General features: G+C 39.9%; 54 protein-coding genes, 1 other RNA gene and 1 other annotated feature (2 of these 56 cut by a window edge). Of the genes, 36 read left to right on the forward strand and 19 right to left on the reverse strand.

Features of this window, described 5'->3' with window-relative positions; translation table 11 throughout:
- The 5 genes from B3139_RS02040 to B3139_RS02060 all read left to right on the forward strand — a co-directional run.
- Nucleotides 1-265, forward strand: the 3' end of a protein-coding gene (locus B3139_RS02040) for a SusD/RagB family nutrient-binding outer membrane lipoprotein (RefSeq protein WP_293879543.1). Its footprint begins 1,388 nt before the window's first position; only the last 265 of its 1,653 coding nucleotides appear in the window; the start codon falls outside the window, past its left edge; the stop codon is at nucleotides 263-265.
- A gap of 66 nt (nucleotides 266-331) precedes the next feature.
- Nucleotides 332-1,525 (forward strand): purple acid phosphatase family protein, encoded by a 1,194-nt coding sequence (locus B3139_RS02045; RefSeq protein WP_293879544.1) that lies wholly within the window; start codon nucleotides 332-334, stop codon nucleotides 1,523-1,525.
- Nucleotides 1,526-1,552: 27 nt separating this feature from the next.
- A complete protein-coding gene (locus B3139_RS02050; protein WP_293879545.1) occupies nucleotides 1,553-1,756 on the forward strand; it encodes a hypothetical protein in 204 nt (67 codons plus the stop codon).
- Nucleotides 1,732-2,391, forward strand: coding sequence for a glycerophosphodiester phosphodiesterase family protein (locus B3139_RS02055; protein ID WP_293879660.1), 660 nt, complete (start codon nucleotides 1,732-1,734; stop codon nucleotides 2,389-2,391). The genes B3139_RS02050 and B3139_RS02055 overlap by 25 nt, the downstream gene beginning before the upstream one ends.
- Nucleotides 2,392-2,525: 134 nt before the next feature.
- On the forward strand, nucleotides 2,526-4,889 hold the full coding sequence (locus B3139_RS02060; protein ID WP_293879546.1) for a glycoside hydrolase family 3 N-terminal domain-containing protein: 2,364 nt from the start codon (nucleotides 2,526-2,528) through the stop codon (nucleotides 4,887-4,889).
- 225 nt (nucleotides 4,890-5,114) lie between these two features.
- Here the strand turns inward: B3139_RS02060 and B3139_RS02065 are convergent, their stop codons facing one another.
- The 5 genes from B3139_RS02065 to B3139_RS02085 form a co-directional block, all read right to left on the reverse strand.
- A complete protein-coding gene (locus tag B3139_RS02065; protein ID WP_293879547.1) occupies nucleotides 5,115-6,149 on the reverse strand; it encodes a sialidase family protein in 1,035 nt (344 codons plus the stop codon).
- Between the two features lie 160 nt (nucleotides 6,150-6,309).
- Nucleotides 6,310-7,746, reverse strand: coding sequence for an alpha-L-fucosidase (locus B3139_RS02070; RefSeq protein ID WP_293879548.1), 1,437 nt, complete (start codon nucleotides 7,744-7,746; stop codon nucleotides 6,310-6,312).
- 72 nt (nucleotides 7,747-7,818) lie between these two features.
- Complete coding sequence (locus B3139_RS02075) at nucleotides 7,819-9,405, reverse strand: SusD/RagB family nutrient-binding outer membrane lipoprotein (RefSeq protein WP_293879549.1); 1,587 nt, start codon at nucleotides 9,403-9,405, stop codon at nucleotides 7,819-7,821.
- 11 nt (nucleotides 9,406-9,416) lie between these two features.
- Entirely contained in the window at nucleotides 9,417-12,665 is a 3,249-nt protein-coding gene (locus B3139_RS02080) for a SusC/RagA family TonB-linked outer membrane protein (RefSeq protein WP_293879550.1), read from the reverse strand.
- A 3-nt stretch (nucleotides 12,666-12,668) separates the two neighbouring features.
- Nucleotides 12,669-13,856, reverse strand: a complete 1,188-nt coding sequence (locus tag B3139_RS02085) for an ROK family protein (RefSeq protein WP_293879551.1) — start codon at nucleotides 13,854-13,856, stop codon at nucleotides 12,669-12,671.
- A gap of 250 nt (nucleotides 13,857-14,106) precedes the next feature.
- Between B3139_RS02085 and B3139_RS02090 the strand changes: the two genes are divergently transcribed.
- The 8 genes from B3139_RS02090 to B3139_RS02125 all read left to right on the forward strand — a co-directional run bounded on the left by B3139_RS02090 (nucleotide 14,107) and on the right by B3139_RS02125 (nucleotide 21,583).
- Nucleotides 14,107-15,318, forward strand: coding sequence for an acyltransferase family protein (locus B3139_RS02090; RefSeq protein ID WP_293879552.1), 1,212 nt, complete (start codon nucleotides 14,107-14,109; stop codon nucleotides 15,316-15,318).
- Nucleotides 15,319-15,421: 103 nt separating this feature from the next.
- Nucleotides 15,422-15,700, forward strand: a complete 279-nt coding sequence (gene rpsO, locus B3139_RS02095) for a 30S ribosomal protein S15 (RefSeq protein WP_293879553.1) — start codon at nucleotides 15,422-15,424, stop codon at nucleotides 15,698-15,700.
- Nucleotides 15,701-15,916: 216 nt separating this feature from the next.
- The gene (locus B3139_RS02100) at nucleotides 15,917-16,111 is read left to right on the forward strand and encodes a tyrosine-type recombinase/integrase (protein WP_293879554.1); all 195 of its coding nucleotides are present in this window, start codon (nucleotides 15,917-15,919) and stop codon (nucleotides 16,109-16,111) included.
- 101 nt (nucleotides 16,112-16,212) lie between these two features.
- The gene (locus B3139_RS02105) at nucleotides 16,213-17,442 is read left to right on the forward strand and encodes an ATP-binding protein (RefSeq protein WP_293879555.1); all 1,230 of its coding nucleotides are present in this window, start codon (nucleotides 16,213-16,215) and stop codon (nucleotides 17,440-17,442) included.
- A gap of 81 nt (nucleotides 17,443-17,523) precedes the next feature.
- Nucleotides 17,524-17,625: an HTH domain-containing protein gene (locus tag B3139_RS02110; RefSeq protein ID WP_293879661.1), complete on the forward strand. Its 102-nt coding sequence runs from the start codon at nucleotides 17,524-17,526 to the stop codon at nucleotides 17,623-17,625.
- A 228-nt stretch (nucleotides 17,626-17,853) separates the two neighbouring features.
- Nucleotides 17,854-18,339, forward strand: a complete 486-nt coding sequence (locus tag B3139_RS02115) for a hypothetical protein (protein WP_293879556.1) — start codon at nucleotides 17,854-17,856, stop codon at nucleotides 18,337-18,339.
- A 184-nt stretch (nucleotides 18,340-18,523) separates the two neighbouring features.
- Nucleotides 18,524-20,710 carry a polyribonucleotide nucleotidyltransferase gene (gene pnp / locus B3139_RS02120; protein WP_209578667.1) on the forward strand — a complete coding sequence of 729 codons (2,187 nt, stop codon included), beginning with the start codon at nucleotides 18,524-18,526 and terminating at the stop codon, nucleotides 20,708-20,710.
- Nucleotides 20,665-20,760, forward strand: a sequence feature (Trp leader region). (Overlaps the previous gene by 46 nt.)
- Nucleotides 20,761-20,791: 31 nt before the next feature.
- The gene (locus tag B3139_RS02125; RefSeq protein ID WP_293879557.1) at nucleotides 20,792-21,583 is read left to right on the forward strand and encodes a hypothetical protein; all 792 of its coding nucleotides are present in this window, start codon (nucleotides 20,792-20,794) and stop codon (nucleotides 21,581-21,583) included.
- A gap of 224 nt (nucleotides 21,584-21,807) precedes the next feature.
- On the opposite strand, the gene B3139_RS02130 is transcribed toward B3139_RS02125, so the two are convergent.
- Both B3139_RS02130 and B3139_RS02135 read right to left on the reverse strand, forming a co-directional pair.
- Nucleotides 21,808-22,134, reverse strand: a complete 327-nt coding sequence (locus B3139_RS02130; RefSeq protein ID WP_145327846.1) for a DUF493 domain-containing protein — start codon at nucleotides 22,132-22,134, stop codon at nucleotides 21,808-21,810.
- A 77-nt stretch (nucleotides 22,135-22,211) separates the two neighbouring features.
- Complete coding sequence (locus B3139_RS02135; protein WP_293879558.1) at nucleotides 22,212-24,494, reverse strand: GH92 family glycosyl hydrolase; 2,283 nt, start codon at nucleotides 24,492-24,494, stop codon at nucleotides 22,212-22,214.
- Between the two features lie 148 nt (nucleotides 24,495-24,642).
- Here B3139_RS02135 and B3139_RS02140 point away from each other — a divergent pair, with 148 nt between their 5' ends.
- Nucleotides 24,643-25,653, forward strand: coding sequence for a LacI family DNA-binding transcriptional regulator (locus tag B3139_RS02140; RefSeq protein WP_209578663.1), 1,011 nt, complete (start codon nucleotides 24,643-24,645; stop codon nucleotides 25,651-25,653).
- Here B3139_RS02140 and B3139_RS02145 read toward each other — a convergent pair.
- On the reverse strand, nucleotides 25,643-26,023 hold the full coding sequence (locus tag B3139_RS02145) for a methionine-R-sulfoxide reductase (RefSeq protein WP_293879559.1): 381 nt from the start codon (nucleotides 26,021-26,023) through the stop codon (nucleotides 25,643-25,645). The two genes, B3139_RS02140 and B3139_RS02145, sit on opposite strands and share 11 nt — an antisense overlap.
- Nucleotides 26,024-26,552: 529 nt before the next feature.
- On the opposite strand from B3139_RS02145, the gene B3139_RS02150 reads away from it, so the two are divergent.
- The 16 genes from B3139_RS02150 to B3139_RS02225 all read left to right on the forward strand — a co-directional run bounded on the left by B3139_RS02150 (nucleotide 26,553) and on the right by B3139_RS02225 (nucleotide 43,688).
- Nucleotides 26,553-27,815 (forward strand): cytochrome c3 family protein, encoded by a 1,263-nt coding sequence (locus B3139_RS02150; protein ID WP_209578661.1) that lies wholly within the window; start codon nucleotides 26,553-26,555, stop codon nucleotides 27,813-27,815.
- Between the two features lie 37 nt (nucleotides 27,816-27,852).
- Nucleotides 27,853-30,867 carry a TAT-variant-translocated molybdopterin oxidoreductase gene (locus tag B3139_RS02155; protein WP_209578660.1) on the forward strand — a complete coding sequence of 1,005 codons (3,015 nt, stop codon included), beginning with the start codon at nucleotides 27,853-27,855 and terminating at the stop codon, nucleotides 30,865-30,867.
- A 29-nt stretch (nucleotides 30,868-30,896) separates the two neighbouring features.
- Nucleotides 30,897-32,381 carry an NrfD/PsrC family molybdoenzyme membrane anchor subunit gene (nrfD, locus tag B3139_RS02160; RefSeq protein ID WP_209578659.1) on the forward strand — a complete coding sequence of 495 codons (1,485 nt, stop codon included), beginning with the start codon at nucleotides 30,897-30,899 and terminating at the stop codon, nucleotides 32,379-32,381.
- A 6-nt stretch (nucleotides 32,382-32,387) separates the two neighbouring features.
- Nucleotides 32,388-32,924 carry a DUF3341 domain-containing protein gene (locus B3139_RS02165; RefSeq protein ID WP_209578658.1) on the forward strand — a complete coding sequence of 179 codons (537 nt, stop codon included), beginning with the start codon at nucleotides 32,388-32,390 and terminating at the stop codon, nucleotides 32,922-32,924.
- On the forward strand, nucleotides 32,908-33,546 hold the full coding sequence (locus B3139_RS02170) for a c-type cytochrome (protein WP_370877905.1): 639 nt from the start codon (nucleotides 32,908-32,910) through the stop codon (nucleotides 33,544-33,546). Before B3139_RS02165 ends, B3139_RS02170 begins: the two co-directional genes overlap by 17 nt.
- A gap of 19 nt (nucleotides 33,547-33,565) precedes the next feature.
- Nucleotides 33,566-34,801 carry a quinol:cytochrome C oxidoreductase gene (locus B3139_RS02175; protein WP_293879560.1) on the forward strand — a complete coding sequence of 412 codons (1,236 nt, stop codon included), beginning with the start codon at nucleotides 33,566-33,568 and terminating at the stop codon, nucleotides 34,799-34,801.
- Between the two features lie 44 nt (nucleotides 34,802-34,845).
- Nucleotides 34,846-36,183 carry a cytochrome c oxidase subunit II gene (locus B3139_RS02180; protein WP_209578655.1) on the forward strand — a complete coding sequence of 446 codons (1,338 nt, stop codon included), beginning with the start codon at nucleotides 34,846-34,848 and terminating at the stop codon, nucleotides 36,181-36,183.
- A gap of 28 nt (nucleotides 36,184-36,211) precedes the next feature.
- The gene (locus B3139_RS02185; RefSeq protein ID WP_209578654.1) at nucleotides 36,212-38,083 is read left to right on the forward strand and encodes a cytochrome c oxidase subunit I; all 1,872 of its coding nucleotides are present in this window, start codon (nucleotides 36,212-36,214) and stop codon (nucleotides 38,081-38,083) included.
- A gap of 81 nt (nucleotides 38,084-38,164) precedes the next feature.
- The gene (locus B3139_RS02190; RefSeq protein ID WP_209578653.1) at nucleotides 38,165-39,208 is read left to right on the forward strand and encodes a COX15/CtaA family protein; all 1,044 of its coding nucleotides are present in this window, start codon (nucleotides 38,165-38,167) and stop codon (nucleotides 39,206-39,208) included.
- 72 nt (nucleotides 39,209-39,280) lie between these two features.
- Nucleotides 39,281-40,186, forward strand: a complete 906-nt coding sequence (gene cyoE / locus B3139_RS02195) for a heme o synthase (RefSeq protein WP_209578652.1) — start codon at nucleotides 39,281-39,283, stop codon at nucleotides 40,184-40,186.
- On the forward strand, nucleotides 40,186-40,767 hold the full coding sequence (locus tag B3139_RS02200; RefSeq protein WP_209578651.1) for a cytochrome c oxidase subunit 3: 582 nt from the start codon (nucleotides 40,186-40,188) through the stop codon (nucleotides 40,765-40,767). Before cyoE ends, B3139_RS02200 begins: the two co-directional genes overlap by 1 nt.
- Nucleotides 40,768-40,776: 9 nt before the next feature.
- Nucleotides 40,777-41,511 (forward strand): cytochrome c oxidase subunit 3, encoded by a 735-nt coding sequence (locus tag B3139_RS02205; protein ID WP_121125511.1) that lies wholly within the window; start codon nucleotides 40,777-40,779, stop codon nucleotides 41,509-41,511.
- Between the two features lie 27 nt (nucleotides 41,512-41,538).
- A complete protein-coding gene (locus tag B3139_RS02210; protein WP_209578650.1) occupies nucleotides 41,539-41,916 on the forward strand; it encodes a cytochrome C oxidase subunit IV family protein in 378 nt (125 codons plus the stop codon).
- Between the two features lie 9 nt (nucleotides 41,917-41,925).
- On the forward strand, nucleotides 41,926-42,654 hold the full coding sequence (locus B3139_RS02215) for an SCO family protein (RefSeq protein WP_293879561.1): 729 nt from the start codon (nucleotides 41,926-41,928) through the stop codon (nucleotides 42,652-42,654).
- 7 nt (nucleotides 42,655-42,661) lie between these two features.
- The gene (locus B3139_RS02220) at nucleotides 42,662-43,207 is read left to right on the forward strand and encodes a DUF420 domain-containing protein (RefSeq protein ID WP_209578648.1); all 546 of its coding nucleotides are present in this window, start codon (nucleotides 42,662-42,664) and stop codon (nucleotides 43,205-43,207) included.
- Between the two features lie 25 nt (nucleotides 43,208-43,232).
- Complete coding sequence (locus B3139_RS02225; RefSeq protein ID WP_293879562.1) at nucleotides 43,233-43,688, forward strand: ABC transporter ATPase; 456 nt, start codon at nucleotides 43,233-43,235, stop codon at nucleotides 43,686-43,688.
- A 114-nt stretch (nucleotides 43,689-43,802) separates the two neighbouring features.
- Here B3139_RS02225 and mtgA read toward each other — a convergent pair whose 3' ends face one another.
- Nucleotides 43,803-44,567 carry a monofunctional biosynthetic peptidoglycan transglycosylase gene (gene mtgA / locus B3139_RS02230; protein WP_209578646.1) on the reverse strand — a complete coding sequence of 255 codons (765 nt, stop codon included), beginning with the start codon at nucleotides 44,565-44,567 and terminating at the stop codon, nucleotides 43,803-43,805.
- 137 nt (nucleotides 44,568-44,704) lie between these two features.
- Between mtgA and mutS the strand changes: the two genes are divergently transcribed.
- Complete coding sequence (gene mutS, locus B3139_RS02235; RefSeq protein WP_293879563.1) at nucleotides 44,705-47,311, forward strand: DNA mismatch repair protein MutS; 2,607 nt, start codon at nucleotides 44,705-44,707, stop codon at nucleotides 47,309-47,311.
- A 101-nt stretch (nucleotides 47,312-47,412) separates the two neighbouring features.
- Here mutS and B3139_RS02240 read toward each other — a convergent pair whose 3' ends face one another.
- The gene (locus B3139_RS02240; protein WP_293879564.1) at nucleotides 47,413-48,570 is read right to left on the reverse strand and encodes a hypothetical protein; all 1,158 of its coding nucleotides are present in this window, start codon (nucleotides 48,568-48,570) and stop codon (nucleotides 47,413-47,415) included.
- 97 nt (nucleotides 48,571-48,667) lie between these two features.
- Between B3139_RS02240 and B3139_RS02245 the strand changes: the two genes are divergently transcribed.
- Together B3139_RS02245 and B3139_RS02250 are read left to right on the forward strand one after the other, a co-directional pair.
- A complete protein-coding gene (locus B3139_RS02245; RefSeq protein ID WP_293879565.1) occupies nucleotides 48,668-49,375 on the forward strand; it encodes a tRNA1(Val) (adenine(37)-N6)-methyltransferase in 708 nt (235 codons plus the stop codon).
- Nucleotides 49,376-49,378: 3 nt separating this feature from the next.
- Nucleotides 49,379-49,873 carry a metallophosphoesterase family protein gene (locus B3139_RS02250; RefSeq protein ID WP_293879566.1) on the forward strand — a complete coding sequence of 165 codons (495 nt, stop codon included), beginning with the start codon at nucleotides 49,379-49,381 and terminating at the stop codon, nucleotides 49,871-49,873.
- A gap of 14 nt (nucleotides 49,874-49,887) precedes the next feature.
- Here B3139_RS02250 and B3139_RS02255 read toward each other — a convergent pair whose 3' ends face one another.
- Both B3139_RS02255 and B3139_RS02260 read right to left on the reverse strand, forming a co-directional pair.
- Nucleotides 49,888-50,199: a cupin gene (locus B3139_RS02255; RefSeq protein ID WP_293879567.1), complete on the reverse strand. Its 312-nt coding sequence runs from the start codon at nucleotides 50,197-50,199 to the stop codon at nucleotides 49,888-49,890.
- Between the two features lie 83 nt (nucleotides 50,200-50,282).
- Entirely contained in the window at nucleotides 50,283-50,618 is a 336-nt protein-coding gene (locus B3139_RS02260; RefSeq protein ID WP_209578639.1) for a MerR family transcriptional regulator, read from the reverse strand.
- A 189-nt stretch (nucleotides 50,619-50,807) separates the two neighbouring features.
- Between B3139_RS02260 and B3139_RS02265 the strand changes: the two genes are divergently transcribed.
- Entirely contained in the window at nucleotides 50,808-51,143 is a 336-nt protein-coding gene (locus B3139_RS02265; RefSeq protein ID WP_293879568.1) for a hypothetical protein, read from the forward strand.
- Between the two features lie 89 nt (nucleotides 51,144-51,232).
- Here B3139_RS02265 and accD read toward each other — a convergent pair whose 3' ends face one another.
- The 5 genes from accD to dprA all read right to left on the reverse strand — a co-directional run bounded on the left by accD (nucleotide 51,233) and on the right by dprA (nucleotide 55,456).
- Complete coding sequence (gene accD, locus B3139_RS02270) at nucleotides 51,233-52,075, reverse strand: acetyl-CoA carboxylase, carboxyltransferase subunit beta (RefSeq protein WP_209578637.1); 843 nt, start codon at nucleotides 52,073-52,075, stop codon at nucleotides 51,233-51,235.
- 221 nt (nucleotides 52,076-52,296) lie between these two features.
- Nucleotides 52,297-52,394, reverse strand: an RNA gene (gene ffs / locus B3139_RS02275) — signal recognition particle sRNA small type.
- Between the two features lie 105 nt (nucleotides 52,395-52,499).
- Nucleotides 52,500-52,727, reverse strand: a complete 228-nt coding sequence (locus tag B3139_RS02280; protein ID WP_209578636.1) for a DUF6814 family protein — start codon at nucleotides 52,725-52,727, stop codon at nucleotides 52,500-52,502.
- Nucleotides 52,720-54,225, reverse strand: coding sequence for an MFS transporter (locus tag B3139_RS02285; protein ID WP_209578635.1), 1,506 nt, complete (start codon nucleotides 54,223-54,225; stop codon nucleotides 52,720-52,722). The genes B3139_RS02280 and B3139_RS02285 overlap by 8 nt, the downstream gene beginning before the upstream one ends.
- A gap of 112 nt (nucleotides 54,226-54,337) precedes the next feature.
- The gene (gene dprA / locus B3139_RS02290) at nucleotides 54,338-55,456 is read right to left on the reverse strand and encodes a DNA-processing protein DprA (protein WP_293879569.1); all 1,119 of its coding nucleotides are present in this window, start codon (nucleotides 55,454-55,456) and stop codon (nucleotides 54,338-54,340) included.
- 206 nt (nucleotides 55,457-55,662) lie between these two features.
- On the opposite strand from dprA, the gene B3139_RS02295 reads away from it, so the two are divergent.
- On the forward strand, nucleotides 55,663-55,896 hold the full coding sequence (locus B3139_RS02295) for a hypothetical protein (RefSeq protein ID WP_209578633.1): 234 nt from the start codon (nucleotides 55,663-55,665) through the stop codon (nucleotides 55,894-55,896).
- Between the two features lie 87 nt (nucleotides 55,897-55,983).
- Nucleotides 55,984-56,574, forward strand: a complete 591-nt coding sequence (locus tag B3139_RS02300; RefSeq protein ID WP_293879570.1) for a hypothetical protein — start codon at nucleotides 55,984-55,986, stop codon at nucleotides 56,572-56,574.
- On the opposite strand, the gene rsmG is transcribed toward B3139_RS02300, so the two are convergent.
- Together rsmG and B3139_RS02310 are read right to left on the reverse strand one after the other, a co-directional pair.
- Complete coding sequence (gene rsmG / locus B3139_RS02305; protein WP_293879571.1) at nucleotides 56,575-57,210, reverse strand: 16S rRNA (guanine(527)-N(7))-methyltransferase RsmG; 636 nt, start codon at nucleotides 57,208-57,210, stop codon at nucleotides 56,575-56,577.
- A gap of 22 nt (nucleotides 57,211-57,232) precedes the next feature.
- Nucleotides 57,233-57,671: the 3' end of a glycosyltransferase gene (locus tag B3139_RS02310; protein ID WP_293879572.1), read on the reverse strand. It continues 704 nt past the right edge of the window; 439 of the gene's 1,143 nt are visible here — the last part of the coding sequence; its start codon lies off the right edge, out of view; it ends in the stop codon at nucleotides 57,233-57,235.

Raw genomic sequence — 57,671 nt, forward strand, 5'->3', positions numbered from 1 at the left:
ATGGATCGCAAGCTGGTCAACTGCCGCACAGTCGTGGTTTGATTACAGAAGGACGGGATATCCTGCACTAAAAGCAGGCCCTGCAGCTATTCGTACACAACTTCCGGTGCGCGTGCCTTATATGCAAACCGAAATGAGTGTGAATCAAAAAAATGCAGAAGAGGCCTTAAAGCGTATTGAAAAGACAGCATATTCACACGCAGATAATGAAAATAGTGCATGGTCAAAACCTTGGTTATTGCAAGGAACAAACAAGCCATGGTAAGTTCTGATCGTAAAATGAAAAGTCATTATATCCAGCGGTTCAATCGCTTATAAAATCAATATAAACATGAAAATAAAACATACTCTACTTGTCATCGGCGTTTGCTGTACTTTATTTGAAGCAAAAAGCCAAACCGCCAACGCGTATAAACAGCCAGATCGGATTACATTGACCTGGTCCGATGATCCCAGCCACACGCAGTCTGTTTCGTGGCGTGTCAATGCCGATAGGACCAAAATTATTGGTCAGGTTGTTGAAGAACAGCGTAATCCTGAACTTGAAGCAAAAGCGATTTCAGTACAGGGAATAGGAGTGTCTCTCGAACCAGGGCAACAAGCCGATACCTATGGACAGGTAACCTTTCGTGACCTGAAACCCGGAACGGTCTATGCCTATCGGGTAGGAGATGGCACCATTTGGAGTGCCTGGAACCAATTCAGAACTGCGGAGAATTCTGGCGCCTTTTCGTTTATCTATTTGGGCGATGCACAGAATGACCTACGGTCACGATGGGCACGTTCCATCCGTCGTGCTTTTCAACAGGAGGCGAATGCGCGCTTTATTGTTCATGCCGGCGACCTGATCAATCGCTCGAATGCCGACGAAGAATGGGCAGAATGGCATGAGGCCGCAGGATTTATACATCAGCTAATTCCGGCTGTCCCAACACCGGGGAATCACGAGTACCGCCGCGACTCGCTTGGCAAACTGGTATTGGATCCGCATTGGAACGTACAGTTCAACTTGCCTAAGAATGGTCCTAAGGATATGCAGGATGCTGTTTATTATTTGGATTATCAGGATCTGCGAATCATTTCCCTAAATTCTCAATTGATCATGCTAGATTCCACCGCGGCAGGGGTACAGGAAAAATGGCTGGAAAATGTGTTGTCATCATCACCAAAAAAATGGAACATCGTTGTCATGCACCATCCCGTATACTCTACGGCTAAAAATCGTGACAATACCATTCTGAGAGAACGTTTTAAACCTATTTTTGAGAAATATGGAGTGGATTTGGTTCTTCAGGGACATGATCATACCTATGCACGCGGAGGGCTTGGTAAAAAGCGTCCTATTTACGTTTTATCCGTCGCCGGACCGAAAATGTATGAGTCAGATTCCGAACGCTGGATGGATCGCGCAACCTCACAGACGCAACTATATCAGGTCATTAAACTGAATAACAATAAGCTGTATTTTTCAAGCTACACGCTGAATGGTCAGCTGTTTGATTCTTTTGAAATGACAAAAAAATAGAAGTTTTGAAAAAAGAGCGATATAGCAATGAAAAAGATTTTATTTTCTACTATCTTACTGAGTATGATAGTGTGTCTGACAACAGCGGTATATGGTCAGTCGGCTGATTTGATAAAAAAGTTAAATCAACAAAGTGTTCACATTGCAGCGCACCGCGGCGCTCATTTAAAACAGCCAGAAAACTCTATTGCTGCGATTGAGAGGCCATTCGGCAAGGAGCTTCCGTCGTAGAGGTCGATGTACGGGCCAGCAAAGACGGTGTACTGGTACTGATGCATGATAAAACAGTGAACCGTACGACAACGGGACAAGGAGAGGTCGCCAAACATACCTATGCTGAGCTTCAAAAGCTCCACTTACGCAACCAAGCCCATGGAGGCGAATCGGAACATTTGATTCCGACCTTATCAGAAGCTTTGCGTGTAGCAAAGGGGAAAATCCTTGTTGATCTGGATTTTAAGGAGGATCGGAAAGAATTTGTGAAGACAACTTATACGCTTATTGAACAGGAGGGGATGGAAGACCAAGTACTGTTTTTCCTTTACGATTACAAAGACATGCCGAAGATTTACAAACTCAATCCCACGATTACGCTGTTCCCCAGAGCACGTAGCATGGCAGACCTAGCGGCTATACTCAAGATGAAATTAACGACGGTTGTCCATCTTGATGAGTCGTTTATAGAAATCGAAGAACTCGAACAGCTGCGCGAACAGGGCATTTATTTTTGGATGAATAGTTTGGGGGAATATGACGATCAAGCGGCAAAGAGTGGAAGCATGGCTTATCGGTCTTTCTTGGAAAAATATCCGTTTGTGCGTCTCATTCAGACCGACCAGCCAGGTCTGTGGCGTGAAGTGCTCTAAGGGGAATCAAAATTTAACTTGATTATTGATGCTAAATCGTTAATTTAGTGTTTTGGAAACCGGTTGCATAGCCTAGTGCTGTGCTAATCCGGACCATGATAAAGCACAGAAATAGAAAAAACAATAATCCACTTATGAAAGTCCGTATATTACTTTTGGCCGCAATGGGAACATTGCTCTGTCCACAACTTCAAGCCCAACAATTTCCGTATAAAAACCGTACTTTACCTACCGAAAAGAGGGTAAGTGATCTATTGGGAAGAATGACTGTGGAGGAGAAGGTCGGGCAGTTGAGTAAATTACTTGGCTGGGAAATGTATACGAAAGATGGAAAGCAGATAACGATTAGCAATAAACTACGGAAAGCGGCAAAAGAGCAGCATATTGGGTTATTGTGGGCGACATTGCGAGCCGATCCTTGGACACAGAAAACCTTATTGAATGGTTTGAGCCCGGTAGAAGCTGCGCGTGCTACAAATGCGATCCAACGTTATATGGTGGATAGTACAAGACTGGGGATTCCGTTATTATTGTCTGAGGAGGCGCCACACGGACATATGGCCATTGGTGCAACCGTTTTCCCTACTGCTATTGGGCAAGCGAGTACCTGGAATCCGCAGTTGATTCAGGATATGGCATCGACGATCGCTAAGGAGACCTATGCAGTAGGCGGTAAAAACGGATACGGTCCTGTGCTTGATTTAGCGCGAGATCCCCGTTGGTCACGTACGGAAGAAACTTATGGTGAGGATCCCTACCTGATTGGACAAATGGGAACTGCAATGATCCGTGGTTTTCAGGGCGAGAAGTTAGGGCAACGCGATAAAATAATAGGTACATTAAAGCATTTTGTCGCCTACGCTGCTCCAGATGGAGGACACAATGGCGAGTCCGTGTCATTTGGCGAGCGTAGCCTCAGGCAATATTTCCTTCCGCCTTTTGAGCGTGCTGTAAAGTCAGGCGCTGGGTCGGTCATGACTGCATATAACAGTATTGACGGTATTCCTTGTTCAGCAAATCCTTGGTTGTTAAAAGACGTTCTACGTAAAGACTGGGGATTTACCGGTTTTGTTGTGTCGGATTTATTGAGCATATCGGGTCTCAACGGCGGTCACGCTACTGCTGCTACTGGCGAAGATGCTGCTTCGCAAAGTATTCATGCGGGATTGGATGTTGATTTAAGCGGGACTGGCTATGGTTCAAATTTGCTTAAGGCTGTGCGGCAAGGGCTTGTTGAATCTGCTGTTCTCGATACGGCAGTTGCCCGTGTATTGCGGATGAAGTTCAATCTTGGCCTTTTTGATCAACCTTATGTGGATGAGAAATTAGTTGCTCAAAAAGTCGCTACACTACAGCATAAAATGCTTGCGAGGCAAGTAGCCCGCGAGTCGATTGTTTTGCTAAAAAATGATCAGCAACTTCTACCGTTGAGTAAATCGTTGAATCGAATAGCCGTTATAGGTCCTAATGCTGACAATGCTTATAATCAGCTGGGCGATTATACCGCGCCACAGGCCGACGGTAAAATTCAGACCCTCTTAATGGGAATCCGGTCTGCAGTTGGTAAAAGTACCAAAATTGATTATGTTAAAGGCTGTGCAATACGGGATACAAGTCATTCGGATATCGCTGGAGCCGTAGCAGCTGCTAAAGAGGCCGATGCGGTGATTTTAGTTTTAGGAGGTTCAAGCGCACGTGATTTCAAAACCTCCTATCAGGCAACCGGAGCAGCCAATGTGGACCCCAATACCGTGAGTGATATGGAGAGTGGAGAGGGCTTTGACCGCGTTTCGCTAGATATGATGGGCGATCAGATCAAGTTGATGCAGGCAATACAGGCAACAGGAAAACCCGTTGTACTTGTAACAATTATGGGGAGACCGTTAAACCTGAATTGGGCAGCAGAGCATGTGCCTGCGATAGTGAATGCTTGGTATCCAGGACAGGAAGGAGGCTTGGCTATTGCAGATGTCTTGTTTGGCGACTACAATCCCGCAGGAAGATTACCGATTTCAGTACCTCGGTCTGTTGGGCAGCTACCAGTACATTACAATCATACAAAACCCAAACATCACGACTATGTAGAAATGTCGGCCAGTCCATTATATCCGTTTGGCTATGGATTGAGCTACAGCAGTTTTGAGTACTCTAATTTACAGATTTCTTTGAATGAGTCTGCGCATGATTTTACCTGTACGGTGTCGTTTGATGTTGCGAATACGGGAAAATTAGCTGGCGATGAAGTTGCTCAGTTATATGTTGTGGATGAGGTGAGTTCGGTTGTGACGCCAGTCATGCAATTGAAGCGTTTTGAGCGTCGAAATATTACAGCAGGGAAGAAAGAAAGCTATTCTTTTCAATTGACCAAAGAAGATCTGAAACTCTGGAATGCAAGCAACGAATGGAAGACAGAAAAAGGTAAGTTTAAACTCTTGGTTGGTGCATCTTCGGATGATATCCGACTGAAAGGAGCATTGGAATTAACGAAGGATTATTAAATTCGAAACACGAAATATGACATGGGGCGGTCCAATTTTTTTGGACCGCCCCATTTTTTTTAATGTTGGTCGTTGAAACTACCTACTGTGTCATTTCAAACTCCTGTACTATTTCGGATATCCGATCTACAGCGATTTAGATTAAATGTTAGACAGTCTCTTTTTGCTGTATTGATAGCTTGGCTTCCTGGTCGGATCTACTGCTGCTGTTTCTGCTCAAGAAAGTTACCTGAGCACAATATGCTTAATATTTTTCCTGTTCCACGTATACGTAATATGGATAAGACCATTGGCGTCCTGAATGATTGTTGGATAAGAATACTCGTCGTTCTTGACACCATCTTCTAGGGTTAAGACATCTTTCCACAGTAAACCATCCTTCGATATGGCGACATGGAGTTTTGTGCGTCCTTCCCACCAGTCGTTGCCAGCGATTGACGGGTTGAAGACGATCATAAAGAGGCCATTTTTCAGACGAATAGCATCAGTGGCTGAATTTGGATTGAGTAAATTGGTTGCTTCCCAAGGGCTCCAGGTAAGGCCCTGATCTCTTGAAAAAGCCGCCATCACCTTATTTTCCTTGCTTCTGCAGAGGACCTGAATACGGCCATCGGCATGTTGGATGATACTGGGTTGAATTACCTGGACACTTGTATCAGGGCGAATCGGACTGACGGACCACGAGCGGCCATGATCCCGGCTAATTTCGACGTGTGCTTTCCAAATTTCTTCCTTGGATTCCGTGCTGGAAGGTGAGAGAAGCAGACCGTTTTTCAAGGTGATAGGCTTGTTTTTGATAGGTCCTAATATACCTTCAGGCAATTGTTGCGCCTCAGACCAGCTAGTACCCTTATCTAGCGAATGTTTAACGTACCCTTTCCATTCTCTCGGGTTGGGCCCTATTTTATAATATAAAGAAAGGGTGTCGCTGTGTGGGTATTGATAGAAGACCGGGTTCCATGTTGGAAAGCGGGTATCGCCAAAGATGCCGTCTGCAATCTGTACAGGAGGCTGCCATTGCCCATGGTGATATAGGGAGCTCCAGATAACCACGTCGGGGTTAGATTCGTGTGTGCCGCCAAACCAGGCTGCCAATAAGCTGTCTTTTCCGATGACTTGAATTGTGGATGCATGACATTGCTTGAATGGAACCTCACCTGCCTGGAAAATTTGTTCTGAACGGAGAATTTGTGGTTTGTAGGTGGCGCAAGAAGATAGGAGCAGCGCGAATAGTGTCGAAAGTACGGTGATTTTTTTCATTGGAATTGAACGTTTAGAAACCTGACTCGTTGGTTTAAGTATCATTTTCTTTTGCCTGTGTAGAAGCTTTTGGGGACCAAAATGTACAGGCGGTCACTCCTAACTGGTGACTTTATAACATGTTAAAATTGCGCTGCTTTTAATGCAGCGCAATTTTATTCTATTTGCTTTGCAATTGGATTGCGGTAGCATAGTTAAATCGTGTGCCGGGGCTTCTCAATGTAATTTGGTTACCACGTTGAGACCAGTCCAATTTACCTTTATGACCTAAAATAGCAATCTTTTTTACATTAAAATTATCCGGTACTTCGAAAACGTATTCATTGGGCTGTTGGTAAGTATCACCTTCAGAAAGATGGAATACATTGACCACTTTACTGTCCTTGCTTCGGGTGTAGTAATAGTCACCTTGGTGATATGGGGCAATCGTCCGTGTTGCAAACACGGCAGTTTGATTGATTTTCATCCAGGCTGCCAGTTCGTTCAAGCGATCATAAGCCGCTTGGTCGTAGTCTCCATTAGGGCCAGGCGCTATGTTTAATAGGTAGTTTCCGCCACGGGAAATAATTTTCACCAATGTTTCTACAAGCTTCTTGGTTGGTTTGTAGTTGTCGTTTGGAACATAGCTGAACGAATCACCCATTGTAATGCAGCTTTCCCATGGAATATCCAAAGGATGTTCAGGAATCGCTTGTTCGGGGGTAACATAATTTTCCCAATTTCCGGGTACAGTACGATCTACGACAATAATTCCGGGTTGATTTTTTCTCGCCATATTACCGATGCGGTCCATGTCGATATCTTGTTCCACTTTAATTGTTCTTTGCCAATCGACAGACTGATCAATTGTTTTAAAAGGGCGTACCCAGCCTCCATCTAACCACAGGATATCAACCTTTCCATATTCTGAGGTTAATTCGTTGATCTGGTTATAGGTATAGTTTTTGAATTTTTCCCAACGATCCGGGTGTTTTTGAGGATCATAGTTTACATTACGGTCTTTTGGGGGAAAGTAACTCCACCAGTAAAAATCTGTGTGCCAATCAGGTTTTGAAAAATATGCACCGATTTTAAAACCGTCGTTGCGAAATGTATTAAAAATTTCTTTGGTCACATTTGCTTTCGGATTAGTCGAAAATGGTGTTTTAGAAGACGTGATCTTATAATCGGACTCCTTGGTGTCGAACATCGCAAACCCATCGTGATGTTTTGTGGTGAAGACCACGTATTTCATTCCGGCGCCTTTAGCAGCATCAGCCCATTTTTGTGGGTTGAAATCGGTAGGATTGAAGGTAGTCTGTAGATTGTTGTAATTTTTTACATACTCGTTATAGGTCGCTCCATGTTCTGGTTTTCGTTGTGTCCAGCCTTCGTCTTCTGGGCACAAGCTCCAGCTTTCAACAATACCCCATTGGCTATACGTTCCCCAGTGCATGAAAAGTCCAAACTTCATATCTTGCCATTGTTCTAGATTTTCAATCACTAATGGATCTGTCGGTTTTTGGTAGCCGGCAGATACGTTATGTGCCTGGCCGAACGCTAGCGTTGCGCTTGAAGCGATAAACGCAGTGGATATAATGGTTTTTAGTTTTTGCATGTATAAATATAGTGAAAGTGATAAAAAGAAAGCCACCTTAGGTGGCTTTCTATAATTAAGCGTGAAATGGCGTTAGTTAACGTCCCAGAAAATTTTGGTATCGCGTGTATCTTTAGATCTTACAGCTTGGTAGTTTTCACTATTGTTAGTAATCTCTGATGAAGGATACGTCAATCGTACAGGAGGACGCTGAAATCCATTCAATGTAGAAACTGGAAACGCTGGCAGAGTTGGATATCCTGTTCTTCGGTATTCCGACCATGCTTGTTCGCCCTGTAACCAACCAAAATGTAACCATTTTTGTGTCCCTATAAGTTTTAATTTAGTGTTTTTATCCCCACTGAAAGCTATGTTTGATTCAGTGACAAATTTATTAATTACTTCGCTACTTGGTTTAATAGCTTTCGCATTATTTGAAGAGCTCTCATTAAGATAATAATAGAAGCCTACAGACTGCTTTACTGCTGTTTCATACGCTGTTTTTGCCGCAGCATCAGTACCCCATCTTTCTTGGGCTTCTGCTTTAATTAAGTTTGTCTCAGTGGCAGTCATCAAAACGCCAGGCAGTTTATTATTGATCCATGTAGTTGCAGAATCTATTACTGAATACTTCCTGAATTGTGCGTCTGCTTGGGCTGTAGTGAATGTAATGGGCATTGCTTGATATTCCTTATTGGGAACAAATTTTCCGTTTACTGTTTCTCCAAACTTATCGAATAGTACAGCAGTACGAGGATCATTTGCAGTTTTTAAAACGGTATTCAGCATATAATCAGGTGCATAATAACTTGGAAGTTCTATTAGTGCATCTAATAAGCTAGAGTTATACGTTTTCAAAGGCTGTAAAAGTATATCTTGTGATCCAGTGCTATAATCTCCGTTGTTGTCGCCATCAACCAATGGATACTCTGTTGGGTTGTTTAGCATGTCCATAATCTCAGTTTTAGCTTTATTTTCATCAACATTGGAAATTCTCATCAATAAGCGTAAACGTAAAGAATTCGTATATTTTCGCCATTTGGTTAAATCTCCAGAGTTTAGAATATCTGCTCTGTTAAATTCTGATGTACTTTTTGCTGTTTTCAAAAAAGTATTAATTTCTTTTAGCCCATTGATAAACAAAGTATACAATTCCTTTTGATCATCAAATTTTCCAAGCTTGATGACATCTGTTAAAGGAAGACTTCCAGCTTCAGAAAAAGGAATATCTCCGAAATTATCAACCAATTTTGAAGCTTGATCAAATAAAATGACTTTAGCAGTATTCATGTATAGATCGCGACTTGCCTTTTCTTCCGTAGATAAGTTGTTATAAGATCTTTCCATTGATCTATAAACACCAATTATGCCAGGTGAATAAAAATCTTTCCAATAGTCATTAATATAAGAATCACTTTGTTGATACATTGTATTTTCATTTGCAAAATAAGCTGTTTGTGTATATTTTGCTTGATGCATCAATATAAAAGTGCGGTAATGCCAATATTCCGATCTTAAACGAGAATTATTCAGTATTTGTGAAAAAAATGCTGGTATATTGGGTAAAGTTGTCTGTTCTGGATCCGTATAACGATCCTCTAACTCAGTTTTACAAGACTGAAAGCTTCCTAATGTTAAAAGAATACTTCCGAATAATAGTATTTTATTAATTTTTTTCATTGCTTTAAGTGTTAAAATTTAGCATTAAGAGAGAAACCAAAACTTCTTGTTGCTGCATTGGAGCCGATATCAATACCTTGGGAATACCAATAATTTCCAACAGGTGCTTCTGGATCGATATCTTTAATGGAACGATAGAAGTAGAAGAGATTTCTTCCTATCAGAGAAAAACGTAAACTATTCAATTTTAATTTTTGCGTGAATGATTCTGGGAGATTATATCCAATAACAACCTCTCTAAGCTTAATGAAATTATTGTCTAGCACAGCCGCTTTCTCATTCCAAGCATTATTTCCCCAATAAAAATTATTAATATAATATTCAGCACCAGAAAGATGAACATCATTTTTAGCGCCTGTGTTTTGATTAACGCCATCTAAAGTTATTCCTGATTCACGATATTCCAATGTGCTTTCGAGTCGACCTGCTCCGTAAGCGTATTTATGCGGCGTGGAAATCATTTGTCCTCCAAATCTGTAGTCAGCAGTAAAGTCTAAGCTAAAGTTTTTGTAGTTGAATGTATTTGATAATCCTCCGATTGCTTTCGGCATAATATTACCCGCTTTAACATAAGTTGACTTATCAATAACATAATTACCTTCATCAGAGATTAGAAATTCTCCTTTTTCATTTGTCGCGCGAGGGAACACATATATATTTCCTAAGGTCTCCCCAGGTCTTGCTTCCATCCGGATGGAACTTTGATCCGCATCATAGAAAATTAATTTTGGTACACCACTGATCAATTCATCTAGACGGGACTTGTTATTTGAGAAGTTTAGTCTTGCATTCCATTTGAAATTTTCTGTTTGAATCGGAGTGCCGTTCAATGAAACTTCCCACCCTTTATTCGAGATTTTACCCACATTAAGGAATTGTGTCGACGCTCCAGTTGAAAATGCCGTACTTAAAGGCATAATTTGATCATCGATAAAATTTGAATAATAGCTTACATCTAGACCTAATCTATTTTTTAAGAATTTCAAATCTAATCCAATTTCCTTTTCAGTTTTTTTCTCAGGTTTTAAATCTTCATTTCCATAGGAAGAATTAGTAGCTAATGATGGCACCGGACCATTAACCGTTATTAATGATGTTTGTTTAAAAGCGAGATTTGACGCATAAATTGGTGCATCATTACCAACTACCCCATAGGATGCTCTTAGTTTTCCATAGCTAAAGAATTCAGGTAATTTAAATGCATCAGAGAACACAAAACTCGTGTTTACGGAACCATAATGATATGGGTTGTTTTTTGATGGCAATGTTGACGAATACTCTTGACGAGCTGTTCCTTCCAAGAATAAATAGTTTTTATAAGAAAGGTTTAATAAACCGAAGTAGGCATATTTTATAAGTTCCTTTCTAACGTGGGTAGTTACAGCTTGGCCAAAGGTATTATTTAAGCTAAACCAATTTGCAGAAACCAAACCACCTTCTGTTCTGGACATTTGATCATCATAGTTTTCCATACGAGACTGAAAACCTCCGCTTAAACTAAAGTCAAAGTCGTCAGATAATTTGTCTGCATAAGTTAATAAGGCATCTCCATAAATAATCTTATAGATTCCTTTCGAAACCTCAAATTTACCGGTACTATTAGTTTGATTATATTGAACAGCGTACTCGTTATGTTCTTTATTTTCGATATTTAATCCAGTAAAATCTGTTCCTAATCGACCTCTAAACTTTAGTTTATCTAATATGCCCCAGTTTAACGTAGCACTTCCCAAAAAGCGATTTTCCTTCTCTTCATAACTGTTACGTTTTTGTTGCCAAAAGTAGTTTAATAGGTTAAGAGCTCTATAATTAACGGGAAATGCCCCAGGTCTATTGGATCCAAAAGGATTGTATCTGTAGCCGTCGGAGGTCTGGTAGAGTTCGTTTTTCATCTTCTCAACGTCTTCAGCACCGCTAAAAAATCCCGCATAAGAACCGAGAACATCTCCCATTAAACCGGGCCTATTTTTGGTAATCGTATTAATATAAGATGCAACTACATCCAAATCCAATCGATCAGCAAGCTTGATTGTACTATTTAAATTAAAGGTACTTTTATTCATCTTACTACCTGGTACAATTGCCTTGTAGTCCATATTGGAAGCTGATAACCTATAATTTATTTTTTCTGTTTGATTGGAAATACTTAGATTAAAATTACTATTGTGTCCAGTATCGAAAATATCACCATAATTGCCTTTATTAGCGGAGTACTTTCTTAACGAACCGTCCCACCAGCGAACATCTTTACCATCGTATTTAGGTCCAAATTGGCCCCAGGCATTGTAATTCAAGAGTCTGTCACCTGGGAAGAGTGGATTTGTCATCCAGCCTTCTTCCGTACCGCCTACTTGTAAATTAGTAGCAGCATCATATCCTGGTCCGTACTCATACTGTAATCTCGGAAGAAACGCAGCAGTTTCGATAGAACCAGTGTAATTGAAGTCGATTCCAAGGCCTTTTCCTTTTACACCTTTTTTAGTTGTGATTACAATAACACCACTTGCAGCATCAGAACCATATAACGCTGTTGCACTGGCCCCTTTTAAAATTGTCATGGACTCAATATCGTTAGGGTTCAAATCTAACATACCGTTTCCACGTATTCTATTGTCGGACCATATTGCTTGTGCCCCCGGGTCAGTGATACCACCAGTGTTGTTTAAACCTTTTGATCCTGCCTGTTGATCGTTTCTGATCATTACCCCATCAACTACATATAAAGGTTGCCTGTTGTTACTTAGGGAATTAATGCCGCGGATCTGAATGTTAACGGCACTAGATGCTCCCCCTGGAGCGGAATTAATTTGCACGCCTGGAGCTTTTCCATAAAGGGCCGAACCAATGTTTGTCGTACCTGCTTGGGTTAACTCTTTCGAGCTTATTGTTGATGAGGCGTATCCAAGAGCTTTAGCCTCTCTTTTGATTCCCATTGCTGTTACCACAACTTCGTCCAAAGCGGAAGCATCTTCAGTTAATTTAATATTAAGTGTTTTTGAAGAACCAACAGTTATTTCTTGTGATTTGTATCCAACAATAGATACCCGTAAGACTTCGCCCGGCGATGCTTGGATCGTAAATGACCCATTACTTCCGGTTTGCGTACCGCGAGTTGTTCCTTTTACAGAAACTGTTGCCCCGGATACAGGTCCCTTCGCATCTGAAACTATTCCAGAAATGCTTTGCTGCGCATAAAGCGATGTGGCACTAAAAAGTGTACATAACGCTAATCCTGCAGTTTTTTTGTAAAATAGACTCATATTCTACTGATTAATTTGTGTGTAATTAGATTTAAATATTCGGTGTATTAGGTTTTCTACAACGAGGCACATCGTACCTTTTATTTGCGCATCTTTATGAAGTTCAGAGATTGCCAAATGTGTTGTTTTGGCAATCTCAGGTATGCAAAATTCATTTAGCGCAATTTGAATATGCGGTTCTAATATATGACCAACTTCAGCGCCACGGCCGCTGATCAATATCTGTTTCGGATTTAAAATATGAATTAAGGTCGAAATACCTTTTCCAAGCATATAGCCAATTTTTCCTATATTATTTATAGCAACTTGATCACCCACTCTGATCGAATCAAACAGTGCTTCGAGTTTATTTTCGTTACTATTTATAAAAGTGCTATAAATAGAATACTGCTCATTCTCAATATCATTCTCGACATATTTTATCGCAGCATTGAGTGATGCTACAACCTCTAGGCATCCCCTTTTGCCGCAAGAGCAGAGCATTTGGTTATCTGCCAAAGGGATGTGGCTAAATTCACCCGCGTATCCAGCGGTTCCTTTAAATATAGCGTTATTGATAATTATCCCCAGTCCAACACCCCAGTTAAGGTTAATAATTAAAGAGCTGGTAATGTCTTTGGCTATTCCCAATTGTTTTTCTGCCAACGCAATACATCGAGAATCATTCTCTATTACAGTTGGTATATTAAATCTTTTCTCAATATTGTGCTTAAGATTAAATAGACCATGAGCTTTGGGGTAAGATTCATTTATGCCTAATTCGCTGTTGACAAATCCAGGTATACTGACGCCAATACCGATAAAGTTTTCAAGTGATATCGTAGATTTTTGGATTAATTCCTCTGCACGATTTAGTATGGTATCTAGCGAAGATTTTTCTTTTAATTCTACTGCTATATCTCGATATTCTGCAATCACCTTATTATGCAAATCAGAAATCGAGATTGTCGTGAAATACTGATCGCATGCTATTGAAAGAATATAGTTGTCTGAGTTTTCATTTATTGTATATTGAATCGGTCGGCGTCCACCAGTTGACTCGGCAAATCCACATTCAACTATTATATTTTGCTCAATTAAGTGATTAACAACCTTAGTTACAGAGGGAGTGCTTTTCGCTATCTTTTTAGCAAGATCAGCAATTGATAGCATCGATTCAATATAAAGGTTTATTAATATCTCGTTTTCCATTGTAAATGAATGGTTAGTAGAAGTCGGTTAAACTTTCGTTAAAGATATGTTAAAAAAAAAGTAAGTTCCAAAAATTTTTTGTTTTTTTTTAAAAAGTTTTGATTTCTTTATTTTTTACTGCGTGAAGGAGGTGTATTATTGTAACAAGCTTGTCACCGACTAGCTCCTGTTTATGCCATTAAATAGTAAATTGCGCATAAAAATGAATATCAAATACCTTATATTTACCTCTTAATTATAGTATCTAATTATGAAACAACGCTATTACTCCTTGGATGTCTTTCGTGGGGCTACTGTGGCACTGATGATTATGGTAAATAATCCGGGGACATGGCTCCATACGTTTGCGCCGCTAAAACATGCAACCTGGCATGGATGCACACCAACAGATCTGGTTTTTCCTTTTTTTCTTTTCGCAGTTGGTAATGCCATGTCTTTTGTGATACCTCGATTACAGGAAGCTGGTCCCGCCGTATTTTGGAAAAAAGTAATTAAAAGGACGATTTTGATTTTTGCCATCGGACTTTTTATCAACTGGTGGCCTTTTATCAAATGGGAGGGAGCTGAGCTGGTATTTAAACAGTGGGTAGATCCAAATGATGCAAGTCGGGGCATACGTATTCTTGGGGTATTGCAGCGTATTGCCATTGCTTATTGCTTTGCTTCTTTATTAGCCTACTATTTTAAAGAGAAAGTGATTATTTGGATCTCTGCAGCTATTTTGCTTCTATACTGGGCTGTTTGCGCATTCGCGGGGGGATCGGATCCCTATAGCTTAGCAGGCTGGTTCGGCACAAAGTATGATATTGCTATTTTAGGTTTACCGCATGTTTACAGAGGCGAGGGCGTGCCGTTTGATCCTGAGGGGCTAATGAGTACGCTGCCAGCAGTAGTTCAGGTTGTATTTGGCTATTTGGTCGGTGTATTTATTAAAAAACAAGGGCAGGTGGATTGGCTGTGGACCAGAGTTCCAGCTTCCAACGAACCGCATTTTAAATTATTGGCGGGCATGTTTGTGACTGGATTTATTTTGGTCGTGTTGGCGTGGATATGGGCATTAGGTTTTCCGATCAATAAAAAAATATGGACGAGTTCCTATGTGCTCTATACAACTGGTTTAGCAACCATGACAATAGGTGGCATGATCTGGTTTATTGAGGTGCAGGGTGTAAAAAATAAATTGACACAATTTTTTGATGTTTTTGGTAAAAATCCACTGTTCATCTTTGTGTTGAGCGGTATTCTTCCACGCTTTTTAGGACTATTTCGTATCCCTGACGGCTTAAAAGAGGACGGCTCGCAACAATACATCGAAGCTTTCGCCTGGTTCTATAAATACGTCTGTGCGAAAATACCTGGAATCCCCGAAGTTGGCTCCTTCGTTTATTCGTTGTGTTTTCTGACCTTGATGTGGGTAATCTGCTATTGGTTGGATAAGAAAAAAATCTATGTAAAGGTATAATAGCATCTGAAACTTTGCTTGTTAAATATTTTGGCAACCAAATACTTTTGCTATCTTTGCAGCCAATTAATAAAATTTTTAACGCTTTAATATTATTCAGGAAATGTATTTAAGTAAAGAGTACAAAGCTGACATCTTCGCAGAATTCGCTGGATCAGCTACAAACACAGGATCTACTGAAGGTCAAGTTGCTTTATTCACTAAGAGAATTGCTCACTTAACTGAGCACTTGAAAAAAAACAGAAAAGATTTCGGTACACAACGTTCCCTACAAATGTTAGTAGGTAAACGTCGTTCATTATTAGCTTATCTTTACAAAAAGGATATCAACCGTTACCGTGCGATCATTAAAGGTCTAGGTTTACGTGATATTATCAAATAAGCTTTTATACAAAGGTGTTAAGAAAGCCATCCAATTTTTGGATGGCTTTTTTTGTATTTATACAAAAATGAGGTACGCTTATTTTTAGCAAAATTCGGCACAGATTTCTTAGCGAAGTATTGTAATAAATGTATACATTTTATACGCGGGTTGCTTCGCTAACAATGCGATCAGCTGAGTTCAAAAGTTCGCTTAGGCGATGTACACCTAAAGAAAGTGGGCGAGCATTTAAAACTGCCGTTTAACCTGCACTTTCATCTGAGCCGACATACATTTGCTACCAATGCACTGAACAACGGTATGAGGATAGAGTATGTATGTAAGTTGCTTGACCACGCTACCGTACAGCAAACACAGGTATATCCAAAAATTGTAAAATTTACTTTTTCTATGGGTTTTAATAAATCTTAAATTCTAGTATTTCTATAAGTTGATAATTGATAAAAAGCTTTAAAATCATTAAAACTTGTAAGTAATGAAAGTTTTAATGATTTATTGGATGCCTTTGCACTATGAGAAATTACACAAACCGCAAAGAATACCTGTCTAAATTATTAGCCTATAAAGATAAAGATCTTATCAAAGTAGTTAGTGGATTACGCAGAAGCGGGAAAAGCACCTTATTTGAATTTTATCGTCAAACCTTGGTGGAAATGGGTGTACCTGCAAGTCAAATTGTATTTCTGAACTTTGAAGATTTTGAACTGCATAAATTTCTCAACGATTTAGATGGTTTGTACACACACATTATCGGAAATTTAGATTTGTCAAAACCAAGCTATGTTTTTTTGGATGAAATCCAAAACGTCAACGAGTTTGAGCGTTTGGTGGATGGATTATTTGTAAAGCCAAATATAGACGTTTACATTACAGGGTCAAATGCTTTTTTGTTGTCAGGAGAACTAGCAACTTTATTGAGTGGACGATACATAGAAATTTCTATTTTGCCCTTTTCGTTCAAAGAATATTTAATAGCAAGAGATATTGATACATCGAATAAATACCTCAACTATGAAGCTCTTTTCTTTGATTACATCAATGAAACGTTTTTGCCCAAAGGCGTTGAATTGCGTGAAGGTGGTTACGATATTATCCAAGAATATCTCGAAGCCATTTACAACACCATTGTTGAAAAGGACATTACCCAACGTCATCAGATTAACGATAAACGCGCTTTTGGTAATATTGTGAAATTCGTAGCTTCCAATATTGGAAATCCGCTTTCGCCTGGTAATATTGCTAAAACCTTAAAACAGCACGGACAAACCACCCATAACACAACCGTAGAAAGGTATCTAGCATATCTAACAGCAAGTTTTGTGTTTTATAAAGTAAACCGTTTTGATTTGAAAGGAAGGAAGCAATTAGCTACTCAGGAAAAATACTATTTGGTCGATGCAGGTTTGCTCAACGTCTTAACAGGTAAGGAGCGCACTACAGACAGAGGACACATTTTGGAAAATATTGTTTATCTGGAACTGTTACGTAGAGGCAATAAAATTTGGACAGGTACAGCCCGAAATGCAGAAGTAGATTTTGTGTGCAGAACACCCAAAGGCGATATAGCATATTATCAGGTAGCTTGGGAAATGTCTAATGAAAAGACCGTAGAACGTGAATTTGGCTCATTGGAGAAAATTAATGACAACTACCCGAAATATTTACTAACTACAGACTCATTTACACAAGACCGGAATGGAGTTAAACATCTGAATGTGTTTAACTGGTTGCTTGAATTGTAAAGACAGAATATAGACGATAAAGAATTAAAGCGAATTTCAAGGCTTACAGCAATTTTAACTCAGTTACAAACCAAGCGTTTAATAACGGCTTCCGAATTAGTAGACAGATTTTCTATAAGTAAGAGAACTATTTATAGGGACATTGAAAGCATTGGAACAAGCAGGGATTCCTATACTTACTGAAGAAGGAAAAGGGATGGTCAGCTTCTCTCCCGAGGCTAAGCGTGATAGCGTAGCCATGCAAATATTAGTCGAAAAAGACAGAAAATTGAAATAAGAAATGGAGTATAGCGGGATGGGTTACGCTAACTTCGGGCTTCGGCTGGCAGAGCCCTGTGATAGGGGGCAAGTTAAGACCAAGTTATTGCCAAGTTCGCCCTGTAAGTAGTTTGAGTGTACAGTGAGTCCACGTTGAGTCCACCTTTTAAGCTGCTCTCACTATGCCTGTATGTTTTTTACAAGTCGGGAGGGGGGCGGACTTGGGGCGAATTTGTCCATAAGCAATTTACAGCAAAGTCGCTTTTTATCGATCCTGTAGTTTCCATGAACAAGAAGAAAGATCTTAAAATATCATTCCCCGAGTTTGATATCAAAAGAGCGCTGGTCCTTCCTGACAAATGCAATGCCGTGGTATTCAAATTTCATGCCTTCTCATTTGATTTTGATGAGTTTGAGCCCACAGAGATAAAAGAGGTAGAATGGGAATACGATGTTAAGTATAAAGAGGATGTGATACCGGCAAAAAACTTGACCGTTAAATGTGGCGATTTTGTCGGTAGTTCAATATTTGTGGGATTTACTATGCTGTATCTGGAAAAGGGAAGCTATCGGTCAAATGTGCTCAATGAGATAGATTTTAATCCAGCTTCGATTCTAGCAGCTTTTCAGCTTGTGTAAGGTATAAGGCACATTTTTGGGAAACGAAAATTAAAATTGAATTGATATATAGTATTTGCGTATTTAGCCTGCTGTTAATTGCACTAATCTTAATATTTTAATTTACCTTTGTGCTGAAATCTAATGTATTTAAAATATTGGCATGCTGCCAACAAGACGAAAAGCATGTCGCAAACAAGATTAAATGAATTACAACGAAATTAAAACAACCATCGATATGGGTAATGGCACCCAGATCGAATTGTCTACAGGAAAATTGGCAAAGCAAGCTGATGGTGCTGTAGTATTAAAACAAGGCAATACGATGTTGCTTGCGACAGTCGTTTCTGCCAAAGAAGCTAAATCTGGTGTCGATTTTTTACCTTTATCTGTAGATTATCAAGAAAAATATGCGGCAACTGGCCGTATTCCAGGTGGTTTCTTGCGTCGCGAAGCTAGATTGTCAGACTATGAGGTGTTGATCTCACGTTTGGTAGACCGTGCATTGCGTCCTTTGTTCCCTGAAAATTATCATGCAGATACTCAAGTGGCAATTAGCTTAATTTCTGCAGATAAAGATATTATGCCTGACGCTTTAGCAGGCTTGGCTGCTTCTGCGGCAATCGCAGTATCTGATATTCCTTTTAATGGCCCTATCTCAGAAGTTCGTGTAGCGAAAATTAACGGTGAGTTGGTGATCAACCCAAAATTATCTGACCTGGAAAATGCAACATTAGAATTTATCGTTGCTGGTTCTGCGCAAGATATTGGCATGGTAGAAGGTGAAGCAAAAGAAATTTCTGAAGCTGAAATGGTAGAAGCCATTGCTTTTGCGCACGAGGCAATCAAAAAGCAAGTTGCAGCTCAGGTAGAATTGGCCAATCTGGTTGGTAAAACTGTTAAACGGGAATACAACCACGAACCAGAAAATTTAGAATTGAGAGATTCAATCTTTGCAGCTACTTACGATAAAGTGTATGCTATTGCAAAATCAGCATCTACCAAACATGACCGTTCTGAAAGTTTTGCGAAGATTGCAGAAGAATATAGAGCAACAATGCCTGAGGAATTGGATGATGATACAGCATTCTTGTTTAAGAAATATTTCCACGATGTGCAGTATGATGCTGTTCGTAATCTTGTATTGGACGAAGGAATCCGTTTAGATGGTCGTGACGTACGTACAGTTCGTCCAATCTGGTCTGAAGTAGATTACTTGCCTGCTGCGCACGGTTCGGCTGTATTCACACGTGGTGAAACACAATCATTGACTTCGGTTACTTTGGGTGCTAAAGATGATGAGCAAATGATCGATGGTGCTTTTATCAACGGTTATAATAAATTTATTCTTCACTATAACTTCCCTGCATTCTCTACAGGTGAGGTCAGACCTAACAGAGGTCCGGGTCGTCGTGAAGTTGGTCACGGTAACTTGGCTATGCGCTCATTGAAACAGGTTCTTCCGGCAGATAATGAAAATCCATATACTATCCGCGTAGTTTCTGATATCCTAGAATCCAATGGTTCGTCTTCTATGGCAACGGTATGTGCCGGTACATTAGCGCTTTTAGATGCTGGTGTGAAGTTAAAAGCTCCAGTTTCGGGTATTGCCATGGGATTAATTTCTGATGAGACAACTGGTAAATATGCGATCTTATCGGATATCTTAGGTGATGAAGATCATTTGGGAGATATGGACTTTAAAGTAACGGGAACTGAAAAGGGTATCGTTGCCTGTCAAATGGACTTAAAAATCAATGGTTTGAAATGGGAGGTCTTGACGCAAGCGTTGGATCAAGCAAAAGAAGCGCGTTTGCACATCTTAGGCGAGATGAAGAAAACCATTGATGCTCCTCGTGAAGATTACAAGCCTCATGCACCACGTATCGTTCAATTGTTGATCGACAAAGAATTTATTGGCGCTGTAATCGGACCTGGTGGTAAAATTATCCAAGAAATGCAACGTGAAACTGGTGCTACGATTTCAATTGAAGAAGTTGATAACAAAGGTGTTGTTCAGGTCTTTGCTGATAATAAAGCTGCTATAGATGATGCCGTAGGCCGTATCAAAGCGATTGCTTCTAAACCTGAGATTGGAGAAACTTACGAAGGTAAGGTGAAATCCATCATGGCATTTGGTGCGTTCGTTGAAATCATGCCAGGTAAAGATGGATTATTGCATATCTCTGAAATCGACTGGAAGCGTCTTGAAACAATGGACGGTATCTTCAAAGAAGGGGATAAAGTCACTGTAAAATTGTTGGACATTGACAAACAAGGTAAGATGAAGCTTTCACGTAAAGCATTATTACCGCGCCCTCCAAGAGAAGACAAGCCAAAACAGGATAAACCTGCTGGCGAAGCTCCTGTAGCTGGTGCTGGTCAGGAATAAACCTGTTACGCAATAGATAAGAAAAGCCCGCTTTACGCGGGCTTTTTTATGGAAAATAAAACTTAGCTGCATCTTTATGCTATGAGACGTATACTTCGTTTGCTTCTGTTTAAATCCATTCAGATTTTGGTGTTTGTTTTAATACATGTTTCAGTGTATGGGCAGCGGTCCTATGGGGATAAATTTCAGGAGCTGTCTGTCTCTATACAAGATTATGCACATAAAAATAATATGATCTTGCCAAGGGGACGTTATGAGTTTTATAAATTGGGCCATGCCATTTTGTGGCCTTATAATCATGATTTATTTTGGCCTCTGAATAGGTTAATTATAAAGGATAAAGCTATACGGGATTCTATGACAGATGAGCTTTACGTTAATTTTGATCGGGAATATAACCGTGTTGTGCTGGATGTGTACGAAAGCCCTTATGCTTTTAATGAGGCAAGACCATTTGAGGCACTTTCCGTACAGGGCTCATTCAGGGGTGGAATGGGGCCGCTGTTGGAACGTTTGTCTAAGTTTTTATTGGTTCATCAAGGACGATGGGGACTTAATCTGTCTTCTTTTACATTATATATGGATCGTGAGCTTAGCTCTGTGCCCTTAGCATACGATGGCGAGCCTGAGGTAGTGGAATTGCTCAAGCAATTTTTTGAGGAGGCCAAGATTCCCCATAAACCTGGTATTTACTATGGGAATCCAATGTATTGTTCGTATCGAATTGATTGGATGGCTAATAAAAATAAAGAGATTATGCTTGATTGCTCGGTATATAATGACTATTTTAATATACTGTTTAGTAAGACGAAATTATATGCGCTGGGCGGGAGTTGGAATAGCGTGAAAGGGCAAATGTCTTTTTTTTTATGATCGGAAAAATGGCTGGAAACAGTTTGCTGCCCGACGGGACGTCAAACGCATTTTGAATTTTTTAAAGGAGGAAACTGCTGTTAATCTATTGAAGTTACACTATGGTAATAAAAGATTTAGTGGCAATTATTGGCTGGATGTAGTGGTGTTGAAATAGGGGAGAGGCTAATATCTAGATCAGAAAACAAAACAGGCTGTCGATCCGACAGCCTGTTTTGTTTATTTTATAACATGATAACACCTTTGATCTTCGCCACTTCTTTGTAGAAGTAGATCACCTGGTCGGCGTCTTTTACGTTCAAGTTTACAGTAATTGAAGTATACTTACCTGTTTTGGAATCCTTAAAATCAAACTGAGCACCTGTGTCATCAAATACACGTTGGATTTGATTGAAGTGATCCTGATCTTTTGGTAAGATAAACTTGTACGTATAATCCTTTGGAAATGTTTCTAAGTCTTCTAAGCGCTCTTTAAAAGTTTCATAGAAGTCTTTTGGATTATCACCTCCATCCGGGATATCTTGTATATTGATGTTTTTGTAATCTGCCATTTTTTGTTTCTCCTTAAATATGTTATTAAGGTGTTAACAACTATTAATCCAGTAATGTTTTACTGACAATTTTTCAGTTAATTATTGTCAGTGCTTGAAGGCCAATCGGCTTTGTTTTTACCAAAATTTTTGTTCGGTGTTGCACTCATTTCGATTTCCATCTTTCCGCCCTCCAAAAGCTGTGCATGTGTAATGAACGTTTTAGTATATGGTTTGCCATTCAATTTGATCGACTTGATGTATGGATTGGATTTACCTTGATTTTTAACATCAATTGCCATTGTTTTGCCATTCGGTAAATTAATGTTAGCATGCTGCATCATAGGGGAGCCAAAGACATAAACACCACTCATGGCATTTAGCGGATAGAAACCCATTGCTGAAAATACATACCAGGCACTCATTTGTCCGACGTCATCATTGCCACATAGACCAGCTGGAGTGTTTGTGTAAAACTCAGTCATCGCTTTACGGACTAAAGCTGCACCTTTCCAAGGTTGTCCAGCGTAAGCATATAAGTAAGGGATATGGTGATTTGGTTCGTTCCCCTGTGCATATTGGCCAATCAGTCCTGAAATATCCGGTGAGGCTTCACCTCCAAGATCGGATGACATGGTTGTAAAATAATCCAGTTTTTTCAAAAATTTATCTTCACCACCGAAAAGATTGATCAGACCTTTAACATCTTGAGGTACCAGCCAGGTATATTGCCAAGCATTTCCTTCGCAGTAATCATTTTCGCGGTGTTTGGCCATCAAAGGATCGAACGGCCTACGAAATTCACCATTGGCTTTTTTACCGACAAAATGACCTACTTCCTTGTCAAAATACTGCTCGTATAGTTTGTAGCGTTTTTTGAAGTAAGCGGCATCTTCAGTTTTTCCAAGTTTCTCCGCAATCTTGTAAGCACCAAAGTCTGCGATGGCATATTCAAGGGCCCAGGCAACGGATTCGTTAGGCATGCTATCAATAGGAATGTAGGTCAGTTCGCGCGCATATTTCAATCCGTGGTCATTACCCATGGCTGTTGTCTTAACTGCTTCCCAGACTAATGGATAATCTTTCTCGTCAATGATCCCTTTTAAGAAGGCGTCGGCAATGACAGGAATCGCCGGTAATCCCACCATGGTATTGGTCTCATTACCTTGTAAATGCCACATGGGCAATTTACCTTGTTGCTGATAGATAGCCAACATGGTTTTGATAAAATCCTGGTTGATTTTGCGGTCTTCCAAGATGGTCATCAGCGGGTGAAGGCCACGGTAGGTGTCCCAAAGGGAAAATACGGTATGATTGACAAAATCTTGTTTTTCATAAACCTGTTTATCGGTGCCCATATAGTCTCCATTTGCATCATTAAAAATGGTAGGTGCAAAGTAGGTATGATATAGCGCGGTGTAGAAGATGGTCTTTGTGTCTTTATCTGCTTCGAATTGGATTTTATTTAATGTTTTGTTCCAACGTTGATCTGCCTCTTGCTTTACTTTTTCAAAATTCCAGCCTGGAATCTCTGCGTTGATATTATTCAGCGCATTGGTCGAGCTAACAGGAGATATACCAACTTTGAGTTCAATGGTTTTGTTTTTAACAGCATCGAAGAATAAAGCCGCTTTGATTGCCTGCCCTTTAAATGTCGTTTGGCCTAACTTTTCTTCTTTTCCGTCGAAAAATCTTACTTTTTGTATCGGTTGGGAAGTTCTGATCGCAAAATATAACTTTTGGTCGGTGGCCCAGCCTGTTGAAAAGCGGTAACCAACGAAAGTCGAGTCGTTCACCTGTTTGAGGTAGGTGTCTGTTGGTTTATCCCAATTGATGTGGTATCCTAAATCGACCAAAATATGGGCATTCTCCGTTTTTTCGTAACGATATTGATGATAGCCCACTCGTTCCGTTGCCGTCAAATTGGCCTGCACCTGATAGTCATCCAAATAAGCACTATAGAAACCAGGTTTGGCGACTTCATTTTCCTTTTTAAAAGAAGATCCATAACCGGTACTCATTTTGTTGAATTCCGCTGGTGTTAATTGCAATTTTCCATTGGCTGGAACAATCATCAGGTCGTTGAGGTCGCCGATACCTGTTCCGCTCAGGTGGGTATGGGTAAAGCCCAAAATTTCCTGGCTTTTGTAATTGTAGCCACTGCACCAATCCCATCCGTTGAACTTGTCCCAAATCTGTGGAATTTGAGTTGGGCCTAGTTGCACTGCACCTAAAGGTACATTGGCACCGACAAAGACGTGGCCATGGTCTGCAGACCCAATAAAGGGATTGACATATTGTGTGAGATTTTGCTGGGCTTGTGCGCAAAATGGCAAAATTAGTGTGCCCAACACTGTTTTGAATAGTTTATTTCCTGTCATAGGTTTTGTTCGGGTATTTGAAAACTGCTTAAAATTAGTAAATAAAACCTTTTAGCGCAATTTTATTATTATTTTTAGTAAATTGTCGTTAAATTTTTTACTTTAGTAATCTTCGAAATAAAAAACTTAACAAACCTACTACTACTACATGAAGAAACGTATTCTGATCAGTGATATCGCAAAGGCGTTGGGGATTTCTGTCACTACTGTGTCCTTTATTTTAAATGATAAGGCCAAAGAAAAGCGTATTAGTGAGGCTTTGACTAAACGGGTGCTGGACTATGTCAAAAAAGTGGGTTATAAACCCAATGAATTGGCCAAAAGTCTCCGCACAGGCAAGACGAAGATTCTGGGTTTGATTATCGAAGATATTTCCAATCCCTTTTTTGGGAATATCGCGCGTCTGATCGAAAGTAAGGTTTATGAGCAGGGGTATCGTATTATTTATTGTAGTACGAACAATGATGTAGAGAAAGCGAAAGAATTAATCCAGATGTTTTACGATCGACAGGTAGATGGTTTTATTATTACCCCATCCGATGGACTGGAAGATACGGTAAAGCAGTTGCAGCAGAATAATATTCCAGTGGTACTTTTTGACCGGTATTTTCCGGGGCTTGAAACGGACTATGTTGGGGCCGACAATTTTCAAGGGGCTTTTGATGCGAGTGACCATTTGTGTCAACAGGGGTATAGACGTATTGGATTTGTGTCGCTCTATTCCGATCAGACCCAGATGAAGGAACGCTCTGAGGGATATCTGAAAGCGATGGACAACAATAAGCAGCAGAGTTTTATTCAAAAGATCCAGATGGATGCATCGGACGAAGAGGCCATGGAAGCGTTGCGGGAGTTTATCTGTGAAAATAGACTGGATGCTGTATTGTTCTCAACAAACTATTTGGCTATTTCTGGTCTGAAAGCTTCTAAAAAGTATAACTTTCCGATGCCTGCGGTGATTGCATTTGACGATCACACAGCCTTTAAATTGGTCGAACCCTCTATAACGGTGGTTTCGCAGCCGATCAAGGATATTGCAGAGAACCTGATCAATATTTTGTTGCTTCGTCTTCAAGGCAAAATAAAAGCAACACGTAAAATGGTGTTGCCTTGTGAACTGAAAGTTCGGGAGTCGACCAAAGTGAAAGTTACGCTGTAGGATCGGCTACAAATTTCATTGAAATAGAATTGACGCAGTGACGCGTGTTTTTTGTCGTAAAGCCTTCTCCGAGGAATACATGGCCTAAATGCGCGCCACAATTACTACAAAGGATTTCAGTGCGGCGACCATCGGCATCGGTAATCCTTGTAATTGCCCCGGGAATTTCATCATCAAAACTTGGCCAACCACAGCCAGATTCAAATTTTGACTCTGAACGGTATAATGGGCTGTCACAACGGCGGCAGATATAAGTTCCTTTGTGCTTATTGTCTAACAATTCGCCTGTAAATGGGCGCTCGGTTCCTTTATGTACAATAACATATTCCTCTTCTTTACTTAACGGATTGTATTTTTTGTTTTCTTCCATCTCTGTGGTGTTCTTTGTTATAAGTTTAGTGATATGCAGAGCTGGCATGTGTTGGACAGCTCTATTTTCGCGTAGTTACTACCTAATATGATATAACTGCAGCAGGAATCTTTACCAAAGTCTTTATAAACAATTAAAGTGTGGTTTTTTTTAAGCTTGCAACCCTATCCTGAAAGGCTATCGATTCCTGTTTTTAAAGTTACGCAATTCAAGCTAAAAAAACACCTTTTGTATAAATGACAGTGCTGGCTTTTTACACATTTTAAACTGTCATGGAATTGTCTTATATTTGATTGGCTATCCAAATGAAAAGTTGTAGCGATGGAACTACTTTAATAGCGAAATGTTATTTTATCCTTGTTTAAACGCATTTGTTTAGAATGATTATAAATTGATATTAAAGGTCACAAAATTGTCAGCGATTTATTAATAAATCATACTTTTGTGGCATTGTTAGGGGGGTAGTGGCTCCTTTAACCATGGGAGTTAATTTTTTACATTCACAAATAAATAGTATAAAGTGCTAAATATGAGAACTATCTCATCCGTTTTGGGAAGCCTTGCGAGGGTGGTGTCAACGAGTTTGATGCTATTATTTGCCGTTACGACGTTGCATGCGCAAGATGTCAAGGAAGGTGAAAAAATCTTCAAATCTAAGTGTACATCCTGTCACGCCATTGACAGAAAAGTGGTCGGTCCTGCTTTGAAAGGGATTCCAGAGACGAAAGACGAAGCTTGGTTAATCAAGTGGATCAAGAACTCTCAGGCGTTAATTGCTTCTGGTGATGCTGAGGCGATTAAAATCTTCGAAGAGAACAACAAGCTTGTGATGACTTCTTTTACTGATTTATCTGATGATCAGGTTAGATCGGTATTAGCGTATATCACGGATGCTTCTAAGGAGAAACCGAAAGATGCAACCAATGGTGGTGCTGGTGCTAAAGATGATAACGCGTCGATGTTCATGATTTTGGGCTTGATCGCAGTTGTTGTTTTGGCTGTGGTGGTTATTGTGGTGTTGAATCGTGTGATTCGTACGCTGGAAAATGTAATTGCTAAAAACCAGGAAGCTATTGCTGCACAACAGGAACCAGAAGATAATCAGCGTTTTGTGAAGTTTGCGAAAGCATTCGTTAAAAACAAAAAACTGGTTGGTTTTACGGTATTGATGTTGGTTGCTTTATTAGCTGTAGGCGGTTGGAAAACGATGTGGAATGTTGGTGTTCACCAAGGCTATCAGCCGGTTCAACCCATTAAGTTCTCACACCAAATCCACGCGGGTGTTAACAAAATTGAGTGTCAATACTGTCACGGTGGTGCATTTAAATCAAAAAATGCGTCTATTCCATCGGCCAACGTATGTATGAACTGTCACAATACAGTCACTGCTTCTGAGCATTATGATGGTGAAATTTCTCCGGAAATTGCTAAAATCTACCGTGCTTTGGATTGGGATCCTGATACGCGTACTTACGGTAACAATCCGAAACCAATTCAATGGGTTCGTATCCACAACTTGCCTGATTTTGCTTACTTCAATCACTCACAACACGTTGTAGTGGCTGGTGTGGAATGTCAGACTTGTCATGGTCCAATTCAGAATATGGAAGAGGTGTACCAATACTCTCCATTGACGATGAAATGGTGTGTTGATTGTCACAAAAAGACAGATATCAAGTCGGATAATAAATACTATGAAGATTTGATTAAAGCACACGAAAGAATTAAGAAGGGTGAAAAAATGACTGCAGCCATGATCGGTGGTCTTGAGTGTGGTAAATGTCACTATTAATAATTATTTGAAATACGCAATCTTATATACAGCTTAAATGGATAGCAATAAAAAATATTGGAAAGGTTTGGAAGAGTTAAATCAAACTCCTGCTTTCGTTGAAGGAAGCAAGGGTGAGTTTGCCGAATCTATTCCTGTAGAAGATGTATTAAATGAAGCTGGCTTGAGCACAAAAACTCCTCGCCGTGACTTCTTGAAAGCATTAGGATTTGGTTTGGGTGCTGTTTCTTTAGCGGCTTGTAACCGTACTCCTGTGCATAAGGCAGTTCCTTATTTGATTAAACCTGAAGAGGTAACTCCAGGTATCCCTAACTATTATGCTTCGACGTTCAACGGTCAAAGTATCTTGGTTAAAACACGCGAAGGTCGTCCGATCAATGTTGAGCCTAATCCGAATGCAATTGGTTTGAACCAAGGTTTGGATTCAACAACAGCTGCTTCTGTATTGGATTTATATGATGAGTCCAAATTGAAACAGGCACAATTGAAAGGTCAAGATGTGGAGTGGTCCAAATTGGATGGGGAAGTTGTTAAAGCGTTAAATGCTGCGGCGTCTTCTGGTAAACAAATTACGATCGTTTCTAATACGGTAAACAGTCCTTCAACCTTGGCAGCTATTGCCGCTTTCGGAACGAAATTCCCTACGGTTAACCATGTACAATACGATGCTGTATCTTACAGCGGTATTATTGAAGCGAATAAGGCTTCTTTTGGTAGAGCAGTAGTTCCGTCCTATAATTTTGAAAATGCAAATGTGATTGTTTCTGTTGCGGCTGATTTCTTAGGAACTTGGTTAGCAGGTGAGGAGCATACACAACAATACGCTAAAAATCGTGACTATAAATCGTTGAAAAACGGAAAAATGTCACGTCACGTGCAATTTGAATCTGGTCTTTCCATGACGGGTACAAATGCTGATGCTCGTATCGCTATCAAACCTTCGGAAGAGGGGGCTACCTTAATCGCTTTGTATAATGCAATTACTGGTCAATCATTGGCTGGAGCAACTGCAAACAAAAAAGCGCAAAAAGGTGTAGCATTAGCGGCCAAAGAATTGGTGAATAGCAAAGGCGCGGCTGTTGTTGTTGCAGGGTCTAACGATGTCAATGTACAGGTATTGGTTAATGCAATCAACGTTGCATTGGGCGCTTATGGTACGATCATCGACTTGGATAACTATTCTAAACAATACCAAGGTTCGGATTCTTCGTTCCAAGCGTTCTTAGCTGCTGCGAAATCTGGGCAAGTTGGCGTTGCGTTCTTCTTGAACAGCAACCCTGTTTATGATTACTTCAAAGCAGAGGATGTAAAAGCTGCGTTGAAGCAGATTCCTTTCACGTTGTCATTCGCGCAGCGTGCAGATGAAACTGCGTCTGAATTGACTGCTATCGCTCCAGCAAGTACTTTCTTAGAGTCTTGGGGTGATTCCAATCCAAAAGAAGGGTTGTATTCAATTATCCAACCAACGATTAATCCTGTTTTCAAAACACGTCAAGTTGAGCAAAGCTTGTTGACTTGGGCTGGAAATAATACAGATATGTACAACTTTGTTAAGAATCTGTGGTCTACACAAATTTTAGCGGGTTCTACGAAAAACTGGGATGCTGTATTGCAGACTGGTTTTGAATATAAAGGTGCCAAAGCGGCAACAGCTCCTGCTTTTACAGGAAATGCTGCAGCAGCGGCTTCGGCAATTGAGGCATCAAGCAAGGCGATTGCAGGGGAGTTTGAATTGAAACTTTATGAGCCTGCTGGTCTTCGTGACGGTCGCTACGCAAACAATGCTTACTTACAAGAGTTACCTGACCCAGTTTCTAAAGTAACTTGGGATAACTATGCTGCTCTTAATCCGAAAGATGCTGAGAAATTAGGTTTGGGTGAAGACGGTAAAGTAACTGTCAAAGCAAATGGTGTTGAATTGGAATTGCCCGTTGTACAACAACCAGGACAAGCTCAAGGAACAGTTTCCGTTGCTGTAGGTTACGGCCGTACAAAAGTGGGTAAAGCAGGTAATGAAGTTGGTAAAAACGCGTTCCCTTTTGCTTCGATCATCAATGGTACAGTACAAGGTGTTGCTAAGGCAACTGTAGCGAAAGCGTCTGGAACTTACCAATTGGCACAAACACAAACACACCATACCATCGAAGGTCGTAACGTTATCCGTGAGACGACATTTGCGAAATATTTGAAAGATCCTAACTCGGAGGCAGGACGCTTTACGGATAATCACAAAACATACGATTTGTGGAACAAGTATGAGCAACCAGGTCACAAATGGGTGATGGCGATCGACTTGAACGCATGTACAGGTTGTGGTGCTTGTATCGTAGCTTGTAACGTTGAAAATAATATTCCTGTTGTTGGTCGTGATGAGGTTCGCCGTCGTCGTGAGATGCACTGGTTACGTATTGACCGTTATTATACGATCGAAGGAAAAGATCAAGATCTTACAAAAGAGAAGGAAATTGCGAAAGCTTCGGCTGATTTAGATTTCGAAGATGTCACTGTTGTTCACCAACCGATGTTGTGTCAGCACTGTGGTCACGCACCTTGTGAGACGGTTTGTCCGGTATTGGCAACAGTACACTCTTCAGAAGGTTTGAACCACATGGCTTACAACCGTTGCTTTGGTACACGTTACTGTGCAAATAACTGTCCTTTCAAAGTGCGTCGTTTCAACTGGTTTGCTTACTGGAATGATTCCCGCTTTGACAATTACTTGAACAATGAATTTACACAGTTGGTATTAAACCCAGATGTCGTAACGCGTTCACGTGGGGTAATGGAGAAATGCTCAATGTGTATCCAACGTATCCAAGCAGGTAAATTACAAGCTAAGATTGAAAATCGCAAAGTGAAAGATGGCGATATCCAAATGGCTTGTCAACAAGCATGTTCTGCAAATGCAATCATCTTTGGAGATGCCAATGATCCAGCATCAGAAGTATCTAAAGCATTACGCAACGAGCGTGTTTATTACGTACTTGAGGAAATCAATGTTCAACCTGGTATCGGTTATATGACAAAAGTTAGAAACACTTTTGAGGCGTAATCTTGTACAATATTTGAAATAAAAATACTATGTCATCGCATAACGAATCAATATTAAGAGAACCATTAATGACCGGTAAGGACATTACGTATGCAAAAATTACGGATGATATCTTACTACCGGTTGAAAATAAACCAAATAAAGCATGGTGGATTGGTTTTACCGTAGCTGTATTGGGTGCTTTATTATGGGTAGTTAGCGTTAGTTATACCTTTTGGACAGGTATCGGCGCTTGGGGTCTGAATAAAACTGTAGGCTGGGCTTGGGATATCACCGACTTCGTATGGTGGGTAGGTATCGGTCACGCGGGTACGTTGATTTCAGCTGTATTATTAATCTTCCGCCAGAACTGGCGTAATTCAATCAACCGTTCTGCAGAGGCGATGACGATCTTTGCGGTAATCTGTGCGGCAACATACGTTGTTGCTCACATGGGTCGTCCTTGGTTGGCCTATTGGATTTTCCCACTTCCAAATCAATTTGGATCACTTTGGGTAAACTTTAACTCTCCTTTAGTATGGGATGCGTTCGCGATCTCGACATACTTTACAGTATCCTTGGTATTTTGGTACTGTGGTTTGTTGCCGGATATCGCAACCATTCGTGACCGTGCGACAGGTTTGAAACAAAAGATCTATTCTGTATTATCATTTGGATGGAATGGTTCTGTTAAGACTTGGCAACGTTTTGAAATCGTGTCCTTGATCTTGGCTGGTATTTCTACTCCACTCGTACTTTCTGTACACACGATCGTATCCATGGACTTTGCAACTTCGGTTATTCCTGGATGGCACACGACGATCTTCCCTCCATATTTCGTGGCGGGTGCGATCTTCTCTGGTTTTGCCATGGTACAGACCTTATTGTTGATCTTACGTAAAGTAATGAATTTTGAGAACTACATTACGATGTTCCATATTGAATCGATGAATATCATCATCATGACAACAGGTTCTATCGTGGGTGTAGCTTATTTGACAGAGTTATTTATCGCGATGTACTCTCGCTCAGAATACGAAATGTATGCGTTCGAGAATCGTATGTTAGGTCCATACGCTTGGGCTTATTGGTCGATGATGACGTGTAACGTAATTTCTCCACAGTTATTCTGGTTCAAGAAAATCCGTACAAGTATTCCGATCTCTTGGATCTTGTCGATCGTAGTTAACATCGGTATGTGGTTTGAGCGTTTTGTGATTATCGTGACTTCATTGCACCGCGATTACTTGCCTTCATCTTGGGCAATGTTCTACCCAACTTGGACAGACGTCGGGATCTTTGTAGGTTCGATTGGACTGTTCTTTACATTATTCTTGTTGTTCTTACGTTTCTTACCGGGTATCGCTATCGCCGAAGTGAAATTGTTGTTGAAGTCATCTTCATTACAACATAAAACTAAGTTGGCTCAAGAAGGTGCATTCCCTGACGAACAAGTGAAGTACTTCCAAGAATCATTGGAGAAATATGATTCAGTGACAGAAGAAGAGATTAAAGAATTATCAGTTAGAAAATAATCAGCAATGAGCAATACAAAATATATATTAGGTAGTTTTGCGGATCCCGATGATATGATGCATGGGATCGACAAATTGCAAGCAAACAATATAAGTATTTACGACTGCTTTACTCCGATGCCTATTCACGGTATCGAGGCAAAGCTGGGTGTGAAACCTTCTCGCTTGCCTATCGCAGCATTTTGCTTTGGAGCATTAGGAACGACATTAGGTTTTAGTTTGTTGTATTATACAATGGCGTACGATTGGCCGATGAATATCGGTGGTAAGCCATCTTTTGGTATGCCGAACTTTGTTCCGGTTACGTTTGAGGTTACCATCTTATTGTGTGCTTTGGGTATGGTTGCTACATTCTTCTTCCGTAACCACTTATTCCCAGGACGTACACCTCGTGTAATGGACTTGAGAGCAACAGATGATCGTTTCATCCTTGCAGTAGATGCCAAAGAAAATACAGATCACGCTTTGATCGATAGCTTATTGAAAGAAGCTGGTGCTGTTGAAGTTAAGTACAATGATAGAAAATATGTTAGCTATGAATAAGAAGAATTTACTTGGAACGCTATGCGCCGCTGTGGCATTGACAGCACTTGTTTCTTCTTGTGGTGACAAAACAACTCGTAGTACAGGTTTAGAGTTTTCTCGTAACATGTACGATCCGCTTGCTTTCAATCCGGATCAACCTAATGCGAATTTTGCTGATGGAAAAACAGCGCAAACACCTCCTAAAGGTACGGATCCTATCGGTTTTACTCGTTTTGAGTATGCCAATACATTAGAGGATTATGAGCGTGCAGGAAGAGAAGTAAAAAGTCCTTTAGTCGTAAATGCCGAAAATCTTGAAAAAGGTAAAGCTTTGTTCACAACGTATTGCTCTGTATGCCATGGTGTAGAGGGTAAAGGTGATGGTCCTATCACCAAAGACCGTAGCGTGACAGATTCAAGAGGTACCCGTCAATTAGAGAACTTTCCTCCGCCACCATCTTATCATAGAACAGATGCGGCGAACTCTTCACGAGGTGGTTTGATGGCTGACTTGACTGATGGTAAAATTTACCATACAATTTATTACGGACACAACTCCATGGGATCACATGCGTCTCAATTATCTCCAGAGGAGAGATGGAAAGTTGTTATGTATGTTCACGAATTACAAAAGAAATAATCTAACATCAGATATATAAATGGGAACTCACAGTCATCATCACGATTATAATTTCAACGAGCGATACGAGTTTGCTGGCAAAGCTAAAATGTTCAGTATTATCGCTGTTGTACTAGGTATAGCTGCTGTAGCTATCGGGTTGCTTTCGGGCGATCACGATACTGTAGAGCGTACTTATGCCAACTTGTTATTGATGGGTTATTACTTTACATGTGTATGCGCAGCTGGAACATTCTTTGTTGCCTTGCAATATGTGACCCAATCTGCATGGTCTGCAGGTTTGGTACGTATACCTCAGGCTATGGCGAGTGTTTTACCAATTGCTTCATTGATTTTATTAGTTATTGTAGGTTTAGGTTTAACTACACATAATTTATACCATCACTGGAATGCAGACGGTATCACTGATCCGCATAGTACAAATTATGACCCTATCATCGCAGGGAAATCTGCTTATTTAAATGTTCCATTCTTCTTGATCCGTCAAGTGGTATTTATGGGTACATATAGCATTTTTGCAGTTATTTTTGCGAAACTTTCTTATAAAGAGGATTTGGAAGGCGGATTGACTTCTTATAAAAAGTCATTCAAATTGTCAGCAATCTTCTTGGTTATTTTCGGTTTTACCACACCTATCTGGTCTTTCGATACCGTGATGTCTTTAGAAGCTCACTGGTTTTCGACGATGTTCGGTTGGTATAACTTTGCAGCAATGTGGGTAAGTGGTATTTCATGTATTACCATCATTGTTGTTGTGTTGAAGAAAGCGGGTTATATGAACTGGGTAAACGAAAATCATTTACACGATTTGGGTAAATTGATGTTCGGTTTCTCGATCTTCTGGACTTACGTTTGGTTTGCACAATTCATGCTGATTTGGTATTCAAACATTCCAGAGGAAACAGTTTATTTCTACAAACGTTGGGAACCGGAATACAAACCTTGGTTTTGGTTAAGTATTATCATTAACTTTGTGGCACCTTTGTTATTATTGGTAGACCGCGATGCAAAACGTAAGCAAAACGTTATGTTGTTCGTTGGTATTCTATTGTTGGCTGGTCACTGGCTTGACTATTACATCATGATTATGCCAGGTACCGTAGCAGAGCACAGAGGATTTGGTGTCATTGAAATCGGAACTGCGCTTGGTTTCTTAGGTTTGTTCACTTTCTTAGTGTTTAGCAAATTAAGCAAACAGGCATTGGTGCCTAAAAATCATCCTTTGTTGGATGAGAGTTTGCATCACCAAATATAGTTTCACTTTTAAAGGAAGGTTACGTAAAAAACGTTATAAAAGAAATGAGCTTTAAATTAAATAATAGATTCAAATCCATCTCGGGTTTTGTGCTTGCTCTAGGGTTGCTTTTTGCAAATCCTATCCTGGCGAGTCAACAAGATACAGTAGCATCTGATTCTGCAAAAGTGGCAACTACAGCGGTAGCGGCCCCTGCAGCGACGGATTCGGTTGCAAAAGATACAACAGCGGCAGCAGGTACTGCTGCTGTTGCATCTGCTAGTTCTTCTACTGAAGCTAGCGCGGCTGCTCCTGCTGTTGAAGAAGTGAAGCAGATAGACCCTCAGGTTTATAAAAACTTCACATATTATGTGTTGTTATTCTTAGTTGTGTGTACAGTCGTTGCCGTTATTGGCAAAGTACTTTCGATCTATGAATTGACAAGAAAAATGAACGGTAAATACAATCCGTTTGCGAATAACACATTTCAATCGTCATTGTTATTCATTTTCTTGGTCGTATTTCTTTATGGTGTGTATTGGTCCTATGTACATTGGGGAGCAGCTTATTGGCGCTCAGCAGTGACGGAGCATGGCGAGCGTATTGATACCATGTTTATCATTACGACAGCGATCACAACATTTGTATTGGTTATCACACACATTCTGTTGCTAACGTTTACATTTTTGTACCGTATGCGGGCAAAACGTCAAGCTTATTATTACCCACATAACAATGCAATCGAGAAATTGTGGACAATTGTTCCTGCTGTCGTATTGACAGTATTGGTATTGTTCGGTTTCTTTACGTGGAGATCGATTACAAATATTCCTGAAGATCTTCAGAAATCAGCATTACAGGTTGAGGTTCTTGGTGAGCAGTTTCAATGGAATGTTCGTTATGCTGGTTCAGATGGCGTTATTGGTAAGCGTAATTATAAAATGACGACGCCAACTAATCCATACGGTATTGACTTTAATGATAAAAATTCTTGGGATGATATTCAAGGATCTGAAATTTGGTTGCCTGTCAATAAACCTGTACGTTTCCATATCATTTCAAAAGATATTATTCACTCTTTCTACATTCCGGATTTCCGCGTTCAGATTAATGCGGTACCAGGGATGACCAACTATTTCCAATTCACACCTACTGTAACGACAGAAGAGATGCGCGATCGTTTGGGTGATTATAACTATGACTTCGTGATGTTGTGTAATAAGATCTGTGGATCTGGTCACTACAATATGCAGAAGAAAGTTGTTGTCGTAACAGAGGAGAAATATAAAGAATGGTTAGCTAAACAAAATAAATATTTTACTGAGGATTTGCAAAAAGAGTTCAGTGGTAAAACAGCTAACGTGAAAAAGGATAGTGTACAAGTTACAGCATCTTTGAACTAATTAAGAATTTTTGAATATAAAATCGAATATGTCAAGTACAGTAATATCGCATAGCGCTGAACATCACGATTCGCACGGCCATCATCACGAGGAGTCGTTCATCAGAAAGTATATCTTTTCGGGTGACCACAAGATGATTGCCAAGCAATTCTTGATCACTGGTATCATCATGGCAGTTTTTGCGATGCTTTTATCAGTATTATTCCGTATCCAATTAGCATGGCCGGATAAAGAGTTCCCTATATTAGAAGTATTCTTAGGTAAGTGGGCTGAAGGTGGACGTATAAAACCGGAGTTTTTCCTTTCCTTGGTAACCATTCACGGTACCGTAATGGTATTCTTCGTGTTGACGGCTGGTCTGTCAGGTACTTTTAGTAATTTATTGATTCCATATCAAATCGGAGCACGCGATATGGCATCTCCTTTTATGAACATGTTGTCCTACTGGTTGTTCTTCGTAGCATCGGTGATTATGGTGGCATCGTTCTTTGTAGAGAGTGGACCTGCTTCTGCTGGTTGGACAATCTACCCGCCATTATCGGCTGTTCCTACCGCTATCGCAGGATCTGCAACTGGTATGACCTTGTGGTTAGTGAGTATGGTTCTATTTGTTGCTTCACAGTTGATCGGTGGTATTAACTATGTAAGTACAATTTTGAACATGCGTACAAAAGGTATGGACTTATGGAAAATGCCTTTAACAATTTGGGCATTCTTCTTGACTGCAATCGTAGGTATGTTGTCATTCCCGGTATTGGTTTCAGCGGTTGTTCTTTTGATTTTTGACCGTGCAGCTGGTACGTCATTCTATTTATCTGATCTTGTTGTTCAAGGACAGATTTTGCCGAATGAAGGTGGTTCTCCAATTTTGTTCCAGCACTTGTTCTGGTTCTTAGGTCACCCTGAGGTATATATCGTTGTTATGCCCGCTTTGGGGCTAACATCTGAGGTTATTGCTACAAACTCTCGTAAACCAATCTTTGGTTACCATGCCATGGTTTATTCGTTAATCGGTATTACTGTATTATCGTTTATCGTATGGGGTCACCATATGTTTGTAACGGGTATGAATCCGTTCTTGGGTGGTGTATTTATGATTACAACACTGATTATCGCAGTTCCTTCTGCTGTAAAAGCATTTAACTACCTTGCAACCTTGTGGAAAGGTAATATCCGTTTCACTCCTGCAATGATGTTTGCTATCGGTTTGGTATCATTCTTTATCTCTGGTGGTTTGACAGGGTTATTCTTGGGTAATGCGGCTTTAGATATCAACTTGCATGATACGTATTTTGTTGTTGCTCACTTTCACTTGGTGATGGGATCTGCATCAATTTTCGGTATGCTTTGTGGTGTTTACCATTGGTATCCTAAGATGTTTGGCCGTATGATGAACGCCAAATTAGGTTATTTACACTTCTGGTTGACTTTCATAGGTGCTTATCTGGTATTTTTCCCAATGCACTTTATGGGTATTGATGGTGTTCCCCGCCGATACTATGCATTTACAGAATTTGCTTTCATGGCTAAGTGGGTTTCTGTAAACAAATTGGTTACTTGGGCTGCGATTATCGCTGCCTTAGGTCAGGTAGCATTCTTATGGAATTTCTTCACATCGATTTTCTTCGGTAAGAAAGCGCCTCAAAACCCTTGGCAGTCGAATACATTGGAATGGACTACTCCGGTAGAGCATATTCATGGTAACTGGCCAGGTGAGATTCCAACTGTGCACCGTTGGCCTTATGATTATAGTAAGCCGGGTCATGGTGAGGATTTTATTCCTCAAGATGTTCCTTTCTCTGAAACGATGAGTTCTAACTTACCTCATGATTTTGAAGGAGATGAGGAAGCTGAGCGCATCCAATCAGAATGGAATGCTCAAAATGGTAGAAAAGACTAATAGAATCTTATCAATAGAGTAGGAGCAATCCTACTCTATTTTATAGAAGTTTGTATTTTTTTAAGAGGTAGGGGTAGTATTATGTTTCCAGCAGCTGAGAAGCGATTTATAAAGACCAATTTTATAACAATCATTGTGTTGTTTTTGGTCATTGTTGCTGGAGGAGTGGTTCGGAGTACAGGGTCAGGTATGGGATGCCCAGATTGGCCAAAATGTTTTAACCGTATTATTCCTCCCACAGATATTTCTCAATTACCTCAAGGATATGAACAGCATTATATTGAAGGAAGAGCAAAGAAGAACGAACGTTTCGCGAAGATTGTAGAATTTTTCGGGGATAAGGAAATGGCTTACAAACTCCGTACCGATAAGAGTATTTTGCAGCATGAAGAGTTTAATGTCGCAAAGACCTGGACGGAATATATTAATCGGTTGGTTGGTGTTGTTTCTGGATTCTGTTTGTTATTAACAGCGATTTATTCTTTCACCTATTTAAAATTACGAAGTTCGATCGTTGTATGGTCAGTGATCAATCTTTTTGTTGTAGTCCTTCAGGCGTGGTTAGGATCGATTGTAGTATCGACTAATCTGATGCCATGGATTATTACAGTGCATATGCTTTTGGCGATTGTAATTGTTTGTATTAGTATTTATACTTATTTCAAAGCGGTTACTTTACGAAACAAAAGCCTACTGGTCAATCGTTCTTTGGGTATATTAAAAGGGCTTGCTATAGCTTCTATTTTACTGATGCTAACACAAGTGGTTGTCGGAACGGGTGTCCGGGAAGAGGTTGATTTGTTAACCGGTTCTACAATAGCCCGAACTGATTTTATAACGACTATCGGCCAACAGTTTGAATTACATCGCTGGTTGGCATATTGTTCTTTGATTTTAGTAATCGTATTATTCTTTTTGGTCCGCACAAGTTTTAATTCGGGGTCTAAGCAGTATAAATTTGCTTTGATTGCACTAATTCTAGTGGGTATCCAAATGCTATCAGGAATTATTTTAGCTCGATTTGCAATACCTGCCTTTGCACAGACAACACATTTGGTAGTGGCTACGCTTTTATTTGGAGCGCAGTTTTACTTGTTGTTATTGTTAAATAAGCAACGGCACTAATACCGCACTCGAGATGTTTATGTTTAAAAGGACGTGTTTAATTACACTGATAGTAGGAGGTCTCTTTTAGTTATGAAAGAATTTATTTCAGATTTCAAAAAGCTTGTTAAGTTGCGACTTACGTTGACGGTGGTATTTTCTGCCTCAATTGCTTTTTTGATCGGATCAAAACAACAGGGTGATATCGTCTGGATCAACTGGTTATTGTTGACTTTAGGTGGTTTTCTGGTAACAGGGTCTGCCAATGGTTTTAACGAGATCATTGAAAAAGATTTGGATAAACTGATGAAGCGTACGGAAGACAGACCCTTGCCTTCTGGCCGAATGACAACTGGACAGGCTTTGGTATTGAGTGTCTTTATGGGCATATTAGGAACCTTGGTACTTGTTCGATTGAATTTCGTAGCGGGTTTGCTATCGGTATTCTGTATTCTGCTCTATGCGTTTATCTATACACCTTTAAAAAGAAAATCGCCAATAGCAGTGTTTGTCGGTGCGTTTCCGGGTGCATTTCCTCCGTTAATAGGGTATTATGCAGCCTTTTCGCAAGATGATTTAGCCTACTATAGTGGACATAACGAAGAGGCCATTATTATTATACCTTTTGTATTGTTTGCTATTCAGTTTTTATGGCAGTTTCCGCATTTTTGGGCAATTGCCTGGGTGGTGGATGACGACTATAAACTGGCGGGCTTTCGCTTATTACCGACGACAAAACGTGATAAGATATCGGCCTTTATGGTGTTTTTAACAGGGTTGTTTATGATACCTGCAGGTTTTATACCTTATTATTTTGGCTTTGGTGGGATTTGGTTTACGGTTGTTTCCGTGATTGGTGGATTGATGTTTGGTTATTATGGTTATTTGCTGTTTAAGAATTGTGATATTCCCTCAGCAAAGAAAGTGATGTTTACCTCATTTATCTATCTGCCTGTTACGCAACTCGTATTATTGCTTAACTTTATTCCATTGAAATAATGTTAGATATACAAACACAAACTGACGAGAAGTTAGTACAGAGAAAAGCCCAGAAGTTCAACCTATGGTTGGGCATGTTGGGTATGTTTATGATGTTTGCCGCGTTATCCAGTGGTTTCATAGTATATACGGCGAGTGGTGTTGACAAAGGAATTAAGACCTTATTGCCCAACGCACTTTTGTATAGTACACTGGTGATTGTGGTTAGCAGTCTGACCATGTTTTTAGCGCATAGATCGGCTAAAAATGGTGAGCCTTCCAAACAACGGTTGTTTTTGATAGCAACTTTTATTTTGGGAGTCGTATTTTTTGCCTTGCAAGTTCATGCATGGAATGTATTGATCGATAGGGGTGTTTATTTTGTGAATAACAATGCATCACAATCGTTTGTATATGTTTTTATATGGATGCACTTGGCGCATATTATTGCGGGTTTGATCGTTTTGATTGGCGCGATTATAGGAATTAACAAACTTCCTAAAGACGGCAATCTTTTCCGCATGGATCTTGCCAGTATTTTTTGGCATTTTCTCGATCTTTTATGGATTTATATATATGTTTTCTTACTTTTGAATCAATAATAGTAAACAATGAGTACAACAGTATCGCAATTGGATAAGGTAAAAACTGGTCCATGGAATGGTGGAAAATCACCTTGGAACTTAGAGTATGGAAAAATCATGATGTGGTTTTTCTTGGTAGGGGATGCCTTCACATTTTCTGCATTTTTGGTTTATTATGGCGCGCAACGCTTTTCTCATCCAACCTGGCCTGATCCAGATAAGATCTTCCAATCTATCCCTGGAATTGCGGAGCATGGTCAGCCATTGGTATTCGTCGGTTTGATGACATTTATTTTGATTATGTCTTCGGTAACGATGGTATTGGCTGTAGAGGCAGGCCACCGTAACCAAAAGAATGAAGTAGTCAAATGGATGTTGTGGACTATTTTGGGCGGTATCTGTTTCGTTGGTTGTCAGGCTATTGAGTGGACCCACTTACACCACATGGGTTTCTGGTTTGGTAAAAATCCAGCAACTGGATTGGAAGGTGATGCTATCAAAACAGCATTATTACCTTATTTCACACACGACATTTCCTATACTTCCGCGTTACAATTTGCTAACTTGTTCTTTACAATTACTGGTTTTCACGGATTTCACGTTACAGTAGGTATTATTTTAAATATCATCGTTTTATGTATGACATTAAATAATACATTTGAAAACCGTGGTTCTTACCTAATGATCGAAAAAGTAGGTTTATATTGGCACTTTGTGGATTTAGTATGGGTATTTGTTTTTACATTCTTCTACTTAATCTAATTACGCAATAAATAATTTTAGATAGCTATGTCACAATATCAAGATAATATCGCTCATGGAGAGCATGCTCACGAAGGTGGGATGGATAAAAAAGCCATTTGGAGAGTATTTGGCGTGCTTTTAGCGCTTACTTGTCTAGAGTTCTTAATTGCATTGGGCTTTGTGCACCATTGGCAAATTTTAGCGAAGGGTGCATTGGTAAATACCATTTATATTGTACTTACTTTGGTTAAAGCTTATTATATCGTTGCATTCTTTATGCACTTGAAATTCGAAAAATCGAGCTTTATCGTTACCGTTGGAATTGTCTTTATTTTTATTATTTATTTTATTGTTTTGATGCTTGTCGAAGGGGGGCATTTAGCTTCTGTTTTTCAAGAACATCAATTATTTCCCAATAAATAGATAAAGTGAATGGATAATAATACTGGACAAAAGAAAGGTATTAAAACTATATTGATCCTGGCCGTAATTCTTTTACTGCCAGGATTTTTATATTTTATACTGAATAAAAGCGGTTCGAACAGCTATGCTTCTTTGCCAATTTTTGGAAAGAAGGAAGTGCCTGGCACTACCCATCGAAAATGGGGGCGGGACATCGTTGACACAATTTATCATACCGTACCCTCGGTTGATTTTGTTAATTACGATGGTAAAGAGGTGCATCTATTGGATAATGATACGACGCTTTCTGTAGTGCATCTGATGTATTCTAGGGATGCTTCGTTATCTCGAACGATGATTAAGCGACTTGATCAAATTGCTAATCGATTTATTCAGAATAAGAAGGTTAAGTTGTATTCGATTACCGTTGATACTACTTATGATACACCGGATGTATTGGCAAAATATGCAAAAGTTTACAAGCCCTGGACCAAATCTTGGTTTTTTGTGACGAATCCTTCGGTGGATATCTTTAAATTTGCGAAAGAAAGTCTTTTACAGGATGCGCTTGTCAACCCTGATGGTAGCAAGCCATTTATTATCGGATCAAATTATCTGTTGCTCGATACCAAAGGTAGGATAAGAGGAATATACGATATCAATGTGAAAACTGACGTTGATCGTCTTGAGGATGAAATTAAATTATTATTGGTCGAGGAAATCCGGAACCATCCAGCTACTATAGAACAAAAAAGGTAATTATATCATGAGAGAGAGTCTCAACACAGAGAAAAAGTATAGTAAGTGGATTTGGCTACTATCTATTGTGATTCCAATAGTAGTCGCTATCCTTTTTACAGTGAATTTGCAGAAATTGGGTTATAATGTGAAGCCGCTTACATTTTTACCTCCGATCTACGCTACGATAAATGGCATTACTGCTGTATTGCTTTTTTGGGCTGTAGCTGCAATAAAAAGGGGTAATAAGTCCTTGCATGAACGTCTGATCAAATGTTGTATCGCTTGCTCTTTGGCATTTTTGGCGATGTATGTTGCCTATCACATGACTTCGATTGAAACAAAGTATGGTGGTGAGGGCATTTGGAGACCGATCTATTTTTTCATCCTGATCACACATATCCTGCTTTCTATTATCATTATTCCTTTTGTACTATTTACATTTGTACGCGGTATATCGGGATCTTACGAACGACATAAGAAATTAGCTCGAATTACTTATCCGATGTGGTTATATGTTGCTGTTACAGGAGTAATTGTTTATTGGATGATTTCTCCTTATTATATTGGTTAATTTAAGCAAGGAAGGGAGTTTATTTATGAAACGTATTTGGATTTATCAGGCTGATCGCATATTGTCTCAAGAGGAAAGCGCGCAGATTTCGGCCGAATTGATGACTTTTGCCGAACAGTGGAAAGTGCATGGAAAGCCACTTTCGGCTTCTGCGGAATTGCGTGATGGGCTTTTTATTATCCTTAAAGTGGACGAAGAAATCGCCGCTGCCTCTGGTTGCTCGATTGACAGCTCGGTACGCTTTTTAAAAGGCATTGAATCTAAATATAATATTCAATTATTTGACCGTATGCAGTTCGCATACAAGTCCGAGGATGGGATCGCCGTAGTTAGCCGTGATGGATTTGAAAAGTTATTGGCTGATGGTATCATCAATGACGATACTTTAGTATTTGATAATACGATTACACAGGAGCATCAAATGGAAAATGCTTGGGCCATACCTTTCCACAGCAGTTGGCATAAGCGACTTTTCAAATAATTCTATTATAATGACAACTAAAGGCCATAGTACTGAACTATGGCCTTTAGTTGTTTAATAAACTGCCTCGTTTTTGCCACTTTCAGGGCCTTCGCCAGAGGCATGATTCTCCGCTTACTCAGGAATGGTATAATGGTGCATGTATTTTGCAATTGCATTTGCGCGTCTATTGACATACGTGGAAGGGTTGCGTGCATCCCATTCTCTGGGATTTGGCAATATAGCTATGATTAGGGCAGCTTGCTTTTTGGAAAGATTGCTCCCTGTCTTGCTGAAGTAATATGCTGCCGCAGCGTCAGCACCATAAACCCCTTGTCCCATTTCAATCACATTAAGATAAACTTCAAGAATTCTTTTCTTACTCCAAAAGGTCTCAATAAGTACGGTAAAGTAGGTTTCAAATCCTTTTCTCAACCAGGATCTTCCAGGCCATAGAAATACATTTTTCGCTACCTGCTGGCTAATGGTACTTCCTCCGCGCAGTTTTTTGCCTTGTGCATTTTTTTTGATGGCATTTTGAATTCCCTTTAAGTCAAAACCCCAGTGGGTCATAAAATGGGCATCTTCTCCTGCAATAGCGGCTAACTTGAGGTTATCGGACAGCTCATCGTAATCCAGCCAATTTTTTTCCAATTTGAAGCCTTTTCCTTGTTCTTTCAGTTCAAATCCGCGTTGAATCATCAGCCAAGTAATTGGGGGATTGATAAAACGTAAGCTAATGACCCAAAATAGTGTAACACCGATAAAATAGAGAATTACTCGTGTGACAATACGGAGGATGGGCGACTTTATTGACTTCAACGGGTTGAATGAATTCTTTTTGAAGGTGTTTTTTTGTGTGCTGGACGTATTTTGTTTACCAGTTCTTTTGATGGCCATGACTAATTTTTTTCGCTTACAAACTTAGCTTATATTCTTGTTTAATGGAAATGATTTTATTGAGAAGTTGAGTGTATCGTTTGCCAAAGCGATGTTATTATCCTATTTTTACGCTTCATAAAAATTGATTTTAAAAGTTGGCAAAAGAAAAGAAAGTAACCCCATTGATGCAACAGTACAATGCGATCAAGATTAAGTATCCTGGAGCGTTGTTGTTGTTCCGTGTTGGCGATTTTTACGAGACATTTGGTGAGGATGCAATTAAGGCTGCTCAGATTTTGGGTATTGTTTTGACGAAGCGTGGAAATGGCTCGGAATCGGAAACGGCATTGGCTGGTTTTCCGCATCATTCGCTGGAAACTTATCTTCCGAAGCTGGTACGTGCTGGTCAAAGGGTGGCGATTTGTGATCAACTGGAGGATCCAAAGACTACGAAAACAATTGTTAAGCGTGGTGTGACAGAGCTGGTTACTCCTGGTGTTTCTTACAATGACAATATTGTTCAACAGAAGTCCAATAATTATTTGGCATCAATTTTTATCGAAAAAGAGCGGATTGGGATTTCTTTTCTCGATATTTCAACAGGTGAATTCTTAGTTGCTCAGGGAAGCGTTGCGTATATCGATAAATTGCTTCAAGGGTTTAAACCGACGGAAATTATTCTATCCAAAAAACAGAGCAAGGAATTTATCGAGCATTTTGGGGCACAGTATTACACGTATTTTCTTGATGAATGGCCTTATACGGGCGACTATGCTACTGAAACATTATTGAAACATTTTGAGGTTTCATCAATGAAAGGATTTGGAGTTGACCGTATGTCTGCGGGTATTGTTGCTGCTGGTGTGGCTTTACATTACCTCAATGAAACCGAACACCGTAACTTACAGCATATCTCTACGCTTTCCCGGATTGAAGAAGACCGTTACATGTGGCTGGACCGTTTTACGATTCGCAATCTGGAACTAATTGGCTCGATGAATGAAAATGCAGTCACGTTATCGGATGTATTGGATCATACATCTAGTCCAATGGGGGCGCGCTTGCTTAAGCGCTGGATTGTAATGCCTTTGAAAGATAAAAAGAGTATTCAGGAGCGATTGAATGTTGTGGATTTCTTTTTCGCTAACCGAGATTTAAGAGATGAATTGATTGGCCAGATCAAGCAAGTGGGCGATCTTGAACGCTTAATCTCGAAGATCGGGCTTCAGAAAGCGAATCCCAGGGAAATCGTGCAATTGAAGCGTGCGTTATTTGCTATCGAGAAGTTGAAGGAACTTACAGATCGCAAAGATGCAAATGCACTGCGTACGATTTCGGAACAATTGGATGCCTGTACGGCTATTCGTGAGCGAATTGAGCTACAGGTTCAGGCAGAACCACCTGTTGCCATCAATAAAGGGAGTGTAATTGCGGATGGGGTTGATGCGGAACTGGATCGCTTGCGTAAAATTGCCTTTGGAGGGAAGGATTATTTGCTGGAAATCCAAAAAAGGGAAGCAGAAATTACGGGTATTCCTTCGTTAAAAATTGCGTTTAACAATGTGTTCGGCTACTACCTGGAGGTTACTAATACACATAAGGACAAAGTTCCAACGACTTGGATACGTAAGCAGACCTTGGTAAATGCCGAGCGTTATATTACCGAGGAACTTAAAGAATATGAAGAACAGATTCTTGGAGCCGAAGAAAAGATTCAGGCTTTAGAGAGTAGATTGTATGCTGAGCTGTTGATTTCGATCGCCGAATACATTAAACCTATTCAGCTGGATGCACAGTTGATTGCTAAGCTGGATGTACTCCTCAACTTTGCTGTTGTGGCGGAGAAGAATTATTATGTGAAACCAGAAGTCAGTGAGAGCAAGATTTTAGATATAAAAGGTGGAAGACACCCTGTCATCGAAAGAAACCTACCGGTGGGCGAGGATTATATCACTAATGATACCTTTTTAGATCCGAAGACACAACAGATTATTATCATTACCGGGCCTAATATGGCGGGTAAATCGGCACTGCTCCGTCAGACTGGATTGATTGTATTAATGGCACAAATAGGCTGTTTTGTTCCTGCAAAAGAGGCTAAAATTGGCTTAGTTGACAAAATATTTACTCGTGTTGGGGCATCGGATAATCTTTCTTCTGGAGAATCTACCTTCATGGTTGAGATGAATGAAACTGCGAGCATTATGAACAATCTGTCAGACCGTAGTCTTATTCTCCTGGACGAAATTGGCCGTGGTACAAGTACATATGACGGGATTTCTATTGCTTGGGCCATTGCGGAATTTTTGCATAATCACCCGGCTGCCAAAGCAAAAACACTATTTGCGACCCATTACCATGAATTGAATGAACTGACAACTTCTTTGGATCGTATTAAGAACTATAACGTCACTGTAAAGGAGGTCAATAATAAAGTTATTTTCTTGCGGAAACTTGTTCCGGGAGGTTCGGAACATAGTTTTGGTATACATGTAGCCAAGCTGGCAGGGATGCCCCAAAAACTACTCAATCGCGCTAATCAGATTTTAAAAAGGTTGGAGCAGGAGCGTACTGGTGGAGAGCAGATTAAGGATAGTATGCGTAAGATCCAGAAACAGGCGTATCAGCTACAGATGTTTTCGATTGATGATCCTGTCCTAAACAAGATTAGGGATATGTTGAATAATTTGGATGTTAACTCGTTGACTCCGGTCGAAGCATTGATGAAACTGGATGAAATTCAGCGGTTGCTAAAGCATTAATCTTTAAATAGGGCTTATTTTTCGATTGGAATAGCGCAATAGCGCGCTATTTTGGGTGTACAGGCATAAACTGACCTATTCATTTTGGATTACCGATATTTTTAAAATCTAAAGAATAGTGCTAAGCTTCCATAGTTCGCCTGGATGGGGCTCAGTACTTTGCTGCTTGCGTCATACGGTGCGTAATGATAGCCTAGTTCGAAGCCGATGTACTTTTGGTTTTTCATGCGGAATAGTGAGGAAAGACCAAGTCCGAGGTGAATATTGTTGATGGTAACCATATTCTCTGTATATCCACCGTCATAATAATAACCATCTGGATCATAATAACCTGAAGAATACGTATTCTCTGTGATGCCGGTATCTGTGATGTCAATACCTAGTATGGCTTTTGGAATTAGGATGAATTTGTCATTGTCAAAAACTTTATAGCCCACCGCACCCCCTATAAAAGCGGTCGCTGATGAATTGACTGATACTTCTGATCCATCATAATTATAGTCGATATTGCGATCGTTTGCGTTGATGCGTACCTTTAAACCTCCTTCGAAGATCAATTTCCTTTCCAGCGAGCTCATCAACATAAATCCGAGCGTGAGGTTTGTACCGAACACTTTGTTGCCTCCTCCCAGCGGGCTCATCACGCCTATGGAAGGGACATAGCCTAGTTTGGCTTTATGCCGGTTTCTATAGACTTTAGGGGTTGGAAATTTTTGTTCATCACTTTGTGTATTGGCTTGTTTGTCTGCAATTTCTTCAGGTGCTTGTGTATCCGCAAAGAGATGAAGGATTTTTATTTCCTGACTGCTTAACGTGTAATTATCAGATGCAAGTAGTGCCTTCGCTCTTAATTTGATAAGGTTATCTAATGGATGACGCAATGGATAGAAATGGAATTTTGCTTTATTTTGCTCATACTGCGTTGTAAAATCTTCTTGATCTGCAGCATCTAGTCTTTGGAGCAGGCTCTTATCAAATTGATTGTTCCAGTATAGGTCGACCGCTGTCGTGCTATTTTTCTTTTCAATAATGAGTATTAGGATGCGCAGTCTTTGTATATATTCGTTGATGCCGCAGCTTGCTTGTATAGTATTCAGTAGGGGGTCAATTTTTTCGAACTCATTGTTGTTTAAGGCTTTTGTCAACAAAGGAAGGGTCTCAACCGTATATCGTTCACAATTTTCCTGTGCATGCAAGCGTGTAGTGGGAAGGATGCCACTAATGATCAATATGAAAAAAGCAAGCTGGCGGATATTCATGGTTTATCTAGATTTATTGCAGACTAAATTAGTAAATAAATCGCAGGATATATTCGTTTGTTTGTGCCAACGGCGTTAAAAGTTTTATCTTTGGTCTATGGCGTCGATATTTCGGTTTAAAGAATTTGAGGTTGATCAGTCTGATTGTGCAATGAAGATTAACACAGACGGCGTATTATTGGCTTCACTGTTGGAAGTGGGGACTGTAGGACGAATTCTCGATATCGGTACAGGAACCGGAGTCATTGCATTGATGTTGGCTCAACGGTTTGTGGACAGTTGGGTAGAGGCTGTCGAGATGGACCCTTTAGCTGCTGCGATGGCAGATAAGAACTTTCGTCATTCCGTTTTCTGTGATCGGCTTATGCTTCATGCCTGTGCCTTTCAGTGTATGGAAATGGCAGAGCCTTATGATTTGATTGTTTCAAATCCTCCATTTTATACGGATTCACTCCATAATCCTGACAATCGAAAGAAGCTCGCGCGGCATGCTGACCTGGATTTTTTTGCTGAATTATTGGATTTCGCTTCTTTACGCTTATCGAATCAGGGAAAATTAATTCTGATCGTTCCTACAGCTTTGGCTGATATACTGATGAAGATTTCAACAGAGCGAGCTCTTTATTGTTGTGCTGAAGTTCAGATAAGTTCCTTTGAAGGTGGATCGGTCATCCGTAAGATCATTACATTTGAACGGAAGCCTGTCGAATCGGTTGCTGTACGTGAGTTTGTTATATACGCAGAGAAAGGTATTTATTCAGCAGCTTATCGCAGCGTATTGGCACCTTATTTTTTAGCTTTTTAGGTTATGACAAAAATTGGATTACTTTCGGATACACATTCTTTTCTAGACGAAGCGGTATTTACTCATTTTGCAGCCTGCGACGAGATCTGGCATGTCGGAGATTTTGGTGAAGGTGTTATTGCAGACCGGTTGGCGTCGTTTAAACCATTACGTGGCGTTTATGGAAATATTGATGGTCAGGATATTCGTTTGCAATTTCCCGAAGATTTGAGATTTAGATGCGAGGAAGTAGACGTTTTTATGACGCATATTGGTGGCTATCCAGGGAAATATGCTGCGCGTGTTAAGGGGGAATTAATGAAAAATCCTCCGAAATTATTTATCACAGGACACTCACACATTTTAAAAGTGATGTTTGATCCCAAAATACAATGCCTTCACCTCAATCCTGGGGCAGCAGGAAAGCACGGCTGGCATAAAGTGCGGACATTGATGCGATTTGACATCAATGCGGATAAAATTGAAAATCTTGAGGTTATTGAGCTGAATGGGCGTTAGATCAGAGCAGCTTTTTATGCCTCTTTTTTTAGAATGGATAGCCTAACAATACTTTGAGTGATGGCAAAGAGATCATGGGGTGTATTGGGTTCTAATGCAACTAACATGCCTTTCGTCAGACTGATTTTACTTCCGTTAACACCAAAGTCTATATTACCTTCGACAATTTCAACAACTATTGATGCCGCAGTTTTATGCTCTTTCATGTATTGTCCTTTGGCAAAAGCGAGACGATATTCTTTGCTACCATTTGTTTCCAGCAGAAGATCCATTTTGGGCTGTTTATCTTGGTATGTAACGTTTTGAAAAATAGATGCTGTTTGCATAGTCTTTGTTCTATTAGATGGTGTTGCTCAAAATGCTTTTGGGACCTCTGTTCAACGAAAGGATTTCTGCAGTAAATAGGGTGTTATAAGGAATCACGAACTTCAACAAGAAAGCTCTTTAGACGCTCTAGTGAATCGATAACGCGTTGATTTTCTTTTGCTTCTGATTTGTTGTCTCGCAGATAATCGCGTGCTCCCTGAAGCGTGTAGCCTTTGTTTTTAACCAGATTGAAAATGATTTTTAAATTGGCAATATCTTCCTGCGTAAACAGGCGATTACCTTTTTTATTCTTTTTAGGTTGTAAAATATCAAACTCACGCTCATAAAAACGTATTTGGGAGGCGTTTACTTCGAACATCTCTGTAACTTCTCCCATTGTATAATACAATTTATTTATTTCACGCTCTTTGTACGGCATATCTTCACAATTAATCTATAGCAAACTTAATAAAAATTCCTATTCAAAAAGAAATTTTTGCGATCATCTTGTGTAGTGAGCGACTGAAGGAGAACAGCGTAATCTAATCTATATGTAATCGCTAATTATTGTGGGTAAGCGTAAATTTTTATAAGTTTGATTCCTGTGAAAAGGGTTAAAGTATTATGTATGGTTATAGTTAGCAAATTTTGGACAAATTTATTTTCTTTTGGAAGAGCGAATGCAATTACTATTTATCCCTTTATTTTTCTAAAAAGTACCTCTTTCAAATGCAACGAGAACCTGATCCGTCATGAACGTATACATTTGCGCCAAGCGCTTGAATTGGGTATTCTCTTCTTCTATGTATGGTATCTTATTGAGTTTGTCTTTCGCTTTATTCAATTGAAAGATTTTGATCGCGCGTATCTACGTATATCTTTTGAGCGAGAAGCGTATGATAAGGAAGGTGAACCGGACTATTTGAGCAGGAGAAGGCTATGGTCATTTTGGCGATATCTTTGAATAGGACTATTTGATGGTGTTTAAAAAGAGAAAAGCGGTACCAAAACTAGTTTTGGTACCGCTTTCTCTTTTATCTTTTGGAAGATTAATTATCCGACTAATTTTAGATAAGTAGCTACCTTGTTTTTCAACTGTCTGCGGTCGACAATGAAATCTAAAAATCCATGTTCAAGAACAAATTCTGAAGTCTGGAACCCTTTTGGTAGATCCTTTTTTATTGTTTCTTTAATGACACGTGGGCCAGCAAACCCGATTAACGCACCTGGCTCTGCAATATTTACATCACCCAACATGGCATAAGATGCTGTAACTCCCCCTGTTGTTGGATCGGTCAGCAAACAGATATACGGAAGGCCTGCTTTGGCCAATAGGGCTAATTTAGCCGAAGTTTTAGCCATTTGCATCAATGAAAATGCAGCTTCCATCATGCGCGCACCACCTGATTTTGAGATTAGCATAAATGGAATTTTATGCGCAATACAGTAATCTATCGAGCGTGCTATTTTCTCACCGACCACTGACCCCATTGATCCGCCGATAAAACTAAAGTCCATACAGGCGATAACAATATCTTGGCCATTCATTTTTCCATGTCCAGAACGTAAAGCATCTTTAAGGCCTGTTTTGGCTTGGCTTTCTTTTAAACGATCGGGGTATGGCTTTGAATCGAAGAATTCTAATGGGTCACCCGAACTGAGATTGGGAAATAGTTCGGTAAATTCGTTATTGTCAAATAAAATTGAAAAATATTCTTTGGAGCCAATTCTTAAATGGTGGCCACAATATTGACAAACATAGTCATTTTCTACTTGTTCAAGATGCAATAATGGCTTTTTGCAAGTGGGACATTTGTTCCACATGCCATCAGGTGCTTCTTTTTTATTAGCGGTAGCTGTGCTAATACCAGCTTTTTCTCTTTTAAACCAACTCATACGATAGTTCTTATTCGATTACAAACTTATATAAATTTGAGTTTATATACAATTATAATTATGTTGAATGTATAGGCCACGCGATGAAAACGCCTTGTCTAACAGGCCTTCTATTCATAATGGGACTATGGGCCACCATTGGGATATATAAGACATTGAGCTGATTATTAGATTGAAATTAATTTTGAAGTGGCAGGTCAGCCAAAAATTAGGGTACAAAAAAAGGGTAAGCTACTTCTATCGCACCGCTCAACCAAATACCCTTGCTTTGTTCCCAACCTGGGGGAGTCAATGGGAGCTGGTCGTAGAAGACTTACCCGTCACAAAAGTAGAAAAAAAAACAGTTTTAGGAAAGAAAAAATGCTATTTTATCTTATGCGATTGATTATCATGGTGATAATTTGTTTGAATTGATGAAAAAGGCTTACATTTTGTTTTGATCATATTCTCCCAATAGCGAATAATACCCAAATAAGCCAAGTCCAATGGAGATAATCGGTGTCAAGATACATAGGATAATGATTCCAAATACTACATCTTCCTGGTGACCGGTGGAGATTTTTGGCAATGCCAGTTCAAAAACGGAAAAATAAGCGGTAAATAGCGCTAAAGTTATCCAGAGTATGCCAAGTAATTTTTTGATACTATTCATGATTAGTGGGAGTTGATTTGTTATTGATATAAATACTGCCGATGATAAAACATACAATTGCGATAATAATCGGATACCATAGTCCCGCAAGATAAAATTGTGGTGTCTGAGCTACTTCGGCATTGGTAGTTAGGTAGGTGGATACGGCGGGCAGGAGTCCACCGAATATTCCGTTTCCAACATGGTAAGGCAAAGACATGGACGTGTAGCGGATTTTTACCGGGAACAGTTCGACGAGAAAGGCTGCAATGGGACCATATACCATGGTAATATAAATCACCTGAATAAAGATAAGGAGAATGAGGCATATATAGTTCCAGTTGGCAATATGCACAGTTGTTGTGACTGTTTGCTGTCCTTTTAGTTTGCCTGATTGGTGTATTGTTTTAGCACGAGTGATTTCGGTTCCGTCGTCATATTGCGTTTTGACAACTGATTTTATTTCTGTTTTTTCTGTAACCGTCGGACTTTCGACTGTTTCATTCAGTTTGACTTTGTGCTCTGCATTGGAAAGTTGGTACATCGATTCATAAATTGGGCGATAGGTCAACACAGCGAGTAACATACCGCCGAGCATAATCCACTTTCGTCCAATTTTGTCACTGAGCCATCCAAACACGACAAAAAATGGTGTCCCTAAAAGTAGGGCTATCCCAAGAATGGTATCTGCCTGATCCGATTGGAGGTGCATCACTGTTTTCATGAAACTCATGGAATAGAACTGTCCGGTGTACCAAACAACACCTTGTCCCATGGCGGCACCAAATAGTGCGAGCAGCACAAATTTGAGGTTGTATCGGTTGCCGAAACTTTCTTTTAATGGATTTGTACTTGTTTTACCTTCTGCTTTAGCTTTGCTAAACTCGGGTGACTCCTTCATTTTTTTACGAATAAGGTAGGAGACATACACCATAACTAAAGAGAGTAAGAAAGGAACCCGCCATCCCCAGATGTCAAATTGTGATTCGGTGAGCAAGCTTTTGGTCAGTAGGATGACGACTAGTGATATAAAGAGGCCAAATGTCGCTGTTGTCTGTATCCAGGAGGTCCAGTATCCTCGCTGCCCAATAGGCGCATGCTCGGCCACGTAGGTTGCTGCGCCGCCATATTCTCCACCGAGGGCAAGACCTTGTAACAGGCGAAGGATCAAAACGAGCAGGGGAGCCCAAAATCCGATGCTTTCGTAGCTTGGAATGCAGCCTATGAGAAATGTTGCTCCGCCCATAAGCATTAAGGTAACCATAAAGGTATATTTTCGACCGATGATATCACCTAGTCGGCCAAAAAATAGTGCACCAAATGGGCGAACGACAAATCCAGCCGCAAATGTGGCTAATGTGGAAAGGAAAGCAGCTGTTGGATTTTCTGCGGGGAAGAATTTGGTGGAAATTACGATCGATAGGCTCCCAAAGATAAAAAAGTCATACCATTCGATGAGGGTTCCCATAGAGGATGCGCCGATGACTTTCCAGATACTTTTTGTGTTGTTTTCGTTCATTAATTGTTTGTTTTGTTGGTTTAGTTTATAATATTGAAAGTAACATGTCCTACTTTTTACTTCACATGTGCGTTGAATTGCAACGGTCTTTGGCTTTTTGGAGGATAGTGTATCAATTTTTTTGAGCTTCTACCATTCCAACCGTTTTATATCTTTTGCCAGGCAGGGCGTGAATGAATGATTGCATTTCGAGTTCCAGTAGGATTAATGCCAATTTGCTTTGCGGCCATTTTGTGAGTTCAATCAAGTGATCTAATTCGAGTTGTCCCTTTTGTTGAATGAGTGTAAAGAGGAGTTGCTGATCTTTTGTCAGTGTTAATGGGAGGCTAAGCTGTGGGGCAGCAGTTTTTTTTGTGATTTCCCAATTCATCAGGTATTCAAGATCCTGAAGTCCTCGAATCATATGCGCGCGGTTGGTTTTGATGAGGTAGTTGGTACCTTCAGCGCTTTTTTCATAAATGGAACCTGGGAAAGCACATACATCTCGGTTGTAGCTGTTGGCCAGTTCTGCGGTGATCAAAGCACCGCCTTTAATGGCTGCCTCCACGACAATGGTGACATCGGCGATTCCTGCTATAATTCGATTGCGCATAGGGAAGTTACCGCGTTCGGGTAAGGTATTGGAAGTAAATTCTGTCAGTAAGCCGCCATGGTCTAACATTTTTGCAGCAAGCTCGCGATGGGATGCTGGATAAATTCGATCGAGACCATGTCCTAATACGGCAATGGTAGGTAGATGGTTTTTTAATGCATTGCGATGTGCCAATGCATCTATACCATAGGCGAGACCGCTAACGATCAAGGTGTCTTTGGATCCATTCATGGCGTCCAGCAGATCTTCGCATATTTTCTGGCCATAGTGGGTTGCATGTCTAGTACCAACAATACTAATGATCTTCGAACTGTTTAGCGGCTGGTTCCCCTTATAGTAGACAACAAGCGGAGCATCTTCACATTGACGAAGCCTGTCTGGATAATTTTCGTCTTCCAACCACAAGGCTTGTATCTGGTGTTTTTCGATAAAAGCGAGTTCTTTTTCGCAGGCGGGCATATAACTTTTGTTGTATATTGCTTCAGCGATTGACTCCCGTATACCGAGAAGCTGCATCAATTCTCGTTTTGAATAGGTGAACACATCTGCTAGGCTATGACCTTGGTCAATGATATTGCGTGCTGTTCTAGGGCCAATGCCCTTGATTTGCGTCAAAGCTATGGGGTAAATTAGTTTCATAATTGGGTTTGTTTAAAGATAAGAAAAATATAAGTAGCTGCTGTACTTTTTGTTAGAATTGCTTGGAGCTACTGTATTTTTTGTTCCAATTAAGCAATATCGATAAGAGACGTAGGGGCGAGGTATAATATGGTATGAAATATCGGTCTATTTTGGAAAGAAAGAAGAGGAATTGGTAACTTTGTTCGACTAATGATATTTTAACGATGGAAATGAAAGAACCTTTTGATATTGAATTGGGAGATATAGTTTATTCTGTCTTCCCTGAAGAGGAGGATACCTATGTTATTTTTAAAGATGGCGCTGAATACGTCAAGATTATTAAAGATAATGATACAAACTGGTTAAAATTGAATCCGGAGACAGAACTACCTATGTTTGGAATGGATGAGGAAATCAATCTCATTGGCCTAGAAATCAAAAAAGAGTTAGGACATTAACTTTTTTAGTTAAAGATGGTTAAAAGGCGGTTAAAGATTTTTTAACCTTATTTTTAATTGATTATTTTTATTTAATCAATTGTAAATATGGTACGGATCGCATTGCTATCTTTAGTGTTTTTTTGTGTCTATTTCTCATTTTATCGGGAGAGGCTTTTTGCCTATCCGATGGTTTCTTATGATCAGGATACTATTGAGAAGAGAGGAAGTAAACGAGATACGCTTCGATTGGATACTGTTTTGATCAAACGTAAATCTGCTGGGGATAAATGGGATGAAAAAAAGGAGGAATATAAATCCATCTTTTTTTGGGGCGATACGAAAAACATGGTTACACTTCCCCATCGAGGTGGGATTGCTGTCAATCTAAACAAGCTTTACAATAAATTTAGCCGGAAGGGACGAAATTCAAGGAAGCTCCAGCGTCAGTTTGAAAAGGAATACCATCAGGATCTGATCCGGGAAGAATGGTATCCGCTGACGCAGGAGTATAGTAAGTTGTCGGGAGATTCGTTGCGCAAATTTAGGATATACTATGAGCCCTCCTTAAAATGGCTTCGAGATAATGATCGTTATGAGAAGATCGCTTATATCCATCAGTGTTTAACGAACTACCTCGATTCTGTAGACATTATCCATAGGCGGCTACAGTTTCCAATGGGTAATGCCAAGCTTTAACTACATCGGTACATATACCAGATATTTTGTGTCAAAGAAGTCTTCTTTAAAGTAATCTGATAGTGGATGTAATTCTGCTTTGAGTTTGGATTCTTTGATTTCTTCACTGAGATCGCCCCCTTTTAGATAAAGAATACCATTGGGAATTCCGTTTTTATCTTTTTTTGAAAACTTGTTTCTTATCCAAGGTGTAAATTCTGCGAGTCTTGTTACCGCTCTTGATAGCACAAAATCATATTTGTCGTCGAGTTGTTCGGCACGGATGTGGTCTGCTTCGACATTGTTAAGCCCTAATCCGGCTGCAACTTCACGTACGACTTTTATTTTTTTTCCAATCGAGTCGACCAAGTGGAATTTGACTTCAGGAAACATAATGGCCATTGGAATGCCCGGAAAGCCTCCTCCGGTCCCGACGTCCAAAATTTGTGTTCCAGGTGTAAACTCTTGGACAAATTTGGCGATACCTAACGAGTGTAATACATGATGCAGATAGAGGCTATCAATATCTTTACGTGAAATGACATTGATTTGGCTATTCCAAAACGTATATAGATCGGCTAGTTTTGCAAACTGCTCTTTTTGACTATCGGTCAGTTTTGGAAAATAATTATAGATGATATCGACTGTTGGATTCAAAGTGTGATATTTTAAATGTGAACTATTTCCAGCTTATTTTTTTCTTTTTTCGGCTGAACATACCATTGATGCAAATATAGAAATAGTAGATGAAGTCTACCAAAGGCAACCACCAAATCAGTTCCTTTACAGCTAGTTTTTTATAGATGTTGTTAAATATTATCCATTGTGCAATAAGCCGAAGGAGGTAGGCACTCAAAGGCACATACCAGTACATTGGGAAAGCAACTGTGGTCGCAATGATCGTTATGTAAAAAAGGAACGCGGATACCAGCTGGGTACCCAGCATGCGTTGATGACGTTTTTTATAAATAGTAGATGCACCTGAATGCCTTGCTTTTTGTTTGTAGTAGCTTTTCCAAGTCGTTTTGGGTTCCGAATAGACCATGGATTCTGCCGACAGTACGATGTTGACATTGATCGGATTTGCATTTTGGTTGACGAAGAGATCATCATCGCCA

Source organism: Sphingobacterium sp. UBA1498, assembly GCF_002325125.1.
Taxonomy (GTDB): domain Bacteria; phylum Bacteroidota; class Bacteroidia; order Sphingobacteriales; family Sphingobacteriaceae; genus Sphingobacterium.

Coding starts and splice junctions, on each gene's coding strand:
- B3139_RS02265 (WP_293879568.1), top strand. CDS start 50,808: ATGGTTATAGTTAGCAAATTTTGGACAAATTTATTTTCTTTTGGAAGA.
- B3139_RS02255 (WP_293879567.1), bottom strand. CDS start 50,199: ATGCAAACAGCATCTATTTTTCAAAACGTTACATACCAAGATAAACAG.
- B3139_RS02175 (WP_293879560.1), top strand. CDS start 33,566: ATGGGAACTCACAGTCATCATCACGATTATAATTTCAACGAGCGATAC.
- B3139_RS02215 (WP_293879561.1), top strand. CDS start 41,926: ATGGATAATAATACTGGACAAAAGAAAGGTATTAAAACTATATTGATC.
- B3139_RS02070 (WP_293879548.1), bottom strand. CDS start 7,746: ATGCAAAAACTAAAAACCATTATATCCACTGCGTTTATCGCTTCAAGC.
- accD (WP_209578637.1), bottom strand. CDS start 52,075: ATGAGTTGGTTTAAAAGAGAAAAAGCTGGTATTAGCACAGCTACCGCT.
- B3139_RS02300 (WP_293879570.1), top strand. CDS start 55,984: ATGGTACGGATCGCATTGCTATCTTTAGTGTTTTTTTGTGTCTATTTC.
- B3139_RS02060 (WP_293879546.1), top strand. CDS start 2,526: ATGAAAGTCCGTATATTACTTTTGGCCGCAATGGGAACATTGCTCTGT.
- B3139_RS02210 (WP_209578650.1), top strand. CDS start 41,539: ATGTCACAATATCAAGATAATATCGCTCATGGAGAGCATGCTCACGAA.
- B3139_RS02075 (WP_293879549.1), bottom strand. CDS start 9,405: ATGAAAAAAATTAATAAAATACTATTATTCGGAAGTATTCTTTTAACA.
- cyoE (WP_209578652.1), top strand. CDS start 39,281: ATGAAAGAATTTATTTCAGATTTCAAAAAGCTTGTTAAGTTGCGACTT.
- B3139_RS02250 (WP_293879566.1), top strand. CDS start 49,379: ATGACAAAAATTGGATTACTTTCGGATACACATTCTTTTCTAGACGAA.
- B3139_RS02190 (WP_209578653.1), top strand. CDS start 38,165: ATGTTTCCAGCAGCTGAGAAGCGATTTATAAAGACCAATTTTATAACA.
- B3139_RS02220 (WP_209578648.1), top strand. CDS start 42,662: ATGAGAGAGAGTCTCAACACAGAGAAAAAGTATAGTAAGTGGATTTGG.
- B3139_RS02295 (WP_209578633.1), top strand. CDS start 55,663: ATGGAAATGAAAGAACCTTTTGATATTGAATTGGGAGATATAGTTTAT.
- B3139_RS02200 (WP_209578651.1), top strand. CDS start 40,186: ATGTTAGATATACAAACACAAACTGACGAGAAGTTAGTACAGAGAAAA.
- B3139_RS02125 (WP_293879557.1), top strand. CDS start 20,792: ATGAGACGTATACTTCGTTTGCTTCTGTTTAAATCCATTCAGATTTTG.
- B3139_RS02150 (WP_209578661.1), top strand. CDS start 26,553: ATGAGAACTATCTCATCCGTTTTGGGAAGCCTTGCGAGGGTGGTGTCA.
- nrfD (WP_209578659.1), top strand. CDS start 30,897: ATGTCATCGCATAACGAATCAATATTAAGAGAACCATTAATGACCGGT.
- B3139_RS02045 (WP_293879544.1), top strand. CDS start 332: ATGAAAATAAAACATACTCTACTTGTCATCGGCGTTTGCTGTACTTTA.
- mtgA (WP_209578646.1), bottom strand. CDS start 44,567: ATGGCCATCAAAAGAACTGGTAAACAAAATACGTCCAGCACACAAAAA.
- B3139_RS02085 (WP_293879551.1), bottom strand. CDS start 13,856: ATGGAAAACGAGATATTAATAAACCTTTATATTGAATCGATGCTATCA.
- B3139_RS02065 (WP_293879547.1), bottom strand. CDS start 6,149: ATGAAAAAAATCACCGTACTTTCGACACTATTCGCGCTGCTCCTATCT.
- B3139_RS02135 (WP_293879558.1), bottom strand. CDS start 24,494: ATGACAGGAAATAAACTATTCAAAACAGTGTTGGGCACACTAATTTTG.
- B3139_RS02090 (WP_293879552.1), top strand. CDS start 14,107: ATGAAACAACGCTATTACTCCTTGGATGTCTTTCGTGGGGCTACTGTG.
- B3139_RS02155 (WP_209578660.1), top strand. CDS start 27,853: ATGGATAGCAATAAAAAATATTGGAAAGGTTTGGAAGAGTTAAATCAA.
- B3139_RS02240 (WP_293879564.1), bottom strand. CDS start 48,570: ATGAATATCCGCCAGCTTGCTTTTTTCATATTGATCATTAGTGGCATC.
- B3139_RS02140 (WP_209578663.1), top strand. CDS start 24,643: ATGAAGAAACGTATTCTGATCAGTGATATCGCAAAGGCGTTGGGGATT.
- B3139_RS02050 (WP_293879545.1), top strand. CDS start 1,553: ATGAAAAAGATTTTATTTTCTACTATCTTACTGAGTATGATAGTGTGT.
- B3139_RS02105 (WP_293879555.1), top strand. CDS start 16,213: ATGAGAAATTACACAAACCGCAAAGAATACCTGTCTAAATTATTAGCC.
- B3139_RS02285 (WP_209578635.1), bottom strand. CDS start 54,225: ATGAACGAAAACAACACAAAAAGTATCTGGAAAGTCATCGGCGCATCC.
- B3139_RS02225 (WP_293879562.1), top strand. CDS start 43,233: ATGAAACGTATTTGGATTTATCAGGCTGATCGCATATTGTCTCAAGAG.
- B3139_RS02165 (WP_209578658.1), top strand. CDS start 32,388: ATGAGCAATACAAAATATATATTAGGTAGTTTTGCGGATCCCGATGAT.
- B3139_RS02205 (WP_121125511.1), top strand. CDS start 40,777: ATGAGTACAACAGTATCGCAATTGGATAAGGTAAAAACTGGTCCATGG.
- B3139_RS02185 (WP_209578654.1), top strand. CDS start 36,212: ATGTCAAGTACAGTAATATCGCATAGCGCTGAACATCACGATTCGCAC.
- B3139_RS02280 (WP_209578636.1), bottom strand. CDS start 52,727: ATGAATAGTATCAAAAAATTACTTGGCATACTCTGGATAACTTTAGCG.
- B3139_RS02170 (WP_370877905.1), top strand. CDS start 32,908: ATGTTAGCTATGAATAAGAAGAATTTACTTGGAACGCTATGCGCCGCT.
- dprA (WP_293879569.1), bottom strand. CDS start 55,456: ATGAAACTAATTTACCCCATAGCTTTGACGCAAATCAAGGGCATTGGC.
- B3139_RS02130 (WP_145327846.1), bottom strand. CDS start 22,134: ATGGCAGATTACAAAAACATCAATATACAAGATATCCCGGATGGAGGT.
- B3139_RS02245 (WP_293879565.1), top strand. CDS start 48,668: ATGGCGTCGATATTTCGGTTTAAAGAATTTGAGGTTGATCAGTCTGAT.
- B3139_RS02145 (WP_293879559.1), bottom strand. CDS start 26,023: ATGGAAGAAAACAAAAAATACAATCCGTTAAGTAAAGAAGAGGAATAT.
- rpsO (WP_293879553.1), top strand. CDS start 15,422: ATGTATTTAAGTAAAGAGTACAAAGCTGACATCTTCGCAGAATTCGCT.
- pnp (WP_209578667.1), top strand. CDS start 18,524: ATGAATTACAACGAAATTAAAACAACCATCGATATGGGTAATGGCACC.
- B3139_RS02180 (WP_209578655.1), top strand. CDS start 34,846: ATGAGCTTTAAATTAAATAATAGATTCAAATCCATCTCGGGTTTTGTG.
- B3139_RS02260 (WP_209578639.1), bottom strand. CDS start 50,618: ATGCCGTACAAAGAGCGTGAAATAAATAAATTGTATTATACAATGGGA.
- B3139_RS02080 (WP_293879550.1), bottom strand. CDS start 12,665: ATGAGTCTATTTTACAAAAAAACTGCAGGATTAGCGTTATGTACACTT.